Raw genomic sequence first — 51,425 nt, 5'->3', positions numbered from 1 at the left:
TCAGGCTCATAACCTGAAGGCCGCAGGTTCAAATCCTGCCCCCGCAACCATGAATCACATTAAGAATCAAGTAGTTAGCCCGCTCTCCGAGCGGGCTTTCTGCGTTCTACGATGCCAACTGGAATCATCAGGAAACGAAATCTCACGTAGCAACGCTGCGTGGGATGGTGTGCCGCCAGAGAGGCGGGAAGGGCAGGAATCGGTCACGCTGCCTTCAGGTCGCGATCTGGGCGACGCCATTGCGATGTATATGCGCGGCCTCATAAAAGGCTCACATACACGATCCCGCTCAGAATACGCCGGTCATCCACGCATGGCACTCCGTGAGCCAGAGGGAAAAACGACTCAATCCGCTCCATTTGTCTCTCAGACGGAAATCGAAGCTGCCTTACAACTCGCATCGGTATAAAAATTGCTATCTGATCGAAAACATGTTTGCAAAGCTGAAAGACTGGCGACGTGTTGCAACCAGATGTGATCGCTGCGCTCATACATTAATGTCTGCAATCCACATCGCAGCAAGCTTCATCTTCACCCTTGCTGCGGCGATATTGAGGAAACTCATGAAGGACAAGGTGGTCTTGTCGTAGTGGGTCGCGATGCGGCGTATCTGCTTGAGCCTGTTGAACATCCGCTCGATGCGGTTGCGGTCCCTGTAACGTCGCCAGTCTGTTTTCTGTGGAACGCTGCGGCCTTTTCGTGAGGGAATAACCGACAGGATCCCGTGGATCAGCAGGTCCTAGCGGAAGCTGTTACTGTCATAGCCCCGATCAGCCAGCATGGCTTTGGGGTTTGGAGCCGGAGGGTCCAGCAGGGCATTTACGGCTTTATAGTCCGACACCTGCCCACCGGTGAGGACAAAGCCGAGAGGACGTCCCTGATTGTCGCATCGGGCGTGGATTTTGTTCGTAAAGCCGCCGCGTGACCGACCAAAAGCTTCTGCATGAGTCCCCCTTTGGCCCCATTGGCCTACGAATGGGCACGGACTACGGTGCTGTCGAGCATATGCTGCCAGTCATCGGTCAGCCTGAGATCCACAAGGTCTGCAACAGAGCGTCCCACACGCCCTGTTCAGCCCAACGGCGAAAGCGGACATACACGGAGTTCCACTTGCCGTAATGCTCTTGCATGTCCCACCAGAGGCAACTCGTTCGCCGAACATGCAGCATACCATTGAGAAACTGGTGACTGTCTCCGGATGGTCGAGCCCAACGTCCGCGTTCAGGCGGCAGAAGCGGACCAATAACTGCCCATTCCTGATCCGTCAGATCGCCTCGTGCCATGCCTGTTCTCTCAGCCACTTACCCCAAAGGCAGGAAGTGAATCGGATCTCAGGCAGAGTAACCTAAGAGGTTTTTAGAACCCTCCACCTAGTGATGTGTGGCGCGATTGTCTGGTGTTGGTTTTAAATGAAACGCTGGCCTGCGAGAGGTCATCGCAGAGCGGCGTTAATTGTTGTTCTGATCCAGCGGTGGAACGTCTGGTTCCACTCAGAAGGACGACGAAATGTTGATGACGAAGGTCATGGGGGCTGCGAGGAAGTAGGCAGGTGTTGAGCCTGCGACGATCTGTCCGTTCGTGGCGCGCGTTGGTCGTGCATTGGCGACGACGGTACTGATGCCGCCGAGATAAGCCTTGTTCGTCAGGTTCATGAAGTTCAGACGAAGGACTGGCTCATGTAGGACAAACCATTTTGGGAAGTGGTAACCTAAGCCTAGATCGACGGTTTTGTAGGCAGGCATCGATTGATCATTCATGAAGGTGGAGTACTGGGAATCAACATATTTGAACGTTACGTTGGCGAAGAACGGTCCTTTTGTGTACATTACGCCGACATTGGCCATAAATTTCGGGCTGAAAACCGCAATTTTTCCGGCAGTCCGCAGAGTGCCCGAGGCCGTGTTGAAATTGTTGTCCATCGTGGAATGGAGATATTGCCCGTTCACATAAGGCGCAAAGCCGTAAAATGGATGAAGGGATGCTTCTGCTGTCACACCGCGTACGGTCTGGCCGCCTGCTGCGATGGCGATGTTGGTTGATGCGCCGTTGATGAAGGCCTGAGTCGTGACTTGGTGGTTCGTCAGGTTGGCATTGAAAAACGCTGCGTCGAAATTGAAAGCACCGTAGTAACGAAAGCCCAGTTCTTCGCTAATCGTGTATTCCATACGGGCATTGTTCGAGCCGCTCTGGGAGATCGCTCCAGTTGCAGTGCTGTAGATGTTGGGATAGGTGGACAGTGGGACGGGTGGCCGTGCGTTGGTTGTTCCATTGATATAGACCTGCATGTCCTTGTTGATGTTGTACGACACCGATACGCGCGGCATGGGCTGCGTTATGGCCTGGGAGAAATGGTATTGTGGCCCGGCGAGTTGGTTGGTTCCGGAAACGTAGAACATCATCTCCTTCACGCCGGCAGTAATTTTAAGCCTGTCATCGAAGAAGCTCTGCGTGTCCGAAACGTAGAAGTTGTTGATCATCGTGGACATCTGATATTTTGCGCCCGCGATGAGGCTGCCATTTGTGGCGTAAAGCAGGTCCTTGCCCATATAGCTGGGTGCGTTTCCGCTAATATCCAGAGGCGTCACACCGGAGGTTGCATCCATGTTCCAGTGATCGAACCAGTAGCCGAAAATCAGGTGGTTGCTGTGGATCGGATCATATTGGACATAGGTGTTGACGCCTGTCTCGTATTCGCGCTGCGCCGTATTGGCCAGACCGTTGACGCGTCCATTGACGAGCGTCAGGTTGGACGTATCCAGAGTAACGCGCTGGTCTCCCGAATAAAGGGAGGCAGGGTTGAGCGAAGTCTGGCCCGGGCTGTTGGAGAAGTTCCAGTGGAAATAGGGCGTGATATGCAGGTTCAGGTGACGGGCGAGCGAAAACTCGTTCTGGAATGAAATCAGAACGCTGTTGCGGTGATAGAGGTAGTTCTTCCAGTAGTTGGTCGTCACTCCAGGGATATAGCTGGAAGCGTAGTTCCCTACGGAAAAATTATTGTTCGTCTTTGTGGCATTTTCATAGGCTGCAAGCGTATAAGGGTTACTACGTGCATTCTTCCAGGCATCGTAAGAAACGAACAGGCTGCTGCGGCCGATAGAGCCCCATTCCCTGAGCGCCTTGAAGTCGACATGTGTCTTGTTGCTGCGTCCCGAACCGGCGAATATGTCAGCGGCAGTATACGATGCGGAGCCGAACAGGCGGATACCGGAATGGCCAATATAACCGCTGTCGAGCCGTCCGAATACGCGTTGCGAGCGGTAGGATCCCGCCGCATAGGAGATCATGCCACCGGCTTTTTCTGAAGGATCCCGCACGGTCTCGATCAGTTCACCACCCGAGGAGGACTGAACCGGGTCGTTTATCCGTGAGGTGCTGGGAATCAGCGTGATGTCAGACAGATTCTCATTGTCGGCATATGTTTCAGTATAAGGATTGTAATAGGCCTGATCGACACCCGGGACACCTTCGATCGTATAGCCCAACTGTGTTTGCTGGAAGCCGCGAACACTGATCGTGTTGCGGATACTCAGCCCGAACGCATCCTGCGTGCCGTAGTTGACACCTGGCAGGGTGGAGACGAGTTGCAACGGCGAGGCGATGGCTGATTTGCGCGCAATGGCCGCAGCAGTGATGGAGCTTGTGGACTCCGGGGCGACCTGACGTTTCATGAAGCCACCCGCCATGCGCCGTCCGGCTGAGACATGGATCTGTTCGGGATCGGACTGAACTGTGATTGCGCTTGCCTGTTTGCGGCTCGGCGGGGATGCGGGGGGAGTGCTATGTCTGTTGTGAGGTTGCGTGTTCTTCGCGGAGGACGTGGCACTTTGCGCGCCTATGGGGGACATTGCACTGGCTGCAAACAGGAGTGTGGTTGCCGACAGGCGTCTGGAGAATGTGAAAGATGCCACTGACATGATCTCCGGTTTCAGGGCTCGCAGCGGTTTGCGATCGGTGGAGCGGGGTTGCTGTCGTTACGATTTTGAAAGCATCTTCTGAAGGGCGCCGGAATCCAACACATAGCTGTTATTCAAAAACTGCAGGTAAATCGTTCTGACGGCCGGGCCGGGTGTATAACTGATATACTGGTCGCACATCAGGAAATTGCATACTGTTGTCCTGAACGTTTCGTAAGGGAACCAACATGATGGGGGAACGACGGGGGAGGCAGGGCAGTTTGAGCGAAATTGACGCGGGTCTTGTCGACGAATTCGGGATGCGTCCTGTCCGGACGTCCTGGGGCGGTGGCTGGGTCATCCTTTTTGCCCTGGTGGCGCCGATCAATCTGCTCATGTCGCTGGACCGTCAGGCCATGACGCTTTCAGCGCCCCGGATACAGGCGGAATTCGGTTTCTCCCTCGTCCAGATTTCCATCATCATTGCCAGCGTATTGTGGACCTACGCGCTGCTTCAGATTCCGGCCGGCGCCCTGGTGAACCGTTACGGTCCCAGAAAATGCCTGTTTATCGGCTGTCTCGCATGGTCGGTCGCAACGATCCTGACGCCCATGGGCAGTTCGTTTGCCAGCTTCCTGCTGATCCGTCTTGCGATGGGGGTCGGACAGTCTCCTGACTGGTCTTCGAGCATCGTGACCATCAACAACTGGTTCCAGCCCCGACGGCGGGCTCGGGCGAACGCGGTTCTTCTGGGTTTTCTCTATCTGGGATCGGTGATCGGTGGCCCGATGCTGACGCAGATGACGGCGCATTACTCCTGGAAGCTCGGGTTTTACGTCTTTGGCGTGGGGGGCGTGATCTGGAGCTGCCTGTGGAGCATCTTCATGCGTGATCGGCCGGCCACGGAGGAGCCGACGGTCGAAGACGTGAAGCCGGAGGCAGACCGTGTGCCCATGAAACGGTTTCTGCGCTCACGGCAGTTCTGGTTTATCGGCGTTCATTACATGTGCCTGCTGACCATCCAGTCCTTTTTCCTGACGCTGATGCCGTTCTATCTCATGGATCACCGGCATCTTCAGTTTACGTCGATGGGATGGCTGTATTCCCTGCCATGGGCCTTCCTTTACGTTTCCGTGTTCCTGAGCGGCATGATCGCGGACGCTGTGCTCAGGCGGACGGGGTCCGTGTGGAAGGCCCGGACGCCTATGGGCATGATCGGGACGTTCTGTTGCGGTACGCTGCTTCTGGTGGGCGATCATGTACAGAATGTGACGGGCATGATCGTGATTTTCGGACTTGCCCTGGGCTGTTCGGGCCTCAGCCAGATTTCCATCTGGACCTCCGTTCAGGACCTGACGTCCGGGCAGGCGGGGATCGTGGCCGGATGGACGACGTTCTGGGGAAATGCGGCCAGTGGTGTTGCGCCAATCGTCATGGTGTATATCGTCAGGATGACAGGAAGCTGGTCCATGGCTCTTCTTCTGCCATTCATTGCGGGGATGATCGGTGCGATCTGCTGTTCGGGCACGCATCCGGAACGGCCTATTGAAGGAACATAGCGTGGTGACATCGGTGTCGTTCGTCCAGGAGAGAGCATCGACGCGAAAGACGCCGGTACAGGATGCCCCCGCTGCGAAGCAGGCGCAGTATTCCCAGAACTCCGATCGCGCCGCGCAGCTTCTCATGATTCTGAACGAACACGGGCCGCAGGGACTGGCGCTGGGCCGACTGGCCGAGCTTGTTTCAGCAGAAAAATCGGCCGTCCACCGGTCCCTGCAGGCCTTGCGAAGACATGGTCTGGTTGTGCAGGCGGCCCAGCGGGGCCGCTATCGTCTCGGCCCGGCAGCTCTGGCGCTGGGACGGTTCAGGACAAATCCCGTGGAGCGTATCCGGCAGTGGAAGCCCTATCTCGCCTTGCTGGGGCGGGAGTTCAGGGCCTCGGCGTTTCTGCTTGAGCGTACGGGTCTGGATGCGATCATTACTGACATGTACATCACCGACAGCCGTCTGCCCGTTCTGGGTCATGACGGGCTGGGGGGGCGTCTGCCGCTGGGTTATGGCATGGGAAGCACGGTCATTCTGGCGAATCAGGACCCGGACAACCAGCTGGCGATCCTGCAGGCGAACGCATCGCGCTATCAGGAACTGAATGTTGACCTTGAGGCTTTGCAGGATCTTCTGGATCACGTTCGTGAGGCGGGCTACGATTCCCGACGTAACGCAGTGATCCAGGGCATATCCGGTATTTCCCTGCCCATCCTCGAAGGAGACGGGACATGCCGGGCGGCGGTGACCGTTGCCAAACCGACGGATGAACTGTCTGACCACGAAACCGGACAGATCGTTGAGAAAATCAGGAGTTATATCGAGTTCCTGTCCTGACGGCGGGGCTCTGATCGTCCCCTGTCCTGCGATCAGGCCATGTCTTCATCCTGGCAGGTGAAGCAGAGTTCGGAGACGCTGGCCGTATTGGGCAGGTCGAGCGCTGTTGTGACCATGACAGCGATATCGGCAGGCTGTGTCATGTCCTGCGGTGCCCAGCCTGCGACGTCCCGCGTCATGTCTGTGGCGACGAAGCTGGGGCAGACCACGATGGAACGGATTCCGCTGTCCCAACCCGTGCGCCGGATTGCGGCGGCAAGGCCGGACGTAGCGAATTTCGTGATGGCATAAGTGCTCGATCGCGCGGATTTGACGCGCTTTCCTGACATGGAGGACAGCAGCACGACGCGCCCCTGCCCACCAGTCGCAAGGGCGCTCCATGCTGCTCGGACCAGCCGTGTGGGAGAGCGGACGTTGACCTGGAACATACGCTCCAGATCGGTGTCGTCGGTTTCAAGGATCGACCCGGGGATCATGATGCCTGCTGAGAGGATCACGGCATCGATCCGGCCGAACACACGTATCGTTTCTGCCACCCAGGCTTCTTCCGAAGCTGGATCCGCAGCATCATACGGGCAGGTCAGATGGGGCGTTGAAAGCCAGCTTCCATCCACGTCCCGCATACCGGCGCTGATGCGCCAGCCCTGATCTGCAAGACGCTCCGCAATGGCGCGGCCGATCCCCCGGGATGCGCCCGAGATGAGGGCAACGCGCCCGGAGGGAAGGGGAGAGCACTGTTCCGACATGATGTGATCTCCTTGTCAGGGGTCAGAGAGCGTCCGGTGTTCCGTAGCCGCCCGCGCCGGGGGTTACGATTTCCACGATATCCGAGGGAGCGAGTGTGGCATCGCCACGGACCATCGGCGCCGTGCATTTCACCTGTGCCATACCACCCGGACCGCCACCATTCAGGCCCCAGGGTGCCGTCGAGAGGCGGGACATGCTGGTGGAAACGTAACATTCCTCTTCTGCCCGGTAAACGCGACGCAGGCCCCGGCCGCCGGTAAATTTGCCGTTTCCGCCTGAGCCTTCGACCAGTTCGTATCGCAGCAGGGTCAGCGGGTATTCCGTCTCCAGCGCTTCGATGGGCAGGTTTGAGGTGTTGGTCAGATGCGCCTGAACGCCGTCCAGACCATCCTTGTTGTAGCGCGCACCGGACCCGCCGCCGATGGTCTCGAGATAGATCCAGAACTTGTTGCTGCCCTTGCGTGTTCCGCTGAAGGTTGCAGAGCCGACGCAGCCATTGGTCGCTGCGGTGATGCTTTCGGGGCAGACAGGGGCCAGTGCTGCCATGATGACATCAACAACACGCTGGCACGTCGAAATCCGTCCCATGACGGCGGCGGGAAGGGCGCAGCAGAGCAGGGTTCCGGATTCAGTCTCGACATGCAGCGGGCGGGCCAGACCGGCATTGGGCGGGATCGTCGGATCGACGATCGATTTTATGGCGTAATACACGGTGGCCAGCAGAGCCGAACGCGTCATGTTGAGATTGGCGCGGACCTGCGGCGGGCTCTGAAAGGCGAGTGTCATTTCATCGCCCGTAATCGTGATCTGGCAGCCGATTTCCATGATCTCGGGATGGTCGATGGTTTCGAACAGGTCGGAGGCCGTGTAGGTGCCATCCGGAATGGCTGCGATGCCCGCGCGCATCTTGCGTTCGGCATAATCCTGAAGGGTCAGACCTGCGCTGATCATGACGTCAACGCCGTATTTCGTGCAGAGGCTCTTGAAACGGCTGACACCGAGCCGGTTTGCGGCCATCTGGGCGCGAAGGTCGGAGATCCGCTCGTCCGGTACCTGACAGTTCAGGAGGATCAGGTCCTGCACGTCCTGTTGCAGAACCCCCTGCTTGTAGAGCTTGATCGGCGGAATGCGAATGCCTTCCTGAAAGATATGGGCATCACCCCGATCGGCGAAATCCGAATGATGGGCCGTGTTGATGGCCCAGGCCACGAGCGCCCCGTCCATGAAAATCGGTTCGGCCAGCACGATGTCCGGCAGATGCGTGCCGCCGCCTACGAAGGCATCATTGCCGATGAACACATCGCCCGGTTCGATCTGGGCTGTGGGATAACGGTCCATGACGAGGGGGATGAATTCGATGAACGATCCCAGATGCATCGGGATGTGTTCGGCCTGGCACAGGGTATAGCCGAACTGGTCAAACAGGGCGGTGGAGCAGTCGCGGCGTTCCTTGATGTTCGTTGAATAACTGGTGCGGACGAGAGCCTCGCCCATCTCTTCCACAACGGAAGCGAGCGCGCTTCCGATGATTTCGACGGTGACAGGGTCGAGGGCGATGCGCTGGAAAGAGGTCATGATGCGGGATCTCCGATGCGTCGTCAGGATAGTGAGAGAAGACAGGAAAGGTTAGCCAAAACGTGTGAAGCTGAAGGGGGCCGGATCAACAGAGGTCGTCACGTTCCGGACAATCTCGGACAACAGCTTTCCGGCACCTGGTCCGATACCGAAGCCATGACCGGAGAAACCCACGCCCAGAACCAGCCCCGGAATTTTTTCGGCACGGTCGATGATGGGCACGGCGTCGGGCGTGACGTCGATCATCCCACCCCATCGTTCCACTTCACGCATGGTGCGGAAGGGCGGAAAATCGCGTTTGATGATCCGTGCGGCTTCTTCCAGCAGGCCGTGTGATGGCTCGGGGTCCAGTGTGCGGATTTTTTCGAAAGGCGTGACACTGTCGGGTGTCCAGCGACGCTCCATTTTCCATTCGTCCAGGAAGGCCCGGCTCAGACGCAGGCGCAGTTCCTTGTGGTTCTTCAGATAGGAGCCGGCAAACTGGCGCAGCTGACGGAAGGAATCGGGGGTGATTTCCGAAACACTCGCGTTCCGGCGGCTGATATTGTAGCCGCCCTGAATGTTGCGCCGGAAGGCAAAGTCGCTGCCGCCCACCGTTTCTTCCGGAGCGCCTTCCACATTGTCCACGCGCATGACGCTGCCGAGCACATTGAGCGAGGGAAGGTTGATGCTTTCATTCCCCCCGAAAAGCCGCGACCATGCCCCCCCGGCGAGAACGACCGTGCTGCATCTGATGCGGCCACGTTCGGTGACGACGCCCGAGATCCGGCCGCCCTGCCGATCCAGGGCGCGGACGGCGCAATGCGTCAGAATTGCCGCGCCGTGCTCCCGCGCGGCTTCGGCGACGGCCGATGCGGCCATTGTCGGTTCTGCCCTGCCGTCCGTGCCGCAGAAGAGACCGCCCTGGAAGGCGCGCTGTGATCCTGCTGCCATCTCGGCCGTCTGAGCGCCATTCATGAGTGTTGTCTGAATCTGGTACCGGTCGGCGATATCTTTCCAGTTCCGGAATTCGTCGAGCTGTTTTTCGTTGTCACAGGCATAGAGGATGCCGCACTGACGGAAGCCGGTTTCGCGCCCGGTCAGTCTGTTCATCTCGCGCCAGAGATTCAGGCTGCTCATTCCCAGAGGAAGTTCACGTTCATCGCGCCCCATGACACGCGTCCAGCCCCAGTTTCGGCTCGACTGTTCGCCCCCGACAACGCCTTTTTCGCAGAGTGCGACGGAAACGCCTGCACGCGCCAGGAAAAAGGCGGTCGTTACACCGATAATGCCGCCGCCGATCACGACGACATCGACAGCTTCGGGCAGGTTTTCATCCGATTTTACGGGAATGACCTTCGGCGCCATCTTTTTTCGTCCTCGAACTGAAAACAGGGTCGTTTTTTATCGATGACAAGACGTGCCATGACTCTTTGCGGCGTGTCTTGGCATAGCTGTTATTTCAAAACGGGTCTTATTCCGCGCCGTAACAGGTGGGTATCCTCAACAGATCACGACGCAATCAATGAGCGGAGCGGAAAATGGCGTGGAGACTTGGTGTCGATTCTGGTGGAACGTTCTGTGACATCTGTCTTTATGATACGGAATCGAAAAGGTTTTCGATCTGGAAAGTCTCTTCGACGCCGGATGATCCGTCACGCGGAATTCTGACCGGCATCACCGAAGGACTGAAAACGGTTTCGGCCGAAACTTCGGAGATTAGCTTTCTGGGCCATGGGACAACTGTCGGTACGAATGCGCTCATCCAGCACAAGGGCGCGCTGACCGGGTTCATCACCACGGATGGCTTTCGTGATCTTCTGGAGATTGGCCGCCAGCAGCGTCCGAGCCTGTATGATACGCAGGAAGACAAGCCGGAAACCCTGGTGGCTCAGGCATTGCGGTTCGAGGTGCCGGAACGGGTGCGGCACGATGGCACGGTGGAAGTCGCGCTTGATGAGGAAAGCGTGCGCGATGCGGCACGGGCCCTGAAAAAAGCCGGCGTCAAGGCAGTGGCGATCGGCTTTCTGTATGCATTCATAAAGCCTGAGCATGAGCGCCGTGCCTATGAAATCGTCCGGGAGGAGTTTCCCGAGGCCTTTACCTGCGCAAGCTATCAGGTCGCCCCTGAGTTCCGTGAATATGAGCGTTTCTCGACGACGGCTGTGAACGCTTATCTCGGTCCGGTCATGGAAGTCTATATTGCCCGCCTGGGTGCGCGTCTTCTGGAATTGGGTCTCTCGGTTGCGCCCCGGATTACGCAGTCCAATGGTGGTGTCATCAGTTTCGATCTGGCCCGTGCCCTGCCGGTACGAACGGTTCTTTCTGGGCCGTCCACCGGTGTTGTCGCGGCGCAGGCCATCGGACGCGTCATCGGCATCCCCAACATCATCACCTTTGACATGGGGGGAACCAGTACCGACGTTGCCCTGCTGAAGGATGGGACGTGCCGTCTGACCGGTGAAGCGGAAGTGCATGGCTATCCAGTCAAGGCGCCCATGCTGGATATCCATACGGTCGGTGCAGGGGGCGGTTCGCTGGCCTATCGTGACAATGGCGGCCTGCTGAAGGTTGGCCCCCAGAGCTGCGGCGCTTTTCCCGGACCCGTCTGCTATGATCAGGGCAACCTCATACCCTCCACAACCGATGCCAACGTCGCATTGCAGACCCTCAATCCGGAATTCCTGCTGGGCGGCCGTATGGCGATCCGGCGGGATCTGACCATGGAGCGTATTGGTCTTCTGGCCGGGGAGCTCGGCATGGACGTGATGGCGACGGCGCAGGGGATCATCTCGGTCGTGACCGCCAATATGGCACGCGCCGTGCGTGTCATCAGTGTGCAGAAGGGTCATGATCCGCGTGACTATGCCCTGATGGCGCTGGGTGGAGCAGGGCCGCTGCATGCAGTACGTCTGGCACAGGAGCTGGACATGAAGCGTGTCATTATTCCCCTGACACCCGGGGTGATGTGTGCACTTGGCCTGTTGCTGACAGACCTGCGGGCGGATTTCTCAAGCACGCAGATCATGGTCGCGCATCCGGGAATGTATACCGATATTGTGTCGATCTTCCGGGATCTGCTGAAACAGGCCAATCACTGGTTTGCTCAGGAAAATGTCCGTGAGGAAGATCGCGGGCTCAGGATGAGCGCGGATATGCGCTATGTCGGGCAGAATTACGAACTTGCGGTGGACATGCCGATTTCGATCGAAACCATGAGCGATGAGAGTGTGACCGATATGGTCCGCAGCTTCATCGCGACACATGAAGCGCAATACGGCTTTGCGTCACAGACGGACCCTGTTCAGTTCGTGACCTTCCGTATCGAGGCGATCGGGAAGGTGGAAAAAGCCGCATTCACGGCACATCCGGATGCCGGACCTGATGCGCAGTCCGCCATTACGGGCGCGCGCGACGTGTGGTTTCCTGAGACGGAAGGCTTTGTGTCGTGCCCTATCTATGAACGCAGCCTGCTCAGGAGTGGGAATGAGGTCGCCGGGCCGGCAATCATCGAACAGATGGACGCGACGACGGTATTGCCGCCGGGAACACGTGCCGTCGTCGAGCCACATCTTAATCTCATTGTTGAAACAGGTCGTTAATCCCTGCTTCAACATGTCGTTGAGAGGTCCTATCCGGGTTCGTTCCCGAATAGGACCTGAAGGCCTCAGAAATCTGCCGTCAGAGGGTCAGGACCGATGCGGCCGTCGGGGCGGTCCATCGTCGCGATCTGCGCCATATCATCCGCGTCGAGTGTAAAATCGAAAACGGCGATGTTCTCAGCAATTCTGGAGGGCGTGACCGATTTCGGGATCACGATCAGGCCGCTCTGGAGATGCCAGCGGATGATGACCTGCGCCAGAGATTTGCCGTGCTTCTCCGCGATTTTCCCGATGATCGGACTGTTCAGCGTGCGCCCCTGTCCAAGCGGGCTCCAGGACTGGGTATGGATGCCTTTTGAGGCATGAAAGTCCCGCAGGCTGTGCTGCTGGAACTCGGGATGAAGTTCGATCTGGTTGAGCGCCGGGGTGATACCCGTTTCCCCGATGACCCGTTCAAGATGGGTTTGCGTGAAATTCGAGACACCAATCGCGCGAACGCGGCCTTCGTCCCGCAGGCGGATCATGGCCTTCCAGCTTTCGACATAGAGATCGAGGCGCGGTGCCGGCCAGTGTATGAGGTAGAGATCGACTGACGCCCGGCCCAGCTTGCGGCTGCTTACGTCGAAGGCGCGGAGGGTTTTGTCGAAGCCCTGATCCGTATTCCAGAGCTTGGTTGTGAGGAAAATTTCGGGGTGTCCTTCCAGGCCCGTTCCGACACCTTCTTCGTTGCCATAGATCGCGGCGGTATCGACAGCGCGGTAGCCAGCAGCAATTGCGCATTTGACGACATCTGCCGTCTGATCGACAGGAGTTTGCCAGACACCCAGCCCCAACTGAGGCATAGCGACGTCCCGGCCCAGGGAAATAATGGGTTGTTCAGTCATGATGCGAATTCCTGTGCTGAAAGGTCCAGTCCATGTTGTTCCATGACGCTGGAAGGGGACCAAGGCGGTTTTATGTATAGCTGTTATGGAAGGAAAAAAATGCTGCGGTGAGCAATACTTTTTGATGAGACCTCTTTTTTTCGGAGAAAGACAGATGCCGGATATCATCAAGGTCAAATCAGGAAGCATGTACGAAGAGCGCAACAGCTATTCGCGACTGGTGCCCGTGGGGGACATGCTTTTCGTCGCCAATACGGCGGGTGTCGACTACAGGACGCGGGAAATCTCGCCTGACGTGGCGGTTCAGGCCCGGCGCGCACTTCAGACGATCGAGGGGGCGCGGAATGCTGTGGGATCGTCGCTCGCCGATGTGGTGCGAATCATCACACATGTTCCGGATCGCGCCAACATGGCTCCTGTGTCGCTGGTTCTGGGAGAGGTTTTCAGAGGAATTGATCCGGCCGCGACAATGGCCTGCACGCCGCTGGCGCGCGATGACCTGAAGGTGGAGTTCGAAGTGACTGCAATCCGCGGTGTTTCACAGAAACCGCAGGAATACCTCAGGATTTCAGTCTGAAAGCAGCGGGGTAGGTCATTCGTCCTGAATGGCCTCAGAGAACGATCTCTTCTACGGCCTGTAAGGTGCCATTCAGCGGGGGCGCGGGGAGTGCACGTAGGTTTACCTCCGGGCTTCCAGGGATCTGCGGCCAGAGGAAATCGTCCCGAACCGTTTCGATCATTTTCTTGATCTGAGTGACAAGTCCGGCGTTGACCGGCCGGCTCTGGGATGCCGCGAGTGCGATGGTGCGGTAGAGTGCGGGTTTCGTGATCAGTCGGCAGCGAAAATAGCCGGAGAGAATTTCGCGTTTCAGGGATGCTGCTGGCAGAAGGGTCGCTGCCATGCCGGAAGAGACCACCTGAAGCATGGAAGAATAGGAATCACATTCGCACTGTACAGTCAGATCAAGCGCGTTCCGGTTGGCCCATGCGGTGACGATCTGCCGCAGGCCATGGCGTTTCCCAGGAAGAACCAGCGGGATGCTGGCAAGTTCAGCGGCTTCGATGGTCACATCGGTATCTGGTGTTTCCAGTCCGGCCGTATAGGTTTCGATGAGATAGAGAGGCTGTGAGAGCACGGCTTCCAGATTGGGGTGTGCAATCCCTGGCGCATCATAAAGCAGTGCGACATTCAGCGAACCGGCATTCAGGCTGTTCAGCAGATCGCCGTTGCAGCCATCAAGAAAACGGAGTTCGGCATCCGCATGGGCGTCACGCAGGGCACGGGCGAGCGGGGGCAGAAGAATGGCGCTGACGCTCGCAGGCATTCCGATGGCGGCAGAGTCCAGATGGTCCGGTGAAAGGTGGCGAATCTGGCTCTGTGCTTCTTGGATCTGGCGGATGATCGTGGCACCAAGCTCCTTCAGGCGTTCACCCGCCTGTGTCATGACGACGCCACGACCGTTTCGATAAAGGAGTGGAACCCGCAGTTCGGTCTCAAGTTCACGGATATGCCGGCTGAGCACGGGTTGAGGGCGGCCCAACTGGACCGACGCACGGGAGAACGAACCACATTCCGCTACAGAAATGAAGTATTCCAGATCCCTGACATTCATCGCTCAACCTTTCTCGTACGGCCTTACGCCGGATGACGACTTGGAAATGCTGAACCAACCACAATCGGAAGCGGTGACCCCGAGGCCCCGCTCCTACATTGAGGCAAATATATAATATGAATGTCAAACCATATTCTGTTTGCCGCAACATAAAAAAATATGTTCCAACTATAGCAATAAGAGATGCGTAACTAGTTCTATTATTTGCCATAAAGCATGGGCTGCAGAGGAAGGCGCTAGGTCTTTCTGGACTGGTGTTGTAACTGCTGGCCAAGTGCCAGACCCCGTGCTGAAGGCTGCGATCGTCTATCTGTGGTCTGTAACCCCTCGGCCGTTTTGGGACGATCCGCTGCTTGGTAATCGATCAATGATCTTGTGTCGCGTGGTATTTCTGTCGGAGATGCAGTCGGCAGAAGAAGCATGAACTAAGCTAATGCCTCATAGCCAGAACACCACGGTTGCAGCGAGACGGAGGGCTGAGAAGAAGATGGTGGGCCTCTGTCATAGCGCATGGCCGATACGTCTCCAGTCCCAGAGCCTTCTAAACATGATCGTGATGCGGTCGCGGGATTTCTCCCGGGAACACATGCCCTGATCCCTCTCGCCCGAAAAACGTCTTTACCGAGGGTTAGACCCTTCATCATCGAGACGAAAACACCCATGGCTCCCCAATGTTTCCAGTGGTTGTAAAACGTCTTGTGTGGACCGTACGCCTCCGGTGCGTCGCGCCAGTGCAGGCCGTTCCGGTTGATAAAGATGATCCTGCTCAGCACGCGACGGTCATCTACGCGAGGTTTCCCGTGGCTCTTCGGGAAAAACGGTTCAGGACGAGCCATCTGCTCGTCCGTCAGCCAATACAGGTCACTCATCTTCAGGCTCCTCGCAGAGCCTGAGACAGTTCTCTACATCAAATCAATGGATCCTGAGCCTCGGAAATTCCTTCTCTGCGGAGAGAAGGAATTTCCGGTGGGGAGCAAGATTGCCGATCTGTGAGATCAAGAATAAGGCTGAAACCGGAAATTATCGCTGGTAGCGATTTTTTATCCGCTCTGATGCAGGGCGATTGCGGGGGGGAGTTTTGCGATGCGTCGGGTCTGGGCGATAATCGTCAGTATGGCGATGATGATCGCGGCTGCCGTGACTCCGAGAAATGGCAGAGGCGTCAGGCTGATCCGGTCGTCGAAGGACGATAGCCAGATCCGCATGAGCCCCCAGGCCGCGGGCCACGCAATCAGACTCGCAAAGACGACCGGGCGGAGAAACTGGGTGAGGAGAAGGCGCAGGACATCCCGCGTTCCAGCGCCAAGAACCTTGCGGATTCCGATTTCCTGACGCCGTCGCGAGACGTTGAATGCGGAGAGGCCATAGAGCCCAAGGCATGCAATACCGATCGCCACGGTTGAACCGATGCCGAATAGCGCGCCATGGCTTTCGTCCGAGCGATAGTCATCCGCGAAGATATCGGATGCCGTTTGGGCAGAGAATGCGACATCAGGAGCCACCTCGGCCCATGCTTTCGCCAGGCGATTCATTTCGAGCTGCGCGGTGGCACCATTGTAGCGGATCAGGCCGCCAATATAGGAAAAAGAGCCGGACGCGCCCATAAAAAGCAGAGGCCTCATGGGAGCACTTGCCTTATGAATCCTGATATCGTCGATGACACCGATGACGTTGTAGGTCTGGGGACTTCCTGCCTCCTGAACGTCCTTTCCGATGGCATCCTGCGGCGAAGCAAAACCGAGGCGCTCCGCTGCAAGACGAGACAGAATCACGCTGGTGCCATTCCCGGCAAGAAATGGATTGCTCGGGTAATCCTGCCCATGATGGGTATCGAAGAAGCGTCCTGCGAGAAGATGTGCCCCCATCGCATCGAAATATCCTTCCGCGGCACGGCCCCAGTTTAAGGAGTGCTTTTCGGAATGGCCTACACGAAGCCAGTCTTCGTTATTGACAGCGTTATAGGGATAAATATCCGAGCGGGTTGCGACACGAACGCCGGGAACCTGCGCCAGACGCGCGATGATCTCTTTCTGCCGGCTGACGAGAGAGGAGTCGTCAAGCGATGGAATGATGATCAGGCCGTCCTGTGTCATCCCTCGATCCAGCGTTCTGACGTGCTGTGCCTGAAGATCCATGACGAGACTACAGATCGCGAGTGTCATGGCGAAGCTGAACTGGAGCACGACCAGCAGGGAACGCAGCCCGCTTTCGATGCGACCGCCTGCGGGGGTCTTGCTGGCAGCCAGAACGGCGGCTGGACGAAAGCCGGAGATCACCAGGGCAGGGTAGAAACCCGCAAGTGTTCCCGCTACCAGAACGACCAGCGTGCTGACTGCGAGAATGAAACTCCAGTCCATCGACAGATCCCAGCCGCCCCACAGATTGACCCAGCGCAGCGCAAGCTCCGTAAGCGCTGTGCCCAGCGCGGCGGCGATCATGACCATCAGATAGGCTTCGGTCATGAACTGTGCGATCAGGCGCGGACGCGTTGCTCCAAGTACTTTCCGGACAGCAACTTCGCGGGCGCGCAAGGCTGAACGTGCTGTGGCGAGATTGACGTAGTTGATGATGGCCGTTGCCAGTGCGGCCAGGCCGATCAGTCCAAGAATGTGCACCAGAGTGCGGCTGTTTCCGCCTTCTCCGATGTCTGCTGCGTGGAAATGGAGTTCTTTCAGGGGCAGCAGATCCAGTCCTCCGCTACCGAACATCTCCTGCAGCAGGTCTTTCGTCCAGTGGCCGGGATGCTGGTAGGGATAATGTGCCAGTCCGGCCCGGATGCGGGGGATGGCGCGTGGATCGTCGATGCGGGTCCAGATCGTGCCCCACATCGAACCCCAGTTCGTGAAGGCATATTTGGAGAGCCAGCTTGTCGGGATGATCTCGATGAAATCGAATTTCATTGTCTGGTTTGGGGGTTGCGGTGCCAGAATACCGGTGACAATTGCTTCCGCCTGACCGTTATCAATGCGCAGCCGCTTTCCCAGAGCTTGTTCCGTGCCGAAATACTTGCGCGCCATGTCGGTCGAAATCACGACTTTTCCGGGGCCATCCAGCGCAGTAGATCGGTCTCCGACGAGAAGCGGTAGTTCGAAGACGGAAAAGAAATCCGGGTCCGTCATCGTCACGCGCTCCTGCGCCAGTGTTTTCCCGGCGCGCACCACCAGCGTTTCCTGCATGAGCCGTATGGCGGCGTTGATTTCCGGAAAATCCTGTTTGAGAAACGGGAAAGGCACGAAGCTGATGAAATCGCTGTCGGCCGGTGCGTGGCCGGCCGGGCGGAATGCCTCGTCCACGACGTAGAGACGGGAGGGGTTCGGAAAACTGGTATCGTAGCTGTTTTCGTAACGCACGATCAGCGCCATCGTGAGAAACACGGCGATGCCGAGCGCGAGGCCCGACAGGTTGAGGAGCGTATAGCGTTTCTGACCAGAGAGGGTGCGCCAGGTTGCCCTGAGGGTATCTGCGAACATGAGTGTTTTCCTCTCTTACCAGCCGGCCTTGTCGATGGCGGAGATCGGTGCCTGAAGCGGTTCCCAGCCGCGCGTACGGGCGCGCTGGAGTTTCGCCGCTGCGTCATAATGGGGAAGGTTGGGCAGAAGGTCGCCGCTCTGAAGCCGACCCATCGCGGCCAGCAGCGTTGCTTCGGCAACGATGGTGTCATGACGGCTGCTGGCGAGTTCCACCTGTGCCGAGCGCAGGTTCTGATCGGCATAGAGCACGTCGGTCGTGCTGCGCAGTCCGTAGCCGTATTCGATCTGATATCCCTTGAGGGAGGTTTCGCCGGACCTGACTTCCGCAATCCCGGCCCGGATGGCTTCCAGCCCGTTTTCGACGGCATGCCAGTTGGTCGCGACGTCCTGAAGGGCGGTGCGTCGGGCGAGTTCAATGCTCTCGCGGGCCTGTTCGTCCCGGTTTCGGGCCTGCCGGATCTGGGAGTTGTACAGGTCTCCGTTATAGATCGGCTGGACGAGCTCGACGAGACCGGTCACCTCCTCGCCATACTGGCCTCCGCGGAACGGAGAGGCTGGCCCGATCGTCCCGAAGGTGCCCTGAACCTGAATCTGCGGGCCCCATTGCGAGCGGGCGGTGTCGATGTCGGCGGATGTGGCTTTCTTTGTCTCCTGCATCTGGACGAGCTGCGGATTGAGCGCGAGCGCGGTTTTCAGGGCCTGATCCAGTGTCGCAGGCAGGCCGGGCAGGCTGGCGGGCATGGTCAGTTCGTCCGGGTCCGCGCCGATGACGGCACGAAACTGCGCAACAGATGCTGCGAGCGTGGCCCGCGCCTGCGTGACGGCGACTTCCGCTGATCTTCGGCGCGTTTCCGCCTGTTCGACATCGGTGCGCGTGACCTGTTCGGATGGCTGGCCGCCGAGATTGTAGCGTGAAGTCGTCAACTGGACCTGCCGTGTCAGCATCTCCAGATCCGCCCGCCGCACGTCAAGGATGTTCCGATCCCGCAATACATTCATGTAGGCCGTGACGACGTTGGTAAAGACCTGTGACTCGACGAGCCTGAGCTGGTGCTGTTCCGCGCGTGAGCGGGCATCGGCCGCGCGGACCTGATTGGCGACGTGGCCGAAGGAATAAAGTGTCTGCTGGGCCGACACATAGCCTTGCGCTGAGTTCGACGTATAGGATCCGAGCGCAAAGGCCCCGGTATACGGCCCCTGCTGGTAGGAGGCATCCAGGTTGACCTGCACGGTCGGTCGCCAGCCCGAGCGTGCCTGTGCGGAGTTTTCGGTGACGGCGCGCTGGTTGGCCTGCTCGCCCCGCAGTGTCGGATTATTCTGGTAGGCGAGGGCGAGGGCCTCCTGAAGCGTCTGGGCGTCAGCAATGGCAGGGAAAGAGGCCGTGGACGCAACCAGTAGGGCAAGGACGACGGGTATGCTGTGTCTCATGGTCGTGCGGGGTCCTGAAAGGTCGGAAGGGCGGCTGTTCATGGAGAACCAAGAGCAATGGCGGGCGCGCTTCGGGCGCCCCGGCGGATCTGGAGCAGGGTGGTGACGACGGCCAGCGCCAGCACGACCAGGGCGGTCAGGGCGAAATAGAGCGGAGAGAGGCTGACCCGCCGGTCGAACCCGGACAGCCAGTTGCGCATCACCCACCATGCGATCGGCCAGGCGAGGATGTTGGCAATCAGAACGGGGCGGAGGAACTGCAGCACGAGCAGGCGCGTCACCTGTTGCGCCGTTGCGCCAAGCACTTTGCGTACACCGATTTCAAACAGTCTGCGGCGGACGTTGAACACGGCAATCCCGTATAGTCCGATGCAGGAAATAGAGAGGGTGACGAAGGAGGCGATGATCATCAGCGTTCCGCGCTGCTGTTCCGGCCGTGTATCGTTATCGATGATGTCGCCGACACTCCGCAGGTTCAGCGCGCTTTCCGGGTAGACCTGTTTCCAGACGGTGGCGAGGGCCGCACGGATGGCATTTTCGGGCGCGTGATCGTAACGGACGGAGAGCACGCCGTAACTGATCGGACCTGACACGGCGTAATAAAGCGCGGGCGTGACGCTGGCCCGGCTGTTCCTGAACCGCATGTCGACGATGACACCGATGATCGTTTGGACGTCCTTCCCATGGACTGTGATTGGCGTTCCGATGGCACTTGCGGCAGTCGCAAACCCGAGCGCGCGGACGGCGGATTCATTGAGGACGACGTTATGCATGCCGAACGTCCATGTCTGGCCCGTCAGGAAACCGTCAAATGGCGCGACCGGCATGGGACGGCTGTCGTAATCATGGGAGGTGTCGAACAGGCGACCGGCCAGGAGACGCGCCCCCAGAATAGGAAGCGTGGAAGACTGTGTTCCGATCACGGCCAGAAGAGGGGGCGTGGCAGTTCCCGGGCGCGTCGTATCGAAGGTCATGCCCGCGCTGCCGCCGCCGGGAGCATCGTCCGAAACCGTGACGCCGGTGACGCCCGGGATGCCGCGCACAAGATCGACCAGCCGTTGCTGACGCTGGCGTTCGGACGGAGTGTTCGGCAGGTAGTCCATCAGAAGGCCGGACTGGTGAAACCCGCGGTCCATCGTCTGGAGCAGGTGGGTCTGGCGCCAGATGACCAGTGTGCAGATGGTCAGTGTCACGGCGAAGGAGAATTGCAGGACGGTCAGTCCTTCGCGCAGATGGCTGCCGAGGCGCCCGCTTCCCGGCAGACGGGTCGAGGCCAGGACGGCGGCCGGCCGGAAGCGCGAGAGGATCCAGGACGGATAGGCTCCCGCGCAGGCTCCGCCGATCACGGCTGAAGCCAGCAGAAGGGGGGCTGCGAATGCAAAATCGAGTGTGACGGGCCAGCCACTCAGCGTTGCGATCCAGGGGAGGGTCAGTTCGGTCAGGACGAGCGCGAGAACGGCGGCGATCAGGGCCAGTCCAACGGCTTCGGCCGTGAACGACAGTCCCAGCGTCAGGAGCGTGGCGCCAAGCACCTTGCGCATCGCGACTTCCCGCGCGCGGGTTGCCGCAAGGGCGGTCGACATTGTGACGAAATTGACCAGTCCCGCCCCGAGTGCCAGCAGACCGACGACACCGAGGATGACGGGAAGTCGCCTGTCCGCACCGCCCCAGCCGATGGTCGCATCGAAGAAATGCAGACTGGTGAGTGGGCGGGCCCGTATGCTGAAACTCTTCGCATCTTCGGAGGACAGCCCTGCCGCATGGCGCTGCACGATGCCGTTCAGAAGATCTGGCAGACGGGAGGCAATGTCTGGCGGGACGCGCACCCAGATTTCGGATGTGCTCATTTCCCACAGATCATAGGCATGCAGCGCCGCGGCTGATGACGGCACGAGGAGGTCGAACTGCGGCGTTGTATTGGCCGGCAGATCCTTCAGGACGCCCGTGACGTGCAGTCGTTCGGTATGGCCCTTCTGCGTGAGATCCACTGTCTGTCCCAGAACATCGTGATCCCGTCCGAAGAAGCGTCTGGCCTGTGTACGTGTCAGCACCACGCCGTCGGGCCCCAGTGCCGTGCGCGGATCCCCTTCCACAAGGGGAAGGGCGAAGACATCGAACAGATGGGCGTCGGTGCGGGCGATGAAAACGTCCCATGCGTTTCCGCGTGCACTTACCGTCGCCCCGGAGAAGCCCCGCATGACAGCGGTTGCCTTCCAGTCCGGATGCTCGGCGTGCAGGGCGTCAATCAGGCGGATGCTCGAGACCGAGGCCTCATGGGTGGAGAACGCATCCAGCCGGTAGATGTCCGCGGCATTCGGGATCCAGCGGTCGAAACTGAACTCGTAACGCACGATCAGTGCAAGCGTCAGGAACGTCGCCATGCCGAGCGCCATGCCCAGCACGTTCAGCGTTGTGAACAGGCGGCGCTGGAGAATGCCGCGCCAGAAAACGAGGGCGATATGGGAAAGCATGGCGTTTACTCCGCTCTGAGCGCGCGGGCCGGTTCGGCACGGGCGAGGCGCAGGGTCTGTCCGAGGACGGTGAGGGCGGCGATGACGACCGTCACGAGGACGACGGTTGCGAAATCGAGCCAGGAGAGCGCGATGCGCTGATGGAAACCGGACAGCCAGGAGCGCGTCACGAACAGGGCCGGAAGGGCTGCCATCGCGCAGGCCAGCAGGACAGGGCGCAGGAAATCACCGAGCATGAGGGTCAGCACGTTGTGCGTCGTGGCCCCGAGTGCCTTGCGGATTCCAACTTCATGTGTCCGGCGCAGGGCCGTGAAGGACGCCAGACCATAAAGACCCAGACAGGCGATGAAGATCGCGATGCCCGAGGCGATGGAGAACATCCATCCCCGGCGCTGCTCCGTGATATAAAACGTGGACATGCGGTCCTGCACCGTGCGGAAACTGGTTGGATCATCGGGGAAAACCGGGTTCCAGGCCGATTTGAGGCGCGTTTTCATGATGTTTTCGGGCACGCCCGAGAAGCGGACCGACGCGTGGGGATAATCGAGGGCGGCCGTCGAATTGAACGTGATCTGCGGTGAGACGTCATCGCGGGCGGAGACGAAGCGCATGTCCTCCATGACGCCGATGACCCGCAGCGTGACGGGACCGCTTTTGAGGGGCGTGCCTATAGCGCTTTCCGGTGAGGCAAAGCCCAGCCGGGATACGGCTGTGCGGTTGAGGACGACGTTCCATGTCTTTCCGGGCGTCTTGTGGAACGCATTGTCGCCGGGACTGTTGTCCTCGCCATGGCTGCTGTCGAACCAGCGGCCCGCGAGCAGGCGGGGTCGATAGGTCGTGGCGTAGTCTCCGACGACCGTATCGCCGAGGACATGAATGTCTTCGTGATGCGGTCCCACAGGCGTCACGTTGAAGCGGTGGCGGTTGTCGATATGCGGGGTCAGTTCGGACAGCGATGCGGAGACGACGCCTGGCGTATGGTTCAGGACTTCGAGGATCGCCCGCTGCTTTCCGATATCGCTCGTCATGATGTCGGAACTGATGAGAATGCCGTCACGGGCAAAGCCCAGGTCCTGTGACTGCATGAAATGGGCCTGCCGGTTCACCACGAGGGTACAGATTGCGAAAGTGACCGCAAAGGCGAACTGCACGACGACGAGGCCGTTCCGCAGGCGTGCCGCCCCACGTCCGCCAGACGGCATGCGCGTTGCCGCAAGGACATGTGCGGGCTGGTAAGAAGACAGGATAAGTGCGGGGTAGATCCCGCAGGCCAGACCGGTCAGAAGCACGATCCCGAGAAGAAAGGGAAGCGTGAAGCCGTAATCCATATGCAGCGTCGTGCCGGTCAGGGCGGCCGTGAAGGGGAGGGCGATCTCGCACAGCGCAAGCGCGAGTGCGCCGCCAATGGCGGTACTGCCGATCGCTTCGCCAACGAACTGGACGAACAGCGCCTTTCGCGTGGCGCCGAGCGTCTTGCGGATGGCGACTTCCCGCGCCCGCAGGCCAGAGCGGGCCGTGGCGAGATTGACGGCGTTGAGAACGGCAAGAAGAAGCGCGAGAGCGCCGATCAGTGCGAGAATATTCACCACCGAGCGATCGGTCGCGTCATCACCGGCGATGACATGCAGGTCATTGAAATGCGTCTCGCGCAGGCTGACGAGGGACAGGGCGAAACGGCGTTCGGGGTGGACGCCTTCGCTGCTGTCGTCATCTGCCGAGCCAGAGGCGTGGTCGATCACGAAGCGGGTCAGGTTTCGTGCGATGGCGGTCCGGTCGGCTTCGCTCCGCACACGCAGGAAGATATTGCCCGAGCTTGAACCCCAGCGTGTGAACTGTGGTTTCTGCATTTCATCGGATGGAAAGGGCGTGATGGCGTCCGGGGCGATCGTGACCGGACCCGCGGCGCGTGCCAGCACGCCCGTAACCGTCTGACGGGTGTGATGTCCTTCATGATCAGACGTGATCGTGCGTCCGAGTACGTCCGTCGTGCCAAACAGGGCCTGGGCAGTATTGGCGGACAGGACGATGGCGTCGGGCCTGCTCAGGGCTGTCTGTGCGTTCCCGCGCTCCAGTTTCAGGGCAATGACCTTGAAAAAGGATGGGTCCACCATCGCCGCGTCCGCAGGGATGCTTTTGTCGCCGTTATGGAGCTGGTAATCATCCGCCTCATAGCGTGTGGCATCGACGATCTGCGGGAAATCGGTGCGCAGGAACGGAAAGGCGATGAACGGGACATCGGCATATTCCTGCGGCCCGCTGCCCGGGAACATGAGATGGGAGTCCAGCCTCAGGACATGGGCCGCGTCGGGAATGGTCGCGTTGAAGCTGTATTCGTAACGGACCTGAAGGGTCAGCACGAGGCAGACCGCCATGCCGAGCCCCAGCCCGATGACGTTGAGCGCCAGATACAGCGGCTGACGCCGGGCCTGACGGAGGATGCTACGCAGGATGGCGAGAGGCATGACGGTCACTCCGCGCGAAGGGCACGGGCAGGCTCGGCCCGGGCGACGCGCAAGGTCTGGAACAGGACGGTCAGGGCGGCGACAAGAAGCGCCGCTGTGAAGACCGAGACGAAATAAAGAGGGGAGAGGGCGATGCGCGCGTCGAAGCCCGACAGCCAGTTCTGCATCGCCATCCATGCCAGAGCACAGCCGATCAGCCCTGCACCCACGACCGGCCTGAGGAACTGCCCCATCAGCAGAGCCAGAATCCGGCTGGTCGTTGCGCCCAGCGTCTTGCGGATTCCGACTTCGAGCATCCGGCGGGCGACGGTGAAGGAGGCGAGGGCGTACATGCCCATCACCGCGATGAAGATGGCAACGCCCGCGCCGATGGCCAGAAGTTCGCCGCGCCGTTCGTCGTCACGATAGTCACTGGACAGCAGATCGGTGGCCAGCAGGGCCCGGAATGCGAGACCGGGTGCTCTTTGCCGCCAGATTGCCTGAAGAGCAGTTTTGACACTCTGTTTCGAACGGTTTTCAAAGCGGATGCCCGCGCTTGCGAAGTGCTTGGGTTTTGAGGTGTAGAAGTAAACCGAGGGGACGTTTTCCCAGCGGGCCGAGCCGAGGCGTACGTCGTTCACCACGCCAATCACCTGCCATAAGGTCTGACCGGCATCCTTGCGGATCGTCTGGCCGAGCGCGGCTTCCGGCGTTGTGTAGCCCAGTGCGCGTGCGGAACTGACATCAATGATGACTGAGTGCGTGCCGTCCCCTTTCTGCTGGTCGTCTTCGCCATGCGCGTCGTCGAACAGTCGTCCGGCAATCAGGTGAAGTCTGAACAGCTGGAAATAGTCGGAGCCGACATCCTGCCATTCGAGATGGGGGCGACGGTCAGGAGCGTTGACGGGGAAGAAGTAGTCCGCGGCGGAGAACCCGAAACCACCCGGCATGGTATAAAGACTGGACACCGTCGTCACACCCGGAATGCCGCGGAAAGCGTCCATGAGTGCCAGTTGTGTGGCCGGTGGGCCGACATTGTCGATGAATGGAATGAATGCCAGCCCGCTGCTTTCGAAGCCACGGTCCATGTCCCGCACGAAGACGGACTGGCGCAGGATCACCACGCTGGAGGCACTCAGCCCGATCGCAAAGCCGAACTGCACGACCACCAGCCCGAGACGGACGACGGCGCCAAGGCGGCCCATCGTTGCCATACGCGAGGCCGCGAGGACTTTTGCGGGCTGGTAGGATGAAAGCCAGAGCGCCGGATAGGCGCCCGCCATCAGGCCCACGACGACCGTCAGCGCCAGAAGTGCCGGCAGCAGAAGGGTGTAAGGAATCACGACCTCCCACCCTCCCAGCGCGTTGACCGTCGGGATGGCGATTTCAAGCAGGGCCAGGGCCGGGATGGATGCGCACAGGACGAGCAGCATCGCCTCGCCCATGAACTGGACGATCAGATCGCTTCGTGTGGCGCCCAGCGTCTTGCGCATCGCCACTTCGCGTGCGCGGAGCAGACCACGGGCGGTGGAGAGGTTGATCGTGTTGGTGAGGGCGGAAAGGAGCGCCAGAACGCCAATGAGGCCAAGCATGACGACGCCGCTTCGACTGGCGTCCGATGCGCCGAGCCTCCCGTCTAGGAAATGTACGGATGGCAGTCCGCGGACCCGCCAGTCCCGTAATTCTCCCTTCTCCCGGATCTGTGTGGGCACATGGTCGTTGGAAAACTGCACCATTGCATTCTGCATGTGTCTGGCGTCGGAGGGGCTGCGGAGACGAAAGAAGAGATATCCGCCCTCGATCCCCCATTCCATGAAAGCCGGGGAGGCCAGCATTGCACTGTCGATCGGGATCAGCATGTCGGGTCTGAGCGTCGTATTGCCCGGGACCGGGCCGAGAACACCGGTTACGGTGAGGTCTGCCTTGCGGCCGTCGTGATCGACACTCAGCCTGCGGCCGATCACGTCGACGGTGTGGAAATAGGCCTGTGCGCGTTCCGCTGAAAGAACGATGCTGTTTGGCGCCGAGAGCGCGGTGGCGGCATCACCGCGAATGAGGGGGTAGGGCAGGGTCGCGAAGAAATCGGGATCGACATAGAGTGCGTTGGACGAACGGATATCGTCCGGCGTGATGATGGAAATACCCTCCGGACGGATGCGCGTGGCATGTGTGATTTCCGGGAAGGCCGTCCGGAGCGCGTCGTAAACCCGGAACGGGGCATCCGCGATTTCCGCCGGTTTCCCGTCCGACGCATTGACGGCGTCCAGTCGATAGATGTCGCCTGCGTCTGTGAGCCACCGGTCGAACGTGAATTCGTAACGGATGATCAGCCCGAAAGTGAGGCAGGTCGCCAGCCCCAGGGCCAGCCCTGCGATGTTGATGGTCGTGTAGAGCCTATGATGGCGCATCTGGCGAAAGAAGGCCGTGAAAACAGGAGAAATTTTCCGGAAGAGCATGATCGTCACTCCGCTCTGAGCGCACGGGCCGGTTCGGCACGGGCGAGGCCGAAGGTGCGGCCGAAGATTGTCAGCGCGCACAGCAAAGCGGCGAGCAGCGTGGTGAGCACGAAATACAGGGGCGTGAGCGCAATGCGGTTGTCGAAGCCCGTGAGCCAGGTGCGCATGAACACCCAGGCCAGCGGCCAGGCGATCAGGCTGGCGTACAGGACAGGGCGCAGGAATTGCCCCAGCAGCAGGCGCATGATCTGTGCGGTTGTCGCGCCCAGTGTCTTGCGGATGCCGACTTCGTGCATCCGGCGTTCGGCGTTGAAAGCCGCCAGTCCGTACAGACCGAGGCAGGCGATGGCGATGGCGACCGCCGCGCCGATGCTGAACAGATGGCCGCGTGCGATATCGCCCCGGGTTGATTCCGCGATGATGTCGGTCATGGGCTGGGGCTCGAACGGAACTCCGGGTGCCAGTGTCGGCCATGCCCTGCGCACTGCGCTCAGAACACGGGGCATCGCACCCGGTGCGGTCCGGAATGCAATGATCCCCTGCTCGATCGGAGCTGTTTGAAGTTCGTAGATCGGGGGAGGCAGGGTGTCCTGCCCCGAATTGAGAATGACGTCCTCGACGACACCGACAATCGTGCGTTTCTCGGCGATATGGCTGTCACCAAACATGAAGGTCTGTCCCAGAGCGGCCTGCGGCGCGGAAAAACCGAGCTTGCGCGCTGCTTCGCGACTGAGGACGAAGTTCTGCGCCAGCACGTCCGGATCACCGTTTTTCGTGTGTGTGACATCTGTCGCGCGTTCGGGTGTTGTCAGCCGTCCTGCGAGCAGGTGCAGCCGGAAGGTCCGGAAGAACGCGGCGTCATGGGCTACGGTCTGCGCCATGAAGGCTTTCTGGTCGGCTGCGCGGTGGACGCTCCCGACCTCGTAGCGCCCGAGTGTCCCTCCCGCCGAGACGGACAGGTCGGTGACTTCGGGCATGGCCCGCAGGAGGTTCACGACGGCGGTCTGCTGCCTGTCCAGCGCGTTGAGGTTTTCCGTGGCGATAATGGCGAGGCCGGGGATCGTCATGCCCCGGTCCAGATGACGCAGATGCAGCGCCTGCGCGTTGACGACGAGGGTGCAGATCCCGAGTGTCACGGCGAATGCAAACTGGAGTCCGACGAGAAAGAGGCGGATCCGTGCACCGAACCGTCCCTGTGCCGGAAGGCGGGCGGAGGCAAGGACCGGTGCGGGTGAGAAGGAGGACAGCATGAAGGCAGGATAAAAGCCGGCGCCCAGCGTGAGGACGACGATGACGCCGCAGAGGAGGGGGAGTGTCCAGCCGTAATCCAGCGTCACGGACCAACCCGACAGGCTGGCGACCGTCGGCACGGCGATTTCCGTCAGCACCAGTCCCAGCATGGCCGCCAGCGTCGTCAGCACCAGGGTTTCTCCAAGAGAGCGGATCATCAGCCGGGTGTGGGAGGCGCCGAGAACCTTGCGGATGGCCACTTCCCGTGCGCGCCCCAGAGACTGCGCGGTGGCGAGATTGACGTAATTCATCGCCCCCGCGAGCAGGGACAGGGTGCCGATTGTGGCGAGTGCGAACAGCACGCTGCGCGACGCCCCGTCATTCGCCACGCCATCGGAGCCGAAATGAACGAGCGGGAGAGGAACAATCTTGAGGGTCATTTTTTCACCCCCCGGATCTTTCTGCTCGATGGCACGAGACATCGGGGAGGCCATCAGGACGTCATGGGCGCTTTGAAGAAAGGACTGGCGCAATGCGGCTGTGGGCAGCAGCGCGTAGGTTTGCGCGCACATCGTGTTCCAACCGTCACACGGGCGGTCCGCACCAGTCTTCGGGATCGCGGCAATCAGATCGGTCGTGATCGTGGTGTTGGACGGGTGGTCGCGGAGCAGTCCTGCGACACGGTAGACGGAAGTCTTCCCGTGACGCGTGACCTCCAGGGTCTGGCCGAGCGCGGGTTTTTCTCCGAAGAGCCGCCGCGCCATGGTCGCCGACAGAATGATGTTTTCGGGCGACGAGAGAACGGCTGGCGAACCGGCTGTGAATTTCAGGTCGAAAAGGTCGAAGAAATTCGGATCGACGAAGCTGATCGTCTGGTCGTAATGCACTGTTTTGCTGATTTCCGAAGGCACCACGAGATCTGCGGATATCTGTTCAAGGCGCGTGCCTTGCAGACCGGGCATACGGGTCTCGACTGCCGGAAGCACAGGGTCATGGATCTCGGCCATATGAAATGTGCCGCTGCCGATCACGAAATCAGCCTGAAGTTCGTAGATCGATGCGGACTGCCGGTAAAAGCCGTCCCAGCCCAGTTCGTAACGCGCCACCAGTGCAAGGGTGAGAAAGGTGGCGATCCCAAGGCCCAGACCGATCACGTTCAGGGCGGTATAGAGCCTGTAGCGCACGGCCAGCCGCCAGAAATCCGACATCATCGTCCTCATGGCCCCGTTCCCCCTTTTCTACCGCTTCAGATGGCGTTGCGGGCGGAGACGACGACCTGTCCGTCCAGCATGTCGATGCGGCGGCGGGCGAGGTCGGCGTGGCTTGGGGAATGCGTGACCATGATGATGGTGGCGCCCTCGTCGTTGAGGCGCTGGAGGATGTCCATCACTTGTGCGCCGTTCTCGGTGTCGAGATTGCCGGTCGGTTCGTCGGCGAGGATCAGGCTGGGTTCGCCTACGATGGCGCGGGCGATGGCTGCACGCTGCTGCTGGCCGCCGGAAAGCTGGGACGGGTAATGTCGCGCACGATGGGCGATGCCGACATGATCCATGGCATGGGACACACGGCTCTGCCGCTCGGCTTTGGGCATGTTGCGATAGATCAGGGCGAGTTCGATATTCTCCTCGATCGTCAGTTCGTCGATCAGGTTGAAGCTCTGGAACACGTAGCCCAGATGTTCGCGGCGGAATTTCGCAAGCTCGGCCTCGTTCATCGTTGTCAGTTCATGCTCACCGAAGCGGTATGAGCCGCCGGTCGGCCGGTCGATCGTGCCGAGGATGTTGAGCAGCGTGGATTTGCCGCAGCCCGACGGGCCCATGATCGCGACGAACTCGCCTTTCTCGATCTGGAGGTCGATATCGTGCAGGGCAGTCGTTTCCACCTCGTCGGAGCGGTAGAGACGCTGGATGTGGGAGAGGTCGATCAGCATGGTATTTGGTCCTGCAATGCGTCGTGTCAGTGGATCGCGAGGTGACTGAAATTCTTGTAGGAATTGTAGGAAGAGACGATCACCCGATCGCCGTCATGCAGGCCGCCGGTGATCTCGACCTGTTCGGGATTGCGACGGCCCGACGTGATTGACACGCGGTCAGCGCCATGATCGCCCGAGGCCATGACGAAGGCTGAGGAGCCGCCACTGGCCTCCAGCCATGCGCCGTTGGGCAGGACGAGCGCGCGATGGGTTTCACCGAGCGTGATGCGCAGATCGACGCTCTCTCCGCGTCGAAGTCCTGCCGGGGGGGGAGTGTCGAAAGTGAGTTCCGCGCGGAACTGGCCGTTAGTGACCTGAGGGTGCACGCGTGACACGGTCATCGGCAGTTTCGTGTCGCCAAGATCGGCCTCGGCCCGCTCTCCGACGGCCACGCGACCGAGATAGAACTCGTCGATATCCGCATCGAGGCGATACTGCCCCTCGCTGTCGATCTGACCGATCTTGTCGCCGGCTTTCAGCGACTGTCCCGGCTGAAGGTCGAAATTGGTCAGACGCCCGTCCAGGGGGGCCCGCAGGAGCAGCGCGCCCAGACTGGCTTCCACGACATCGAGATTGGAGCGCAGCCGCTGTGCTTCTTCGTCGATCTCGTTTCCCTGCCGGTCCGCGACTTTCAGATCCTGCGTCAGAGCGGTTTCGAGGCGCCTGAGACGCTGTGCGTAATAGTCGGCCTCATCGCGATAGGACTGGACGTTTGCGTCGGATTCAAATCCCTGCCCGTGAAGCTGCTGGCGGATCGAGAGCTCGCGCTGGGCCTTGAGGAGGTTGTAGCGGGCCTCGGCGAGCTGCGTTTCCTCGGTCGTGCGGGTCTGTTGCAGGGTCAGGCGCTGGGCACTGACGGCACCGAGCTGGCTTGCGATCTGCGCTTCGCGGGATGTGACGTCGAGCTGGAGTTGAGGATTGGTCAGATGTGCCAGAACATCGCCCTTTTTCACGAGCGCGCCGTCCTTCGCCACGACTTCGGCAACCTCACCGCCCTGAATGGCGTCAATCAGGGTGACATTGAGGGGAGCGACCGTGGCGCGGACCGGAAGGTAGTCGAGGAAAGGGGCGGACCGGACGGTCGCCAGCGTCAACTGGTCCTGCGGAACCGAAAGCGTGCCGGAAGCGGGAACAAGGCGCCACCCGGCCCAGAGCAGACCTGCGACCGCGACAGGGGCGCCATAACGCAGGCCGCGTCGGATCAGGATCTTTCGGCGCGATGGTGCGACGGTCCGGTCCATGCCCGCCCCGGATGCAGGTCGGGTTATGGATTTTGGATGGGTTTCGGGGACGGGGCGGTCCATGCACTGTTTCTCCTCTTGTCAAACAGTGTATCATGGAGTTCTCAGGGGTTATCTTATTGATAGATAACGATAAAAATACTGATCGTTATGTGGGGATGTCCGTTTTTGAACGGAGTGTCCGAAAACGGACACCAAGAAAAGGCCTGTCAAGACCGAAATGATCGATGTTCGCAACGAATCGGGGGAAGGTGACGCCCTCACGCCCTGTGTGCTGTTCGTCGATGATGATCGCGATGTGCAGGTTGCCGCACGTCTGCTCTTTCACCGCCGCGGTATCGACATGCTGTCCGCATACGGGGCTGAAGAGGCCCTGACGCAACTCGCCGCCTGCTCCGTCGATCTCGTCTTGCTGGACCTGAATTATACGAAAGGGGCGACGACCGGTGCCGAGGGGCTTGCCCTGCTTAGGGACATGCTGGTCCTGCGCCCCGATCTGCCGGTGATCGTCGTGACCGGGCATAGCGGCGTGACGGTTGCGGTGGCGGCAATGCGGGGCGGAGCGGTGGATTTCGTCATGAAGCCCTGGAACAATGAGCGCCTTCTGACGCTCGTCGGTGCAACGCTGAAGGATCGCCAGGGCTGTCAGGCGGCAGACGCCGAGCCTGTGATGATCGTGGCCTCAACCCCGTTGCGGCGTATTGTCGCCGAAGCAGACCGTCTGGCCGCTACGCGTGCTCCGCTGCTTATCACCGGGCCGACGGGTGTTGGAAAGACGCTGCTGGCACGGCGTATTCATGCCCTGTCACATGAGGACGCTACTCCGGTGATGATCCGTTCGGAAGATTGCGCGGTCCTGCCCGATGAGGGCGGAACGTGGATCTTCCGCAATCTTGAAACTCTGTCCCTGCCCATGCAGCGCCGTCTGGCCGACAGGCTGGACGAGAGTCTGCCACCACGGGTGATCGCTCTGTCCACCCTGGATCGCGCGGCTCTGGAGGCCACGCTTGATCCGCGGCTGATGCTGCATCTGGGGATCGTGATCCTGACGCTGCCGCCGCTTCAGGAACGGCCGGAGGACATTCTTGCCCTGAGTACGCATTTTCTGCGCTATTTCGCGACCCGCCATGGACTTCCGGAGCCGGCAATGAGCGAGGAGCGTCGTGCGGTCCTGTGTGGGCAGGATTGGCCGCAGAATGTGCGCGGTCTCCGCGCGGCTGTCGAACGGGCTGTCGTCACAGGGACATGGGGCACCTCATTCGAAGCTCCGGATATCGTTCCGAACGGGACACCGACATTGCGCGATACCGAGCGCTCCCTGATCGAGAACGCCCTTCGCAAGCATGGTTTCAATGTCACGCAGGCCGCACGGGAACTGGGCCTGACCCGACCGGCGCTATACCGTCGTATGGCAAGATACGGACTGTAGATGCGGGTTGCACTTGAAACCCTTCTGAGGCTCGCTGGAATTGTTGCGGCCTGTCTGCTCGTACTGCCGGCGTGGCAGCATGGCTTTTATGCGACGGCCCTACTGATCGTCTGTTTCGGGCTGCTCTGTGCGGGTTCCATCGTTGCGGCGCAGATCCGTCTGACACGACGGCTGAAGCGGCATGAACCCTCTGTCGTGCGGCCTGTGGACCGGGAAAAACTCCGTAATCGTGCCCTGCTCGATCATGCACCGGTTCCGCTTCTGGTGCAGCATGTCGATGGAACGCTGCATGCTGCCAATCGTGCGGCACGGCGCCTGTTCATGACGGAAAATGTCCTCCGTGAACCGCCGGAAGCACTTGTCACGGCTTTGGAGAGGGATGCGACGGCTCCGGAGAAACGCCTGATCAGGCTGGCCTCGCCCGGCAGTGCGCCCCGTGTTTATGCGCTTTCGGTTGGAAAGGGCGGCGGGGCAGGGGGGATCGTCGCCTATCTGGCTCTGACAGACGTCGAAGCCGGACTGAACGCCGCCGAAGCGCAGGCGCTTCGGGATCTGCTTCAGGTTCTCAGTCATGAAATCATGAACTCTCTTACTCCCATTGTTTCCCTGTCGGCCACGGCAGAGGACCTGTTTGCCGAGAAAAATGAAACAGATGTCCTGATCCGGGAGGCGCTCTGCACGATCCGTCGCCGTGCCGAAGGGCTGGATCGTTTCGTTCGCGGTTATCGCGACCTGGCACGGCTGCCTGAGCCAGACCTGAAATTGACGGACCTCGGTGCATTGGTACGGGAGATCGCCAGGCTATTCGTCGCGCGATGGGAAGAACGCGTGGCACTGGATGTTGTCATCCCTGCCGGTCGGCTCATGGTTCGGCTAGATGCCGCGCAGATGGAGCAGGCGCTCGTGAACCTCCTGAACAATGGCGCAGAGGCCGCTCTTGAACAGTCCGCCCCTCGTGTGCAACTGGCTGTTGAAGCTACGAATGACGCGATCATTATCAAGGTCCGTGATAATGGGCCGGGTATAGACATAACGCTTCGGGAACAGATCTTCGAACCGTTTGTGTCATTCAAGACAGGCGGGAACGGGATCGGGTTACCACTCGCCCGACAGATTATTAAAGGCCATGGCGGCAAGCTGGTTTTGGCAAATTCCGACGAGCGGTCATGTTGGACGACGACTTTCAAAGTGCAGATATGATGTTCTCTTGGGTTGTACGCTGACCGCAACTTTCTCACATTGCGATATGAACGCTTCAAAAACCCCGACCTGGAAAAAGACTGGGATTTTTGCTTGTTCATGTCCAGGCGATGGAAAACCATTCATCAGTGTGCGTTGTGAATGAAATCATGCCGCAAGGACATCAATCAACGCTTTTGCAATCCCCTTCACGTCCACCCTTTCCCATGAGCGATATTCATGATTTTATGAAATAAAATCATTTTTGTTCACTGCTTCGTTCCGGCATAAGGCAGGCATCGCTCTTAACAACAGACATGATGACTATCGCCTGAAAGAGTCAGAAACGAAAATTGGGGTCTTCTTGGAATCCCTTAAATCAAGTTCTGGTTTTTCGGCAGGAAATGGGATGCAGGATCACAATGATTAAGGACTTTAAGTTCAGTATCGATCGACTTCGCTTCGATGAGAATTACCATCCATCCGATAAGACGCGTCTCACGACCAATTTCGCCAATCTGGCGAGAGGGGAGAGCCGTCAGGAAAACCTGCGTAATGTTCTGGCGATGATTGACAATCGTTTCAACGATTTAGCGCACTGGGATAATCCGAGGAGGGATCGCTATTCCGTCGAGCTTGAAATCGTTTCCGTTGACATGGATCTCGATTTTGCAGGCGGAAACGATAGCTTTCCGCTGATTGAAGTTCTGAACACGACGATTGTCGATAAAAAAGAGAATAAGCGCATAGAAGGTCTCGCGGGGAACAGTTTTTCCTCGTATGTGCGCGATTATGATTTCAGCGTCTTGTTGCCGGAGCATAATAAAAACAAATCAGAATTCAGCGTTCCCCATAACTATGGGGATCTGCATGGAAATCTTTTCAAGAGCGTTGTGAATTCTGCCGTCTATAAGAAGAATTTCAAGAAGCTGCCTGTCATCTGTCTGAGTGTCTCAAGCAACAGGACCTATCATCGGACAGACAATCAGCATCCTGTTCTGGGCGTTGAATACCAGCAGCATGAATTTTCTCTTACGGATCAGTATTTCGAAAAAATGGGCATGAAGGTCCGTTATTTCATGCCCCCCAATAGTGTTGCCCCTCTGGCGTTCTATTTTTTCGGGGATCTTCTTTCCGATTACTCTCCTCTTGAGCTTATCAGCACCATCAGCACGATGGAGTCCTTTCAGAAAGTTTATCGCCCGGAAATTTACAACGCCAATTCCGGGGCGGCTGACTGTTACCAGCCAAGTCTGAAGCATCAGGATTATTCTGTGACCCGGATTGTCTATGACCGGGAGGAGCGCAGCCAATTGGCGGTGGCACAGGGCAAGTATACGGAAGAAAGCTTCATCAAGCCGTATCAGGATATCCTTGAGCAGTGGTCTGCCAGTTACGCCGTTTGATCAATCAGAAACACCAAGGTCATCTCTCATGAAAACACTGCTTCCCACCGCAACAGCCGGTAGCCTCCCCAAGCCATCCTGGCTCGCGAAACCGGAGACGCTCTGGTCACCTTGGAAATTACATGGTGAGGAACTGATCGAGGGCAAACGGGATGCGTTGCGCCTGATCCTGGACGATCAGGACCGGGCCGGCATTGATATTGTCAGTGACGGTGAACAGACGCGTCAGCATTTCGTCACGACGTTTATCGAGCATCTCAGTGGGGTAGACTTCGAGAACCGTCAGACGGTTAAAATTCGCAACCGCTACGATGCGAGCGTGCCGTCCGTCGTCGGCGCCGTGACACGGGAGAAGCCGGTTTTTGTCGAGGATGCTAAGTTTTTACGCACGCTGACGAAGAAGCCGATCAAGTGGGCGTTGCCTGGCCCCATGACCATGATAGATACGCTCTATGATGGCCACTACAAAAGCCGCGAGAAACTGGCCTGGGAATTTGCCAAAATCCTCAATCAGGAGGCCAGGGAACTAGAGGCCGCCGGCGTTGACATCATCCAGTTCGATGAACCTGCATTCAATGTTTTCTTCGATGAGGTGAATGACTGGGGCATTGCCACATTGGAAAAAGCCATCGAAGGGCTGAAGTGCGAGACGGCGGTCCATATCTGCTACGGCTATGGCATCAAAGCCAATATCGACTGGAAAAATGCCCTTGGGGAAGAGTGGCGGCAATATGAAGAAATCTTTCCCAAGCTGCAGAAATCCAATATCGATCTGATTTCATTGGAATGTCAGAACTCCCGTGTCCCGATGGATCTGATTGAGCTTATCCGCGGCAAAAAAGTGATGGTCGGCGCTATTGATGTGGCAACCAAAACTATTGAGACACCAGAGCAGGTCGCGGATGTTCTGCGAAAGGCCCTTCAGTTTGTAGACGCCGACAAGCTTTATCCCTGCACAAATTGCGGGATGGCACCTTTGTCGCGCGAAGTGGCACGGGGCAAGCTGCGTGCCCTGAGTGCAGGTGCGGAAATCGTTCGAAAAGAACTTTCGGTCTGATACAGATCGTCGGATCTGGATTTTAATGGGTGGAGAGCCGCAGAGATCGTCGCATCAATGCGCTCTCCTCCACGCCTGTATGAGGATTTTTGCATCCTCCATGACGGCGAGCGTTTCCAGCAGGATCTGCTGATTCACGCTATTCTGCCGTTCATTATTTCACACAAAGGCCGCAGCGCTCCGCAGAAAACTGGCTGGAAGCGCTACAGAGATTGTGATCGTATCTACACGCATCAGGCAGATGCACCGCATCGCTACCTGCTCTGACAAGGCCGGCTTGTCCTTCATGGATTTTCTCGACCTTGCCCCTGCGGGTCTTTTCAGCTTCGGCGTGCTTTCAGAAACTGACCGGCACCTGGCTGGGCGATGAGCTCACCGTTTTCCATGGCCAGAGCGCCTCTTAGGAAGACCTTGACCGGCCATCCCTGGACCTGCCGCCCTTCGTAAGGCGTGTAGTCGATATTACTCTGGAAAAGGTCATTGGTTATTGTAACGGACTTTTTGGGATCCCACAGGATGAGGTCGGCGTCTGAGCCCGGAGCGATGGTGCCCTTTTCGGGGTACAGTCCGTAGCGCTGGGCAGGGGTGGTAGCGGTCAGGCGTACGAAGTCTGTCAGATCGATTTTTCCGCCGTTGATGGCCGCGTCATAGAAAACCGGCAGGCGCGTTCCGAGACCGGGCATCCCATTGGGAATCAGGGAGAAATCCGCATCCCGGCCGTGGCGGCCCTTCCCGACGGCGCCATCGAATGTATAGCCGCAATGATCTGAGGAAATGATACTGATCACGCCACTACGGATGTATTGCCACATGCCTTCCTGAGCGGTTTTTGTACGCAGGGGTGGGCTGCAGATGTATTTCGTGCCTTCGAAACCATCCCGCTTGAGGTCTTCTTCCGTCAGGGTGAGGTAATGGGGGCAGGTTTCCGCGACGACCTTCACCTTGCGTGCCTGGGCACGGCGGATTTCCTCGGCTACTTCCGGACAGGAGACATGGAAGATCTGGATCTTCTGGTTGACCAGTTCGCTCATTGTCATGGCACGGTAGGTGGCTTCGCGCTCGACGCAGGGCGGCCGTGAGGTCACGTGGCCGTGGGGCTCGGTCCGGCCTTCGGCAAGGTGTTTGATGATCAGGTGGCGGATGGCGTCATAGTTTTCGCAGTGTACGGAAACGATGATGTCGCTCTTGTGGGCGGCTTCCAGAACCTGGAGGAACTGGCCATCCGTGAGGTGAAAATCGTCATAGGTCATGAAGACCTTCAGGCCTGCGGCACCCCGCTCGGCAACGACGGGAATTTCATCGCGGATGGTCTGTTCGTCGGTGCGGGTGATGATCTGGTGGATTGCGAAGTCGATGCGGGAGTTGGCGCCTTTCTTGCGATAGGCATCGAACTGTTCCACGAGACCACGGCCGGGGACGTGGGAGGCGAAGCAGACGACCGTTGTGGTACCGCCAAGCAGCGCCGATCCGGTAGCCGAGACGAAATCGTCTTCGTGGATCGTGCCGTCGGCTTCTTCCTGTTCGATATGGCAGTGGCCATCGACCCCGCCGGGCAGGACGAGCAGACCGGTTGCATCAATGGTTTCGTGGCCTGTCAGGTCGAAACCGATATCCACGATCTTTGATCCGTTGATTCCGATATCGGCAATATACTTATCCGTTGCGGTGACGATCATGCCGTTGCGGATAACGATATCAAAAGTCGTCATGACGGTTTCTCCTGAAATGGGCAGGGGTGGTCAGCCGCCCCTGAGAATGTCCATGCAGTCTGTTGCGACATTGCGCAGATGCATGACCATGGCTGTGCGTGCGCCGGTGCTATCACCGTCGAGCAGGGCGTCGAGAATGGCCAGATGTTCGCGTGTGGAGGCAGGAACACGGCCGAGCGGGTAGGTGACTTCGCACAGGCGGGTCAGAGTCCGCAGTTCGTTGATGGAGCGCAGGAGGACCGAGTTGCCCGAGACTTTCGGGAACATCAGGTGCAGTCTGTCGTCGAGCTGCCACTGTGCGGCGGTCTGTTCCGGGGTTTCGCCAAGCTCGATGACCTCCCTGCGAAGGTTTTCCAGCATCGCGCGATCGAGCCTGTCGAAGGACAGGTTGATCGCCTCGCTCTCGAGGATCTCTCGGATGTGGATGCCCTGGAAAAACTCGGTGGCCGAGACGTTCCGGACTGCAAACGAGCGCGAGCCCTGCTTGACCAGAAGGTCTTCGGCGGCGAGTCGCATCAGGGCCTCGCGGACAGGAGTCCGCGAGATGTCGAGATGATCGGCGAGGCGCCCTTCCACGACGGACATTCCGCTGGGAAGCTCTTTTTCGAGGATCATGCGCCGGATCTGTGTATAGGCCAGTTCCGCAAGATTCAGCTCACGTTCGGCCACCATGTAATCGCCCATTACGGTCCTTCCAGAATCATTGCGTCCTGCAATGCGGCTGACAGTTCCTGCCATTCTTCCGGAGCGATGATATCAGAAGCCTTGCGGGTGCGGCAGGAGGGCCATTTTCCCTGCATCACCAGACAGGCTTTCAGGCGCAGGGTGGCGCGTCCCGAGGGGGCTCGGCCGTAGATCAGATTGGCCAGCGGCTGGATGACGTCATGCACCTTGCGGGCGGCGGAGAGGTCATTGTTCTCCATCGCGCGCCACAGTTTTGCGAGCGAGGCAGGCAGGATGGCGGCGAGACTGACGAGACTGCCGGTTGTTCCAATGGCGAAGCAGGGCAGGAGATGCTCGTCTCCCGAGGCCATGACGTCCACGTGTGGCGCCACGCGCGCTGCGAGCCTGCGGTGTTTGTCATAGGCATTGGTTTCCCAGCTTCCTTCCTTGATGGCGACGATGCCGGGGAGCCTGAGCAGACTTTCCAGGATAGGAAGGGAATAGGCCATGCCGCCGCTGCCGACTGATGACTGATACAGCATGATCGGGGCGTCAACGGCCTCACAGATGGCGGCATGATGGGCGATGATGGCGTCGTGATCCTGTGAGACCGCCCATGAAAACGGCGGGAACACGAGCAGCGCGTCCGCTCCGGCCGCGATGGCATCGCGGGCATGAAGACAGGCTTCGTCGAGGTCTTCGGACAGGATTCCCGAGACGATGATGCGGTCCGCGCCGATGGTTTCGGCGGCCAGTTCCACGACGCGCCGCTTTTCCTCGCGGCTCAGGAGATGGTTCTCGCCCGCATGGCCGTTGCACAGGATGCCCACGATGCCCTGAGCGCGCGTGCAGTCGAACAGGTGGTGCCTGAAGAGAGGCTCATCCAGCGCCCCGTTTTCCAGAAAGGGTACCAGCGTTGCGGCATAGACACCCCGGAACGGTGTGGGGGATGCTGGGATCATGACTGTGGTCCAGTGGCTGCGGGGGTGGAAAAGCGGGTGGGGTCAAAGGCGCTCAGATCCGGGTTGCCGCCCAGAATGCGTTCGGCAAGCAGGCGGCCCATATACGGGCCGCTCGTGAAGCCGGAATGAACGCAGCCGACGACAAAGGCGTCATCATCAGGCGTCAGCGCGCCGATCAGCGGCATGGCGTCCGGCGTTTCGGATTCAAGCCCGAGCCAGACGCGCAGGACCTGCGCTTCGTCGAGGCGTGGGACGACATGCTGGGCCAGACGGACATTGCCGCGCAGGTTTTCGGGAATGACGCGGGTGCCGCCCTGATGGATGTTGCCTTCCCCCTGCCAGCCGCCGCCGATCAGCACGCTGCCATTGGCGAACTGCTTGAGGGACAGCAGGCCGTTGGCGATGCTCAGGACGCTCCCCATGACGGGCGGAAGCGTTTCCGTAACGACGAGCTGGTTGATGAGGCAGCGGATCGGGATGTCGTATCCGAGCCAGCCCAGCATCTTTTCAAGCCAGGCGCCGGTGCTGAGTACGATCCTGCGGCCCTGTATGGGGTGGGCACGATTGGAAATTCGGACGTCATAGCCGCCGCCAGTGGCGGGCGTGATGCCCTCGACCGGACTGTTCTCGATGATCGTGACCCCGGCCTGCCGGAGCGCGCGGGCATAGGCCCCGCCGACGCGATAGGTCGGGATATGACCGTCCAGCGCGCAATAGGCGGCGGCGCGGAGGGTCGGGTTCACGCCGGGTTCGATCCTGATGGCCTCTTTGGCTGACAGAACTTCAATCGGCGCTCCCATCTCCTGCCGGACCTGCGCGCGCTGGCGCAGAAGCTCTTCCTCGGCTTCGGTAAACGCCATCGAGAGGCCAGGTGTAGCGAGGGCCCCCACGTCCTCGCCGAGCCACTTTGTGCTGTCGAGCCACATTTCACGCCCACGGATGGCATGGGGAATGAGCTGGGCGCGTGTCATGTGCAGGGTCAGGGTGCCTGCGTTGACGCCGGATGCGGCCCGGAACATGTCCTGTCGGTCGATCAGAGCGACCTTCTGGCCGCCGCGCGCGAGGAAAAGCGCGGTTGTGGCGCCCATGACACCGGCACCCACGATGACCGTGTCAAAGACGTCCGGTCTGGTCTGCAGCGCGGGAGTCATAGCGGGGCCGCCTTTGGCAGGGGAATGTCGGAATAGGTGAAGTCCCCGGTCACGGCTGTGAGCGGGAGGGGAAAGAAGGGCATCCGGGCTGTAAAGCTGCCTGCCTCTTCGGGAGTTTTGCCGCAGGCTGCCGTGAGCAGGCCGCGTGCACTGTCCTCACACATACGGCCCTGACACGGCCCCATGCCACAGCGTGTCCAGGCCTTGAGCTGGTTCAGGTCTTCGGCTCCGGCCTGAATGGCGGAACGCAGGGTGGCCGCCTTCACACGTTCGCAGCGGCAGACGATGGTTTCGTCCTGAAGATGGGCGGGAATGGCGCTGCCAGCGTTCATCAGAGGCAGCATCCGGCGCGAAACGGCTTCAAGACGACGGCGCTGACGCAGGGGGGAGCGCGTCAAGGCCTCGTAAGCTTTGGTGGAGATCACACTCCGGTCATGGGCGATGGCATGGGCCGTGATCAGGCCCCGTAGACGGGCCACGGCCATGCCCCGGATGCCGGCGGCGTCGCCCGTGACGTAGAGGTCGGGGCGGCTGGTGCGACCTGCGAGATCGGTGACGGGTTCGAGATAGCCGCCGACAGGATCATGACGGTGCTGGACACCAGCCGTGCGCGTGATGAGAGTGGAGGGCTTGAGCCCATATCCGCAGGCTGCGGCCTCGGCAGCATAGACGTGGCGGCGCTCGGGATGATCCATCTCGCTGACAGTCAGGAGCAGGCCGGTGTCCGTTTCCTGCGCTGCCGAAATATGGGCGCGGTGGTGGATCGGGATGCCAGCCTTCCGGAGGCGTATCATCCAGCTTGTGGCCTGCGTCAGGCGCGCCGGGTCAAGCGACAGCACGGCGCCAAGACGCAGCCAGTCGGAGCGGTGGCCTGCATCCACAATGGCAGCGACCCTGCCTCCCAGTTCAAGCACCTGATGGGCGACCGAGAACAGCAGTGGTCCGGAGCCTGCGACCACGACGGTCTGGCCGGGCAGGGTGCCTCCGTTGCGCATCAGGATGCTGGCGCCTGCAAGACCGGTGATGCGTGGCGTTGTCCAGCCCTGGAACGGGAGAAACCGCTCGGTGGCGCCATTGGCGACCACGACCGTCGAAGGGGGGAGCTGGTCGATGCCCTCCGGTCCGAGAAGGTCGAGGGTCAGTTCAGGCGACAGGCCCCAGACCCGGGTGGAAAACCGGACATCCACGTTTGATGCCGCCAGCTTCTTTCGCAGGGCATCGCCGCCGGAAAATTCGTGATTGGGCGGAACAGTCTGGCGGGCATAGGGTGACGGCGCGCGGAAGATCTGTCCGCCAGCAGCGGGCTGCTCGTCGATCAGGGTGACGGGGAGGCCATGCCGGGAAAGTGCGATGGCGCATGTTGCACCGGCGATGCCGCCACCAATGACGGTAACGGGAGAGAAATCAGGACTGGACATAGGGCGTGACGGTCATGTTCGGGAGGACGGGAGCCTTGCAGGCATAGGCGACGACGCCGTCGATGCGGACGCGGCATTCCTGGCAGCTTCCCATGAAGCAGAAGGCGCCGCGGGGTGTGCCATCGACGCCGGACTGGCCGAGTTCCGTGATTCCGGCGCGTCTGAGGGCTGCTGCAACCGGTTCTCCCTCGATGCCTTCGATGGCCTGGCTCAGGAAGGTGAAGGTTACGGATTGCATCTTGTTTCCTATCGGGATCGGTCCGGAGAAGAAATTTCTTTTAAAGGGTTTTCTATCGTATACAGAACGTATATCTGGATTAGATCAGTGATCGGGCAACCGCAACCCCAAAGTCGCACAGCATGCAGGGAAACCTTTCTTGAGAGCGAACTGGAACAGTCTGTTGCTGGGGTTCTGCGCTGTTTCCGGCGCCCTGTGGGGCGATGGAGCCGGGGCTAGGGACAGTGCCGCCATCCGCACGAGCGGACACATCAATATCGGTGTGGAACCCGGACTGCCCCCGCTTGGGGAATATGACGATCACAATGAACTTGTCGGATATGATGTCGATATCGGCCGGGCGATTGCGCAGGGTCTGGGGGTTGAGCCACGCTTTGTGACGCTCGCCTCCAGCGGGCGCATTCCCTATCTGATGGCCGGGAAGGTCGATATCGTTCTGGGCGGTCTGACGCTGACGCCTGCGCGCGCGGAGGTCATCGCGTTTTCGCGGCCGCTCTATTCCGAACAGTTTGCGGTTATTGCTCCCGAGGATCGGGGCATCACGTCTTTCGCGGATCTTGAATCGGGCGCGCATCGCCTGATCGAGGTGCGTGGTTCAACGGCGGTTGCCTATCTGCAGCAGCATGTTCCCAGAGCGCCCATGCTGCTGCTGGAGAGCTATGCCGATGCCATCCGGGCGCTGGCGCAGGGTCGCGGCGATGCGATGGTGGATGTCATCGAATATGTCGGCCATTACCTCCCCTCCCAGCCTCAGGTCCACTGGCGGATCATTCGCGGATTTGCCCCGCCGGTAGGGGATGACTGCATCGGAATGTCGAAGCAGGACGTGGCCCTGCGCGTGGATGTGAACCGTATTCTCGACGGGATGGAGCAGGACGGGCGTCTTGAGCAGATCCATCGGCGCTGGTTCGATCCGGTCGGGACGGAAGGCGCTCCATGAACGGACTGGATTTCCGTCCCATTTTTGCGCGTCTCCCGTTTCTTCTGGGCGGTGTGGGCGTGACGGTCCTGATTGCGGCGCTGGCCTTTGTGTTCGGGCTGTCGCTGGCGGTCGGGCTGGCCGTTCTGCGTTTTGAAAATCAGGGGGCCTGGCGCAGGTTGAGCCGCAGCTACAGCACGGCCCTGACCAATACGCCGCAGCTCTCGCAGATTTTCGCGGTGTTCTATTGCCTGCCGCTGATGGGGCTGATGGTTTCGCCGTTTCTGTCGGTCGTGATCGGGATGACGCTCAATGCGGCGGCCTATCTGGCGGATATTCTCGGGGCGGGCATGGCGCGGGTGCCTCCGGTCTATCATGAGGTTGCGCTGACGCTGGGGCTGAACCGGCGCCAGACCTATCTGCGGGTCATCCTGCCCTATGCGGGACGTACGATGTTCCCGGCGCTGGCCAACCATTTCCAGATCATGATTCTGGGGAGTGCGATGGCGTCCATTTTCGGCGTCGAGGACCTGACGGGACGCGCCTATGATATCGGATCGACAACGTTCCGTATCCTTGAAGTCATGCTCGTGACGGGCGGATTATATGCCGTGCTGTCCTTCGCACTGACGGGCGTGTTCGCGCTGTTCCGTCGCACGATGGAGCGGATGGTATGATCGCGTTTTCGCATTATGACATCGCGCTTCTGCTTCAGGCGATGGCCCGGACGATCGTGCTGTCGCTGGGCGGTGGCATTCTCGGGATTACCGGGGCAATCGTTCTGACAGCATTGCGGCTGTCGGACCTGCGCTATGCGTTTCCGCTGCGGATGCTGGCAGTGCTGTATGTGCAGATCATCCGGCGCATTCCGTTCATCGTGACGCTGTATATCGTCTTTTTCTGTGCGGGCATGATGGGTGTGGACGTGTCGGCGACCGTTGTGGCGATCGGCTCCATCGGGCTGATTGCCGCAGCCTATCTCTGCGAGATCCTGCATGGCGGCGTGAAGACGGTTCCGGTGGAGCAGCTCGAGGCGGCGCTGGTACTGAACCTGCCGCTCTGGGCGCGGTGGCGGTATGTGATCGGGCCGCAGGCGATGTCCGCCGTTGTGCCGCCTGCTGTGGGGTATCTGGTGCTGTTCATCAAGGACACGGCCCTGGCTTCCCAGATCGGGGTTGGGGAGCTGAGCCAGGCCGGAGTGATCCTGACCAATCGCGGGCTGCCTTCGGCGCAGGTCTTCTGTGTCGTGCTGCTGCTCTATTTCGCGATTTCCTATCCGCTGACCTGTCTGAGCCGCCTGCTGGAGAAACGCATTGCCGTACATTGATGTCCGGGACATCTGCGTCCGCCACGGGAAAAACGAAACCCTGCGTCACGCTGGATTTGAGGCCGAACGTGGGGACATTGTGAGTTTCATCGGGCCGTCAGGTTCCGGAAAAACCACGTTCCTGCGGACGCTGATCGGGCTTCAGCCGGTCTGGCAGGGCCAGATGGGCGTGGACGGGCGCATCGTGGATATGGCCGCGCCAGCCTCGGCCCGCATCCTGCGGGAGCAGGCTGCGATCGTGTTCCAGCAATACGGGCTGTTTGGTCACATGTCGGTTCTGCGGAACCTGACGCTGGCGCCGACGGTCGTGGCGAAGCGTTCGCGTCGGGATGCCGAGCATGAGGCCCGGGCGTTGCTGGAGCGGCTGGGTCTGGCGGACAAGGCCGACATGCTGCCAGCCGATCTGTCGGGCGGCCAGAAGCAGCGTGTGGCGATCGCGCGTGCGCTCATGCTCAGGCCTGCGCTGCTTCTGCTGGACGAGCCGACATCGGCGCTCGATCCGCACAAGGTTCGTGATGTCGGCGTTTTGCTGCGGGATCTGGCGCAGGACGGCATGACGATCATTCAGGTTTCCCACGCGATGGGTGTCGTCTCATCGCTGTCGGACAGGATCGTTCTTCTGGAGGACGGTCAGGTCAGGGCTGTCGGAAAGGGTCGTGGATGTGCGGCGCAGCAGCCGGATATCGCGGCGTTCATGAATACCCATGGCGGTGATGCCGCCACGGACCCGACCGGATCGCGGTCGGACCCGGAACATTGAGGAAGGAAAGACCCATGAAGTTTCGTGGCACATATACCGTCATGATCACGCCGTATGACAGCGAAGGACGCGTTGACGTTCCGGGGCTGCGGCGCTTTACCGACTGGCAGATTGCACAGGGCATCGCAGGTCTGATCCCGCTGGGCTCAACCGGCGAGTTCCTGTCGCTGACGGATGACGAGCGCACGCTGGTTGCACAGACGGTCATCGAGCAGGCGGCGGGGCGCGTTCCGGTCTTCATCGGGACGGGGGCCGAGAATACCTATGACGTGATCCGCTACAGCCAGGAAGCCGAGAAGCTCGGGGCGGATGGCGTGATGATCATTCCGCCGTTCTATTCCACGCCGACGGATGACGAATTGTTCGTCCATTACCGTCGGGTGTCGGATGCGATCGGTCTGCCGATCATGCTCTACAACAACCCGGCCACGGCGAATGTGGATCTGAAGCCGGAACTCGTGGCGCGCCTGTCCCATATCGACAATTGCTGCCTCATCAAGGAATCCACGATGGATGTGACCCGCGTGCGGGATATCATCCGGCTTTGCGGCGACCGGCTCTCGGTCTTTGGTGGCATCATGGGCTTTGAGAGCTTCCTCGAAGGCGCGATCGGCTGGGTGGCTGTTGCGTCCAACGTGGCGCCGCATGTCATGAGCGAGATCTTCAATCTCTGTGATGGTTACAAGGATATTGGCAAGGCGCGGGAGATGTATTTCCGCCATGTGCCGCTGATCCAGTTCGTGGGTGGACAGGGTTATGTCTCGGGGACGAAAGCCCTGCTGAAGCATATGGGCTTCGATGTGGGTGGTCCGCGCGCGCCGCGTCTGCCGCTGCCGGAAGCGGATGATGCCCGCGCGCTTCAGATCGTCCGCGATCTGGACCTGCGGTTCGAAGAGCGCGCCTGATATGGGGGGCGGCCCTGTGTCAGGTCTGAGCCGGGTGGCGGGGCTGCTCTGTGTGGTGCTCGCTTTCGGGGCGCAGGCCGCGCCGTGTCCGGAGGCTGTTGAGGGGCTGATTTCCCCGCAGCATCTGGTCATGGCGACCAACCCGACGCTGCCGCCCCTGCAATATGTGACGGTGGACGGGCAGATTGCCGGGATGCGGATCGAGCTCGGAAACGAGATTGCCCGCAGGCTCTGTCTGAAGCCGGTCACGCTCTCGACGTCCTTCGCGCAGCTCACGCTCGGGCTGCTCGAAAAGCGGTGGGACGTCATCAATACGGGGATGTTCTATACGGCGCAGCGGGCGCGGCTGATGGAAATGATCCCTTATGAAATCCAGGCGATCAGTGTTTCCCTGAATGATGATTCCGCGTTGCATCCTGCACGGCTCGAGGATCTGTCAGGATCTTCGATCGGGGTTGAGATGGGCGGGATCGAGGAGCATCACGCCCGGGAGGCCGATCAGGCGCTGCGGAATGCCGGGCGACCGGGTTTCGATATCAAGACTTTCCAGAACGTGGGCATTGCCTTTGCCGCCCTGCGGGCGCGACAGGTGACGGCCGTGTTTTCCATTGATGCCGTGGCGCGGCGCAATGCGCTTCAGGGCGGAGTGAGGCCGGTCCTGACGGGGCTGTATCCCACGCCGGTCGCGCTGGCGCTGCGGGACCCGGCTCTGGCGCAGCAACTGGCGGATGTTCTGGAAAACATGCGTGAGGATGGAACGCTGGCCCGCCTGATGACGCTGTATGGCGTCTCGCCCTTTCCCGGACGGATCGCGGTCTCGGGGCCGTCCCATCCTTCCGACAGACACTGACACGACATACTGATACGGGGCATCGACATGCAGATCTGGAGCTGGCACGGCTTCTTCACTTATCTCGGCAGCCCCTATATTTTCCGCGGGGCGCTCATCACGGTTTACATGACGGCCGTCTCAATGGTGATGGGGTTCCTGCTTGGGCTGCTGATTGCCGTTATGAAACGGTCCCGGCGTCGTCTGCTGTCCTGGCCCGCGCGGTTTTACGTCTGGTTTTTCCGGGGCACGCCGCTGTTGGTCCAGCTGGTTGTGATTTATGCCGGACTGCCAAAGCTGGATATCCGGCTGAGCGTGATGGCGTGTTCGATCATCGGACTGACGCTGAATGAGGCGGCGTATCTGGCGGAAATCATCCGTGCAGGTCTGAATGCCGTGCCGACCGGGCAGATCGCGGCAGCACGGGCGCTGGGGCTGAGCGAGCGGCAGATCGCCTGGCGCATCGCGTTTCCGCAGGCGTTCCGGCTCATCATCCCGCCGCTGGGCAATTCGGTGAATGGTCTGCTCAAGACGACCAGTGTGACGTCTGTCATTTCCATGGAAGAGCTGATGCAGCGCAGCCAGATCCTGGTGCAAGACCAGTTCATGGTGCTGGAACTGTTTTCCGTGGCTGCCCTGTATTATCTGATGACGACGACGGCCTGGGACTTTCTGCAGCGGCGGATCGAGCATTATGCGGAGCGGCCCTATCGCCGCCAGCAACAATCTGTGGCGATTGATACTGTCGAGTTGCCTGTCACGACACAGGATGCACGCTGATGTCGGACTGGCTGAGCTTCACATTCAATGACAGTCCTGTCTCTGCGAAACCCGGGCAAACGCTGACCGCCGCCTTGATGGCTGCGGGGCGGCTCGTGCATCGAACGGCACCGGATGGATCAGGGCGCGGGCCGTTCTGTGGGATCGGGGCCTGTCAGGACTGTCTGTTGGAAGTGGACGGGCAGATGTCCCGTCGGGGGTGCATGACGCCGGTGCAGGCTGGGATGAGGGTCCGCAGCAACGGTCGCCTTCCCGATGCGGCTGTTTCAGCCCCTCTGGCGCGGGGTGAGGAGCGGCTGGCCGAGCATGTCTGCGAGGTGCTGGTGGTGGGCGCCGGGCCGGCAGGGCTGGTGGCCGCGACGGAACTGGCACGAGGCGGTGTGGACGTTCTTGTCGTGGATGAACGTCACATCCCGGGTGGGCAATATTTCAAGCAGAACGCGGTGCATCCGGAGCGGCAGGACGATCAGGCGCGCAAGGGGCGGCATCTGATCGAAGCCATGCGGGCCAGTGGTGCGCGTCTGTGGCACGATACACTCGTCTGGTGCGCCTATCGTGAGGACGGCGCGCTCGTCATCGGGGGGCTGCGGGACGGGGAGGCGTTCTATATCCGCGCGCAGCACGTCATCGTGGCAACGGGTGCGCAGGAAACGCCCGCGGCACGGCCGGGCTGGACGTTACCGGGCGTCATTACGACGGGGGCGGGCCAGACGCTGCTGCGTGCCTACGAAGCGGTGTCTCCCGGCCGGGTCGTCATTGCCGGAAACGGGCCGCTCAATCTTCAGCTCGCGGCGGAACTCGTCGGTCGTGGAGCCGATGTGGTGGCCGTTGTGGAGTCAGCGCCCGCGCCTGTGAAACGGCCGGTTCTGGCCGGGCAGCTTTCGGCGGCGGCGCCACGTCTGGCTCTTGCCGGAATGCAGCATCTCTGGACGTTGCGGCGGGCAGGGGTGCCAGTGCTGTGGGAGAGCATTGTGACGCGCATCGAGGGCACGGACCGTGCCGAGCGTGTGATCGTGGCGCAGGCCGGAGCTGAAGACCGTTCCATCGAGGCGGAGACAGTCTGTCTTGGGGACGGGTTTGTGCCTGCCAGCGAACTGCCCCGGCTTCTGGGATGCCGGCAGGAAATCCGTGACTGGCCCGTGACCCATCCCGAAACGGGACGGCAGCCGGACGGGCGAACCGATCAGGCGGATGTGTCCGTCATCGGTGAGGCCGGGCGCTTTGGCGGCGCATTTCTGGCGCAGGCCCAGGGTGCGCTGTGTGCTGCACGACTGCTGGAGCAGGCGGGAAAGCCTGTTCCGCCCGCTCTGGAGCGCAGTCGCCGGATGTACCGCGACAATGCGCGTTTTCAGACCCTTCTGTGGAAGCTTTACCATCCGGCTGTGGCGTTTCCCCCGCCGGAGGACACGACCATCCTGTGCCGTTGCGAGTGTGTGACGGCGGGAACTGTCCGGGCACGGGTATCCGAGGACGGGATCAGGGATCTGGCGACGCTCAAACGGGCGACGCGGGCCGGAATGGGGCGGTGTCAGGGACGGTTCTGTCAGGCGTCGCTGATGAAGGTTCTGCCCGAGCCGAAAAGCGAAAGGGATTTTACGGCCCCGCAGATTCCCCTCCGGCCGGTTCCGGTGGCCGCTCTTGCACGACAGAAGCCGGAATGGCGCGGCCATGTCCGCGTTCCGATTCCATCAGGACTGGGTGCTGTGGTGCAGAGCAGTTCTGCTGCTACCGAAACTGTCGACGTAGTGGTCGTGGGCGGCGGGATTGTTGGACTTTTCGCAGCATTGTTTCTGGCGGAAGCCGGGAAGAGTGTCGTGGTGCTGGAACGCGGACGTGCCGGAGCCCTCGCGTCAGGTGGAAATGCGGGAAGCCTGCATGCCCAGCTCATGGCGTTCGATGCCAGCGCGGATACGGAGGGACCGTCGATGCCCGCGCGGACGCTGGCCTTGCAGCGGGAGTCCATCCGGATGTGGGAGGGGCTGCGCGGGACCTTCGACCGGGATCTGGAAATCAAGGTCAGCGGCGGACTGGTGGTTGCGGAAACCGAAGCCGACATGGACCGTCTGCGCAGCAAGGTCGCGGTCGAGCAGTCTCTCGACGTTGATGCGCGGATCCTGGAGCCGGATGAGTTGCGCCGGATCGAGCCCAATCTGAGGGACGGCTTTCTGGGCGGGGCGTATTGTTCCGAGGAAGGCAAGATCAACCCCATGGCGGCGACGCTGGCGGTTCTGGCGCGGGCACGACGGGCGGGAGTGCAGGTCGAGGAACTGACGGCCCTGTCCGCGATCCAGCGCGAGGGCTCCCGGTTCCGTATCAGCGCAGGTGAAAGGAACTGGTCGGCCGGGGCGGTGGTGAATGCGGCCGGCGCCTATGCGGGGGAGGTTGCGGAACTGGTCGGGCGGCGTCTGCCGGTCTTTGGAGCACCGTTGCAGATGATCGTGACCGAGCCCGTGGCTCCGCTGGTCTTTTCGCTTCTGGCGCATGCGAGCCGTCATCTGACGCTTAAACAGGCCGCGAACGGCTCCCTTCTGATTGGCGGGGGATGGAGTGCGGGGCTTGATCCGGTGCATGGCCATCCGCGGCCGCTACGGGAAAATCTCGAAGGAAATCTCTGGGTTGCGCAGAGGCTTGTTCCGGCTCTGGGGGCCGTAAATGTCGTCAGGAGTTGGGCTGCGATGAACATCGATATCGATGGCGCTCCGATCCTTGGGGAAAGCCCGGATGTTCCGGGCTTCTTCACGGCTGTGACGGCCAACGGGGTCACGCTCGCCCCGGCCATGGGGCGGCATGTCGCGGACATGGTGCTGCACCGTTCCGAACGATCCGATCTGGAGATCTTTTCTCCCGCACGTTTTTATGGAGATCCGTCATGATCACGCTGGACAATGTGACGAAATCATATGGCGCCTTTCAGGTGCTCAGGGGATGTTCGGCGGAAATCGGCAGAGGGGAAGTGGTGGTGGTCTGCGGGCCATCGGGATCGGGCAAGTCCACGCTCATCAAGTGCATCAATGCGCTGGAGACGTTCGAGAGCGGGCAGATCTGGGTTGATGGCATGGCGGTGCGTTCCGCACAGACCGATCATTCCGCGCTGCGGGCGAAGGCGGGAATGGTTTTCCAGAGCTTCGAGCTGTTTTCCCATCTGAGTATTCTGGACAACATCATGCTGGCGCCGCGTCTGGTTCAGAGGCGCGGAAAGGACGAGATCCGCGAACATGCGAGGACGCTTCTGCGCAGGGTCGGGCTGGAGCGTCATGCGGACAAGTATCCGATCGCGCTTTCCGGCGGCCAGCAGCAGCGTGCGGCGAT

Annotated in this window: 42 protein-coding genes and 2 pseudogenes; 19 read left to right on the top strand and 25 right to left on the bottom strand. The window is 60.2% G+C overall.

The window, feature by feature from the left end; translation table 11 throughout:
* A partial coding sequence (locus ABF859_RS11725; RefSeq protein WP_415527966.1) for a hypothetical protein occupies positions 1-409 on the top strand: 409 nt, incomplete at its 5' end.
* A gap of 78 nt (positions 410-487) precedes the next feature.
* Here the strand turns inward: ABF859_RS11725 and ABF859_RS11720 are convergent.
* The 4 genes from ABF859_RS11720 to ABF859_RS11705 all read right to left on the bottom strand — a co-directional run bounded on the left by ABF859_RS11720 (position 488) and on the right by ABF859_RS11705 (position 3,908).
* On the bottom strand, positions 488-640 hold the full coding sequence (locus ABF859_RS11720; protein WP_415527965.1) for a hypothetical protein: 153 nt from the start codon (positions 638-640) through the stop codon (positions 488-490).
* A 99-nt stretch (positions 641-739) separates the two neighbouring features.
* On the bottom strand, positions 740-1,015 hold the full coding sequence (locus ABF859_RS11715; protein WP_415527964.1) for a transposase: 276 nt from the start codon (positions 1,013-1,015) through the stop codon (positions 740-742).
* A gap of 7 nt (positions 1,016-1,022) precedes the next feature.
* Complete coding sequence (locus ABF859_RS11710) at positions 1,023-1,283, bottom strand: transposase (protein WP_415527963.1); 261 nt, start codon at positions 1,281-1,283, stop codon at positions 1,023-1,025.
* Between the two features lie 207 nt (positions 1,284-1,490).
* Positions 1,491-3,908, bottom strand: a complete 2,418-nt coding sequence (locus tag ABF859_RS11705) for a TonB-dependent receptor (RefSeq protein ID WP_415527962.1) — start codon at positions 3,906-3,908, stop codon at positions 1,491-1,493.
* A gap of 266 nt (positions 3,909-4,174) precedes the next feature.
* Here ABF859_RS11705 and ABF859_RS11700 point away from each other — a divergent pair, with 266 nt between their 5' ends.
* Entirely contained in the window at positions 4,175-5,452 is a 1,278-nt protein-coding gene (locus ABF859_RS11700; protein WP_415527961.1) for an MFS transporter, read from the top strand.
* 1 nt (position 5,453) lies between these two features.
* The gene (locus ABF859_RS11695) at positions 5,454-6,275 is read left to right on the top strand and encodes an IclR family transcriptional regulator (protein ID WP_415527960.1); all 822 of its coding nucleotides are present in this window, start codon (positions 5,454-5,456) and stop codon (positions 6,273-6,275) included.
* A gap of 32 nt (positions 6,276-6,307) precedes the next feature.
* On the opposite strand, the gene ABF859_RS11690 is transcribed toward ABF859_RS11695, so the two are convergent.
* The 3 genes from ABF859_RS11690 to ABF859_RS11680 are packed head-to-tail and all read right to left on the bottom strand — an operon-like array spanning position 6,308 to position 9,944.
* A complete protein-coding gene (locus ABF859_RS11690) occupies positions 6,308-7,021 on the bottom strand; it encodes an SDR family NAD(P)-dependent oxidoreductase (protein ID WP_415527959.1) in 714 nt (237 codons plus the stop codon).
* A gap of 22 nt (positions 7,022-7,043) precedes the next feature.
* A complete protein-coding gene (locus ABF859_RS11685) occupies positions 7,044-8,597 on the bottom strand; it encodes a hydantoinase B/oxoprolinase family protein (RefSeq protein ID WP_415527958.1) in 1,554 nt (517 codons plus the stop codon).
* A 51-nt stretch (positions 8,598-8,648) separates the two neighbouring features.
* Positions 8,649-9,944, bottom strand: a complete 1,296-nt coding sequence (locus ABF859_RS11680) for an NAD(P)/FAD-dependent oxidoreductase (RefSeq protein WP_415527957.1) — start codon at positions 9,942-9,944, stop codon at positions 8,649-8,651.
* Between the two features lie 173 nt (positions 9,945-10,117).
* Here ABF859_RS11680 and ABF859_RS11675 point away from each other — a divergent pair, with 173 nt between their 5' ends.
* Positions 10,118-12,178 carry a hydantoinase/oxoprolinase family protein gene (locus ABF859_RS11675; protein WP_415527956.1) on the top strand — a complete coding sequence of 687 codons (2,061 nt, stop codon included), beginning with the start codon at positions 10,118-10,120 and terminating at the stop codon, positions 12,176-12,178.
* Between the two features lie 65 nt (positions 12,179-12,243).
* Here ABF859_RS11675 and ABF859_RS11670 read toward each other — a convergent pair whose 3' ends face one another.
* Positions 12,244-13,062: an aldo/keto reductase gene (locus ABF859_RS11670; protein WP_415527955.1), complete on the bottom strand. Its 819-nt coding sequence runs from the start codon at positions 13,060-13,062 to the stop codon at positions 12,244-12,246.
* A 154-nt stretch (positions 13,063-13,216) separates the two neighbouring features.
* On the opposite strand from ABF859_RS11670, the gene ABF859_RS11665 reads away from it, so the two are divergent.
* Positions 13,217-13,639, top strand: a complete 423-nt coding sequence (locus tag ABF859_RS11665) for a Rid family hydrolase (protein WP_415527954.1) — start codon at positions 13,217-13,219, stop codon at positions 13,637-13,639.
* A 34-nt stretch (positions 13,640-13,673) separates the two neighbouring features.
* Here the strand turns inward: ABF859_RS11665 and ABF859_RS11660 are convergent, their stop codons facing one another.
* From ABF859_RS11660 to ABF859_RS11610, 11 genes and pseudogenes are all read right to left on the bottom strand, one after another.
* Positions 13,674-14,675: a LysR family transcriptional regulator gene (locus tag ABF859_RS11660; RefSeq protein ID WP_415527953.1), complete on the bottom strand. Its 1,002-nt coding sequence runs from the start codon at positions 14,673-14,675 to the stop codon at positions 13,674-13,676.
* Between the two features lie 438 nt (positions 14,676-15,113).
* Positions 15,114-15,274, bottom strand: a pseudogene (locus tag ABF859_RS11655) (IS5/IS1182 family transposase); the annotation flags it as partial.
* 30 nt (positions 15,275-15,304) lie between these two features.
* Positions 15,305-15,544: pseudogene (locus ABF859_RS11650) on the bottom strand (transposase); the annotation flags it as partial.
* A gap of 171 nt (positions 15,545-15,715) precedes the next feature.
* On the bottom strand, positions 15,716-18,145 hold the full coding sequence (locus tag ABF859_RS11645) for an ABC transporter permease (RefSeq protein ID WP_415527952.1): 2,430 nt from the start codon (positions 18,143-18,145) through the stop codon (positions 15,716-15,718).
* Between the two features lie 15 nt (positions 18,146-18,160).
* A complete protein-coding gene (locus tag ABF859_RS11640; protein WP_415527951.1) occupies positions 18,161-19,573 on the bottom strand; it encodes a TolC family outer membrane protein in 1,413 nt (470 codons plus the stop codon).
* 38 nt (positions 19,574-19,611) lie between these two features.
* Positions 19,612-22,044, bottom strand: coding sequence for an ABC transporter permease (locus tag ABF859_RS11635; RefSeq protein WP_415527950.1), 2,433 nt, complete (start codon positions 22,042-22,044; stop codon positions 19,612-19,614).
* Between the two features lie 5 nt (positions 22,045-22,049).
* Positions 22,050-24,506 carry an ABC transporter permease gene (locus ABF859_RS11630; protein WP_415527948.1) on the bottom strand — a complete coding sequence of 819 codons (2,457 nt, stop codon included), beginning with the start codon at positions 24,504-24,506 and terminating at the stop codon, positions 22,050-22,052.
* Between the two features lie 5 nt (positions 24,507-24,511).
* On the bottom strand, positions 24,512-26,941 hold the full coding sequence (locus ABF859_RS11625; protein ID WP_415527946.1) for an ABC transporter permease: 2,430 nt from the start codon (positions 26,939-26,941) through the stop codon (positions 24,512-24,514).
* A gap of 5 nt (positions 26,942-26,946) precedes the next feature.
* Positions 26,947-29,391, bottom strand: a complete 2,445-nt coding sequence (locus ABF859_RS11620; protein ID WP_415527945.1) for an ABC transporter permease — start codon at positions 29,389-29,391, stop codon at positions 26,947-26,949.
* Positions 29,392-29,417: 26 nt separating this feature from the next.
* A complete protein-coding gene (locus tag ABF859_RS11615; RefSeq protein WP_415527944.1) occupies positions 29,418-30,101 on the bottom strand; it encodes an ABC transporter ATP-binding protein in 684 nt (227 codons plus the stop codon).
* 26 nt (positions 30,102-30,127) lie between these two features.
* A complete protein-coding gene (locus tag ABF859_RS11610; protein WP_415527943.1) occupies positions 30,128-31,447 on the bottom strand; it encodes an efflux RND transporter periplasmic adaptor subunit in 1,320 nt (439 codons plus the stop codon).
* Positions 31,448-31,604: 157 nt separating this feature from the next.
* Between ABF859_RS11610 and ABF859_RS11605 the strand changes: the two genes are divergently transcribed.
* From ABF859_RS11605 to ABF859_RS11585, 5 genes are all read left to right on the top strand, one after another.
* The gene (locus ABF859_RS11605) at positions 31,605-32,813 is read left to right on the top strand and encodes a sigma-54-dependent transcriptional regulator (RefSeq protein WP_415527942.1); all 1,209 of its coding nucleotides are present in this window, start codon (positions 31,605-31,607) and stop codon (positions 32,811-32,813) included.
* On the top strand, positions 32,814-34,013 hold the full coding sequence (locus ABF859_RS11600; protein ID WP_415527941.1) for a sensor histidine kinase: 1,200 nt from the start codon (positions 32,814-32,816) through the stop codon (positions 34,011-34,013).
* A 401-nt stretch (positions 34,014-34,414) separates the two neighbouring features.
* The gene (locus ABF859_RS11595; RefSeq protein WP_415527940.1) at positions 34,415-35,398 is read left to right on the top strand and encodes a DUF1852 domain-containing protein; all 984 of its coding nucleotides are present in this window, start codon (positions 34,415-34,417) and stop codon (positions 35,396-35,398) included.
* 28 nt (positions 35,399-35,426) lie between these two features.
* Entirely contained in the window at positions 35,427-36,455 is a 1,029-nt protein-coding gene (locus ABF859_RS11590; RefSeq protein ID WP_415527939.1) for a methionine synthase, read from the top strand.
* Positions 36,456-36,512: 57 nt separating this feature from the next.
* Positions 36,513-36,722, top strand: coding sequence for a hypothetical protein (locus tag ABF859_RS11585; RefSeq protein WP_415527938.1), 210 nt, complete (start codon positions 36,513-36,515; stop codon positions 36,720-36,722).
* A gap of 53 nt (positions 36,723-36,775) precedes the next feature.
* On the opposite strand, the gene hydA is transcribed toward ABF859_RS11585, so the two are convergent.
* Genes hydA through ABF859_RS11555 form a run of 6 tightly spaced genes read right to left on the bottom strand, consistent with a single transcriptional unit; the run spans position 36,776 to position 42,596 of the window.
* Positions 36,776-38,164, bottom strand: a complete 1,389-nt coding sequence (hydA, locus tag ABF859_RS11580) for a dihydropyrimidinase (RefSeq protein WP_415527937.1) — start codon at positions 38,162-38,164, stop codon at positions 36,776-36,778.
* A gap of 30 nt (positions 38,165-38,194) precedes the next feature.
* Positions 38,195-38,848 (bottom strand): GntR family transcriptional regulator, encoded by a 654-nt coding sequence (locus tag ABF859_RS11575; RefSeq protein WP_415527936.1) that lies wholly within the window; start codon positions 38,846-38,848, stop codon positions 38,195-38,197.
* Complete coding sequence (locus ABF859_RS11570; RefSeq protein WP_415527935.1) at positions 38,848-39,789, bottom strand: dihydrodipicolinate synthase family protein; 942 nt, start codon at positions 39,787-39,789, stop codon at positions 38,848-38,850. The genes ABF859_RS11575 and ABF859_RS11570 overlap by 1 nt, the downstream gene beginning before the upstream one ends.
* Positions 39,786-40,940 carry an NAD(P)/FAD-dependent oxidoreductase gene (locus ABF859_RS11565; RefSeq protein WP_415527934.1) on the bottom strand — a complete coding sequence of 385 codons (1,155 nt, stop codon included), beginning with the start codon at positions 40,938-40,940 and terminating at the stop codon, positions 39,786-39,788. Before ABF859_RS11565 ends, ABF859_RS11570 begins: the two co-directional genes overlap by 4 nt.
* Positions 40,937-42,358: an FAD-dependent oxidoreductase gene (locus ABF859_RS11560; RefSeq protein WP_415527933.1), complete on the bottom strand. Its 1,422-nt coding sequence runs from the start codon at positions 42,356-42,358 to the stop codon at positions 40,937-40,939. Before ABF859_RS11560 ends, ABF859_RS11565 begins: the two co-directional genes overlap by 4 nt.
* Positions 42,345-42,596 carry a (2Fe-2S)-binding protein gene (locus ABF859_RS11555; protein ID WP_415527932.1) on the bottom strand — a complete coding sequence of 84 codons (252 nt, stop codon included), beginning with the start codon at positions 42,594-42,596 and terminating at the stop codon, positions 42,345-42,347. The genes ABF859_RS11560 and ABF859_RS11555 overlap by 14 nt, the downstream gene beginning before the upstream one ends.
* A gap of 139 nt (positions 42,597-42,735) precedes the next feature.
* Here ABF859_RS11555 and ABF859_RS11550 point away from each other — a divergent pair, with 139 nt between their 5' ends.
* The 9 genes from ABF859_RS11550 to ABF859_RS11510 form a co-directional block, all read left to right on the top strand.
* Positions 42,736-43,536 (top strand): transporter substrate-binding domain-containing protein, encoded by an 801-nt coding sequence (locus ABF859_RS11550; RefSeq protein WP_415527931.1) that lies wholly within the window; start codon positions 42,736-42,738, stop codon positions 43,534-43,536.
* Positions 43,533-44,192, top strand: a complete 660-nt coding sequence (locus ABF859_RS11545) for an amino acid ABC transporter permease (RefSeq protein ID WP_415527929.1) — start codon at positions 43,533-43,535, stop codon at positions 44,190-44,192. The genes ABF859_RS11550 and ABF859_RS11545 overlap by 4 nt, the downstream gene beginning before the upstream one ends.
* Positions 44,189-44,842 carry an amino acid ABC transporter permease gene (locus tag ABF859_RS11540; RefSeq protein ID WP_415527928.1) on the top strand — a complete coding sequence of 218 codons (654 nt, stop codon included), beginning with the start codon at positions 44,189-44,191 and terminating at the stop codon, positions 44,840-44,842. Before ABF859_RS11545 ends, ABF859_RS11540 begins: the two co-directional genes overlap by 4 nt.
* Complete coding sequence (locus ABF859_RS11535; RefSeq protein WP_415527927.1) at positions 44,829-45,602, top strand: amino acid ABC transporter ATP-binding protein; 774 nt, start codon at positions 44,829-44,831, stop codon at positions 45,600-45,602. Before ABF859_RS11540 ends, ABF859_RS11535 begins: the two co-directional genes overlap by 14 nt.
* Before the next feature lie 14 nt (positions 45,603-45,616).
* Positions 45,617-46,507 (top strand): dihydrodipicolinate synthase family protein, encoded by an 891-nt coding sequence (locus ABF859_RS11530; protein WP_194261742.1) that lies wholly within the window; start codon positions 45,617-45,619, stop codon positions 46,505-46,507.
* Entirely contained in the window at positions 46,446-47,357 is a 912-nt protein-coding gene (locus ABF859_RS11525) for a transporter substrate-binding domain-containing protein (RefSeq protein WP_415527926.1), read from the top strand. Before ABF859_RS11530 ends, ABF859_RS11525 begins: the two co-directional genes overlap by 62 nt.
* A gap of 27 nt (positions 47,358-47,384) precedes the next feature.
* Complete coding sequence (locus ABF859_RS11520; RefSeq protein ID WP_415527925.1) at positions 47,385-48,116, top strand: amino acid ABC transporter permease; 732 nt, start codon at positions 47,385-47,387, stop codon at positions 48,114-48,116.
* Entirely contained in the window at positions 48,116-50,989 is a 2,874-nt protein-coding gene (locus tag ABF859_RS11515; protein WP_415527924.1) for an FAD-dependent oxidoreductase, read from the top strand. Before ABF859_RS11520 ends, ABF859_RS11515 begins: the two co-directional genes overlap by 1 nt.
* Positions 50,986-51,425, top strand: a 440-nt coding sequence (locus tag ABF859_RS11510) for an amino acid ABC transporter ATP-binding protein (protein ID WP_415527923.1), incomplete at its 3' end; no start/stop codon positions are given. The genes ABF859_RS11515 and ABF859_RS11510, both read left to right, overlap by 4 nt.

Source organism: Gluconobacter sp. (assembly GCF_047722525.1).
Taxonomy (GTDB): Bacteria; Pseudomonadota; Alphaproteobacteria; order Acetobacterales; family Acetobacteraceae; genus Gluconobacter.
Note: the sequence above shows the minus strand (reverse complement) of the source record. Positions and strands in the feature narration are given on the sequence as shown.

Bases quoted from the DNA above. Each gene is read 5' to 3' on its own strand.
- ABF859_RS11660 (WP_415527953.1), bottom strand. From the start codon at position 14,675: ATGAATGTCAGGGATCTGGAATACTTCATTTCTGTAGCGGAATGTGGT.
- ABF859_RS11520 (WP_415527925.1), top strand. From the start codon at position 47,385: ATGCAGATCTGGAGCTGGCACGGCTTCTTCACTTATCTCGGCAGCCCC.
- ABF859_RS11645 (WP_415527952.1), bottom strand. From the start codon at position 18,145: ATGTTCGCAGATACCCTCAGGGCAACCTGGCGCACCCTCTCTGGTCAG.
- ABF859_RS11640 (WP_415527951.1), bottom strand. From the start codon at position 19,573: ATGAGACACAGCATACCCGTCGTCCTTGCCCTACTGGTTGCGTCCACG.
- ABF859_RS11600 (WP_415527941.1), top strand. From the start codon at position 32,814: ATGCGGGTTGCACTTGAAACCCTTCTGAGGCTCGCTGGAATTGTTGCG.
- ABF859_RS11540 (WP_415527928.1), top strand. From the start codon at position 44,189: ATGATCGCGTTTTCGCATTATGACATCGCGCTTCTGCTTCAGGCGATG.
- ABF859_RS11545 (WP_415527929.1), top strand. From the start codon at position 43,533: ATGAACGGACTGGATTTCCGTCCCATTTTTGCGCGTCTCCCGTTTCTT.
- ABF859_RS11690 (WP_415527959.1), bottom strand. From the start codon at position 7,021: ATGTCGGAACAGTGCTCTCCCCTTCCCTCCGGGCGCGTTGCCCTCATC.
- ABF859_RS11675 (WP_415527956.1), top strand. From the start codon at position 10,118: ATGGCGTGGAGACTTGGTGTCGATTCTGGTGGAACGTTCTGTGACATC.
- ABF859_RS11635 (WP_415527950.1), bottom strand. From the start codon at position 22,044: ATGCTTTCCCATATCGCCCTCGTTTTCTGGCGCGGCATTCTCCAGCGC.
- ABF859_RS11615 (WP_415527944.1), bottom strand. From the start codon at position 30,101: ATGCTGATCGACCTCTCCCACATCCAGCGTCTCTACCGCTCCGACGAG.
- ABF859_RS11630 (WP_415527948.1), bottom strand. From the start codon at position 24,506: ATGCCTCTCGCCATCCTGCGTAGCATCCTCCGTCAGGCCCGGCGTCAG.
- ABF859_RS11605 (WP_415527942.1), top strand. From the start codon at position 31,605: ATGATCGATGTTCGCAACGAATCGGGGGAAGGTGACGCCCTCACGCCC.
- ABF859_RS11575 (WP_415527936.1), bottom strand. From the start codon at position 38,848: ATGGGCGATTACATGGTGGCCGAACGTGAGCTGAATCTTGCGGAACTG.
- ABF859_RS11680 (WP_415527957.1), bottom strand. From the start codon at position 9,944: ATGGCGCCGAAGGTCATTCCCGTAAAATCGGATGAAAACCTGCCCGAA.
- ABF859_RS11570 (WP_415527935.1), bottom strand. From the start codon at position 39,789: ATGATCCCAGCATCCCCCACACCGTTCCGGGGTGTCTATGCCGCAACG.
- ABF859_RS11530 (WP_194261742.1), top strand. From the start codon at position 45,617: ATGAAGTTTCGTGGCACATATACCGTCATGATCACGCCGTATGACAGC.
- hydA (WP_415527937.1), bottom strand. From the start codon at position 38,164: ATGACGACTTTTGATATCGTTATCCGCAACGGCATGATCGTCACCGCA.
- ABF859_RS11665 (WP_415527954.1), top strand. From the start codon at position 13,217: ATGCCGGATATCATCAAGGTCAAATCAGGAAGCATGTACGAAGAGCGC.
- ABF859_RS11620 (WP_415527945.1), bottom strand. From the start codon at position 29,391: ATGAGGACGATGATGTCGGATTTCTGGCGGCTGGCCGTGCGCTACAGG.
- ABF859_RS11560 (WP_415527933.1), bottom strand. From the start codon at position 42,358: ATGTCCAGTCCTGATTTCTCTCCCGTTACCGTCATTGGTGGCGGCATC.
- ABF859_RS11610 (WP_415527943.1), bottom strand. From the start codon at position 31,447: ATGGACCGCCCCGTCCCCGAAACCCATCCAAAATCCATAACCCGACCT.
- ABF859_RS11625 (WP_415527946.1), bottom strand. From the start codon at position 26,941: ATGCTCTTCCGGAAAATTTCTCCTGTTTTCACGGCCTTCTTTCGCCAG.
- ABF859_RS11685 (WP_415527958.1), bottom strand. From the start codon at position 8,597: ATGACCTCTTTCCAGCGCATCGCCCTCGACCCTGTCACCGTCGAAATC.
- ABF859_RS11555 (WP_415527932.1), bottom strand. From the start codon at position 42,596: ATGCAATCCGTAACCTTCACCTTCCTGAGCCAGGCCATCGAAGGCATC.
- ABF859_RS11670 (WP_415527955.1), bottom strand. From the start codon at position 13,062: ATGACTGAACAACCCATTATTTCCCTGGGCCGGGACGTCGCTATGCCT.
- ABF859_RS11585 (WP_415527938.1), top strand. From the start codon at position 36,513: ATGCGCTCTCCTCCACGCCTGTATGAGGATTTTTGCATCCTCCATGAC.
- ABF859_RS11515 (WP_415527924.1), top strand. From the start codon at position 48,116: ATGTCGGACTGGCTGAGCTTCACATTCAATGACAGTCCTGTCTCTGCG.
- ABF859_RS11590 (WP_415527939.1), top strand. From the start codon at position 35,427: ATGAAAACACTGCTTCCCACCGCAACAGCCGGTAGCCTCCCCAAGCCA.
- ABF859_RS11565 (WP_415527934.1), bottom strand. From the start codon at position 40,940: ATGACTCCCGCGCTGCAGACCAGACCGGACGTCTTTGACACGGTCATC.
- ABF859_RS11710 (WP_415527963.1), bottom strand. From the start codon at position 1,283: ATGGCACGAGGCGATCTGACGGATCAGGAATGGGCAGTTATTGGTCCG.
- ABF859_RS11525 (WP_415527926.1), top strand. From the start codon at position 46,446: ATGATGCCCGCGCGCTTCAGATCGTCCGCGATCTGGACCTGCGGTTCG.
- ABF859_RS11595 (WP_415527940.1), top strand. From the start codon at position 34,415: ATGATTAAGGACTTTAAGTTCAGTATCGATCGACTTCGCTTCGATGAG.